Below are 57,671 nucleotides of genomic sequence, written 5' to 3'. Positions count from 1 at the left end.
GCGCGATCTGCCGATCAGGCAGCAGCCGCAGTGGGGCGATCCGACCAAGGTCGCGAGCGTCTCCGGTGAGCTCGCGTCGCTGCCGCCGCTGGTCTTCGCAGGCGAGGTCGACCGTCTTCGCGATCGCATCGCGACGGCCGCGGCGGGGCAGTCCTTTGTCCTCCAGGGTGGTGACTGCGCCGAGACCTTCGCTGGGGCGACCGCCGACAAGATCCGTGCCCGTGTGCGCACGATCCTCCAGATGGCGGTTGTCCTGACGTACGGCGCCTCGATGCCCGTCGTCAAGATGGGCCGCATGGCGGGCCAGTTCGCCAAGCCCCGTTCGAGCGACAACGAGACGCGCGGCGACGTGACCCTGCCGGCCTACCGTGGCGACATCGTCAACGACTTCGACTTCACGGCTGAGGGGCGCACCCCCGACCCCGAGCGGATGCTCCGCGGCTACCACACGGCCGCTTCCACGCTGAACCTCGTGCGCGCGTTCACGACGGGCGGCTTCGCCGATCTCCGTGAAGTGCACTCCTGGAACCAGGGCTTCGCGGCGAACCCGGCGAACGCGCGCTACGAGCAGCTCGCCGCGGAGATCGACCGCGCGGTGCGATTCATGGCCGCTGCTGGCGCGGACTTCTACGCGCTGCGCGATGTGGAGTTCTTCGTCGGCCACGAGGGGCTCCTCATGGACTACGAGCGCCCCATGACCCGCATCGACTCGCGCACGGGACAGCCGTACGACACCTCTGGTCACTTCATCTGGATCGGAGAGCGGACACGCGACCTCGACGAGGCGCACGTGGACTTCTTCAGCCGAGTGAAGAACCCGATCGGTGTGAAGCTTGGGCCGTCGACGACTCCCGAGACGATGATGCGACTCATCGACAAGATCGACCCGAACCGTGAGCCTGGACGCCTGACGTTCATCACGCGCATGGGTGCTGGCAAGATCCGCGACGCCCTCCCGCCCCTGCTTGAGGCCATCAAGAGCAGCGACGCGCAGCCGCTGTGGATCACCGACCCCATGCACGGCAACGGCATCACGACGCCGAACGGCTACAAGACGCGTCGCTTCGACGACGTCGTGGATGAGGTCAAGGGCTTCTTCGAGGCGCACCGCGCCGCAGGAACGCACCCGGGTGGCATCCACGTGGAGCTGACGGGCGACGACGTGACCGAGTGCCTCGGAGGATCCGAGCAGATCGATGAGAAGACGCTCGAGACGCGCTACGAGTCGCTCTGCGACCCACGCCTCAACCACATGCAGTCGCTGGAGCTCGCGTTCCTCGTGGCGGAGGAGCTCCGCGCCGGAAAGCGCTGAGTCAGCTGAACGACAGAAGAGGCGCACCCCGGAAACGGGGTGCGCCTCTTCTTTTGTCGTTCAGCAGGTCGAGCTACAGCTACAGCTAGAGCTACAGCTAGAGCTAGAGCTAGAGCTAGAGCTAGAGCTAGAGCTAGAGCTACAGTGTGGCTGTTGCCGTGAGCGTGACGTTCGAGCCGGCAGGGACCTCGACCCCCGCGGCCGGAGACTGGGTCGAGACCACGAACTTGATGACCGGGTTGGGGTCGTTGACGATGCCAAGGGGCACGTTATGGCCCACGGTCAGCCCGAGCCCCTCCAGCTGCGAGATCGCCTCAGCGATCGGCTTGCCGACCACATCCGGCAGCACGACCGGCGCAGGTCCCCTGGAGACGGAGATATTGATGGTGTCTCCGGGAACGACCGGGTCCGTCGTCGCGGAGTAGGCAATGACAACGCCGCTCGCGACCGACGCCGAGTACTCGCGGCTGGAAACGTTCACCACGAGGCCCGCATCCTCGATCAGCTGCGTCGCGTTGGCCTCCGTCTCGCCGGCGACCTCTGGCAGCACGCCAGCTGAAGCGATGAGGCGAATCGGCTGTCCTTCAGCGAGGGTCTCTGGCAGCGGAGCACCGTTGGTATCGGTGGCGGAGAGCACCACGTCGGCCTCCTCGTCGGAGAATTGCCGCAGTGTTGTCGCCGGGTCGTAAGTGAAACCGGCCTCGGTGATGGCGCTCTCGGCTTCCTCGAGCGTCAGACCCTCGAGTGGAGGGACGGTGAGCATCTCGGGGCCCGCGGAGACGACGAGGGAGATGGGGCTCTCAGGTGCCAGCGACGTGCCTGCCTGCGGGTCCATGTCCATCACGGTCCCCGCGGCTACTTCGAGCGAGAACTCCTGCGTCACCTCGCCGACGGTGAAGCCGGCAGCTGTAATGGCCGACTCGGCGTCCGTCTGAGTGAGCGAGACGACCGCCGGGACGGTGTCGTACGAACCTGGCCCGAGACCGAACCACCAGCCGACTCCGCCAGCAGCGACGACGATGGCGATGAGGAGCACGGCGATCACGGCGCCGAAGCGGCGTCGCTTGCGTGCGCCGGTCTCGGCCGTCGTGGTTGCCGGCGGAAGCTGTGGAGCGACATCGCTCGAGTCCTGCTCGGGGAAGAGCGGAGCGTTGACGGTCGTCGGGGCCGCGCCGGGAGCAAACGGTTCGACGTGCTCGCCCTCGAAGTCGGGAGGGGAGGAGGCCGACGAGAGCTGGCTCGTGATGAGGGCAAGCTCGGTGGGGTCGGTGTCCTCGATGTTCTCGTCAGCGGCGGTGGCAAGAACCGCAGTCGGCGGAGCCGGGCGCACGGATTGGCCGAGCTCTGCCTCTGCGCGGCGTAGCGCTTCGAGCATGACGCCGGCGTCCGCTGGGCGAAGCTCGGGATCGCGCTCCGTCGACCACGCGACGAGCTCGTCGAGTTCGTGCGGCACGTTCGGGTTCACCTCGCTCGGCGCGGGAACGGTCTCGTTCGCGTGCCTGTAGGCGATATTCACCGGCTGGTCGCCTCGGTACGGCTGTTCGCCAGTCAGCATCTCGAAGAGCATGATGCCGAGCGAGTAGATGTCGCTGCGGACGTCAGCTGTGCCCTTCGTCACGAGCTCGGGGCTGAGGTAGGCGATCGTACCGAGGAGCACTTGCCCCGTTGCCGTGTTGGCGCTGGCTGCGCGAGCCAGACCGAAGTCGCTGAGCTTGATGCGGCCGTCGTCGGCGAGCAGCACGTTCTCCGGCTTGAGGTCGCGATGCACGATACCGAGCTTGTGCGCGGCCTGCAGGCCCGCGAGGACGGCGTCCAAGACGTCGATGGACTGCTCAGGCGTCAGCTTGTGGTGGTCGTGGAGGAGGTCGCGCAGCGTGATGCCGGGGATGTACTCCATGACCATGTAGGCGAAGACCTCGTCGTCACCCTGGTCGTACACGTTCACGACATTCGGGTGCGTGATCTTCGCAGCCGATCGAGCCTCGCGGATGAACCGCTCACGGAACCGCTCGTCGGCCGCGAGATGGTCGTGCATCACCTTGATCGCTACGCGGCGTTCGAGGCGCAGATCAGTGGCGACATAGACCGTAGCCATGCCGCCCTTGGCGATCAGAGAGCGCACTTGATATCGGCCGTCGATCAGACGGCCGATCATGTCGTCGGGACCAACGGGACTCACGTCGTGCAGGATAGCCCGACGATGCCTGCGCCTTCCGGATGAAACACCGCAGGGGCCCAGGAATCGCATCAGCTCGCATCCGGGGGCCGCGTCTGCGACCATGTGAGACGTGAGTGACGTCTTCAGTACCCGCGAGTGGTACACGATTCCCCAGGCCGCAGCAGAGCTCGGCGTCTCGACGGGTCGAGTGTCGACCCTGATCGAGGACAAGCAGCTGCTGTCGTTCCGCATTGAACGCGAGCCGCGCATCCCTCAGGAGTTCATCAAGGATGGTGAGCCACTTGCTGGCCTCCGCGGCACGCTGTTCCTCCTCGGCGACGCCGGATTGAGCGCGCACGACCAGATGGTGTGGCTCCTGAGCGTGGACGAGACCCTCGGCGTCGCCCCGCTTGACGCTCTGGTGCAGGGGCGCAAGACCCAGGTGCGCCACGCCGTCCAGCTGCTCGCGATCTAGGCACAAAACTTTGCTCTAGGCACAAAATTTGGCTCTCGGCACAGAACTTTGCTCTCGGCGTGGCAATAGGGTCTCGGCGAAAATTCAGTACCTAGGCGCGGTGTCTGTGGTCTCGATGCGGCATCAGTGCTCTCGGTGCGCCGTGCGTTCCGCGAGCTCTTCGAGCAGACGTCGGGACGACTCGTCGAGTTCGATGCTTCTGAGGCCCGCGAGTGCCTCCCTCAGCGAGGAACTGATGAGTTCCTCCGTGCGCTGAAGGCCGCCGGAGTTCGTGATGAGCGCCTGCATCCACTCGATGTCGGCGTCGGTGAGGCCCTGGTCGCCGAGCAGTTCGTCGAGGCGTGCCGAGTCTTCTGCCGTCACCAACTCCTGCGCGGCGGCGATCATGAGTGTGCGCTTCCCCTCGCGGAGGTCGTCTCCGCTTGGCTTGCCCGTGACGGCCTCGTCGCCGAAGACGCCGAGGACGTCGTCTCTGAGCTGGAACGCGAGTCCCAGAGGCAGCCCGAACGCGCGGATCTGCTCGACGAGCGAGTTAGATGCTCCGCCGAGGAGCGCGCCGAGCACGAGGGGCTCTTCGACGCTGTACCTCGCCGACTTCGAGATCGCGATGGTCTTCGCCCTTGCGGCGCGGGCATCGATCGGCACAACGGGCCAGGCCACTTCCTCCACGAGGTCGAGGTACTGGCCGATGGTCACCTCGCCGCGCATCTTGCTGAACTCCGCTCGCGCTCGGACGGCGTTCTCGGGGGAGACCAGGGCGCAAGCCTCCACGAACAGCTGGTCGCTCCACACGAGGAGGAGGTCGCCGAGCAGGATGGCGGCGCTCAGCCCGAAGTGCTCTTCGTCGCCAGCCCACGCTGAGGCCCTGTGATGCTTGGCGAAGGCGCGGTGCGTGGAGGGGGAGCCGCGGCGCGTATCCGATCGGTCGATGATGTCGTCGTGGACAAGCGCGGCGGCGTGGAAGAGCTCAATCGATGCTGCGGCCAGCTCGACGGCATCGCTGTGCTCTGACGAGCCGCTTGCGCTGCTGAAGCCCGCGGCGCAGAACGAGGCTCGCAGTCGCTTGCCGCCGGTCGTGAATGCCGCCGCCTGCTCGAGGAAGGCGGGAACATCGACCCCGATAGGCCCCAGGACTCGCAGGTTCTCGGCAATTGTGGCGTCCAGACGACGCTGGACTTTGGAGGACAGCGCAGAACTCTCAGACACGACACCACTCTACCCAGGTGCACGCGCCTACAATGGGCGCAATACTTCGGAGCGGGGCTCCGATCGCCCCTTGAGCACGAGGTCAACATGGCACTATCTGAGCAAGAGCAGCGGTTGCTTGACGAGATGGAGCGCAGCTTCTACCAGAACGATGCGGACGTGGTGTCCACATCGCCGAGAAGCGGTGCTGCGGTCACCACGCGAGCAGTCGTCGTCGCGTTTCTTTCCGTCGCTGTCGGCATCGGCGTTGTCGTCGCTGGCGTCGCCACCAACATTCCCGTCCTCGGCGTCGTCGGGTTCGTCCTGATGCTCGCTGGCGTCGTGTACGCCTTCGCGGCACCCAAGGGCGCCGCGTCCCAATCTGACCCGCTCCCAACAGGTCGCCCCTCACCGAAGAGCGGCGATTCGTCGGACGGCTCGTTCATGGACAAGCTCGGCAACCGTTGGGACAAGCGGCAGCAGGGTGAGTAGTGCCCGAGCGGGAGTAAGGCCAGACCTGGCCTAGCTCCGGCGCGAGCTCACCACCGCCAAGTCACCACCAAGCACCACCAAGCACCACCCCACTCCGCACCAAGCACCACCCCACTCCGCACCAAGCACCACCCCACTCCGCACCACGCAGCACCACGCAGCACCACTTCGGGACCGGCCACCTGGCCGGTCCCGTTTTTTGTACCCGAAAGTACGTGGATGTGCTCCACTTCCCTCCACCACCGTGAGGCCAGTAAATTACTGGCCTCATTCTGCATTCACAGGCGACAAAGCTCGCGTTTGCGTAGATGTGTGGGTGGTTGTGGAGTAAAGTGGAGCATGTGGGGATTCAACGACTGGGAGGGAGGCGTGCATGTTCCTTGGCACGTACTCGCCCAAGCTCGACGAAAAGGGGCGGCTCATCCTTCCGGCCAAGTTCCGGGACGATCTCGCGGAGGGCGTCGTGCTGACCCGAGGTCAGGACCGCTGCGTCTACGTGTTCTCGACAAGCGAGTTCGAGGAACTGCACAACCGCATTCGCCAGGCACCGGTCACGAGCAAGCAGGCGCGCGACTACCTGCGCCTCCTGCTCTCCGGTGCGCACGCCGAGACCCCGGATCGCCAGAACCGCGTCACGATCCCGCAGCAGCTCCGGCAGTACGCGGGGCTCGACCGCGAGCTGGCGGTCATCGGGGCCGGCACTCGCGCAGAGATCTGGGATGCCGAGGCTTGGAACACCTACGTCGAGGCCAACGAGGCCGCCTTCTCCGAGACCGCTGAGGAGGTGATCCCGGGACTCTTCTGACCCTGACCGCCGATTCTCAGCCGTTCCGCTCTGAAGCGCCTTCCCTCGCAGCAGAGCACAGCAGCACAGCAGGAGCCCCGTCTGACGCCACTTCCCCGGCGGCAGAAGGAACCTCCACTTCGCTCCCCTCGTGAAATCCAGACGAGGAGAGAGAACGGATGGGAATCAGTGATCAGGGAGGAACCCGGACCGTCATGACAGAGAACAGCCAGAACAGCCAGAACACGCAGTCCACCGGCGACAGTGAGCGCGACCCGGCGTCGCTGCACACGCCGGTGCTCCTCGAGCGCTGCGTCGAGCTCCTCGCCCCAGCGCTCCAGGCCGCAGGCAGCGTCTACGTCGATGCCACGCTCGGTATGGGCGGGCACAGCGAGGCGGTCCTCGACCGCTGCCCCAACGCCCGCCTCATCGGTTTCGACCGCGACTCGGAGGCCCTCGGCCTGGCCGGCCGTCGGCTTGCGCGCTTCGGCGACCGTGTCACGCTCGTGCACGCCGTCTACGACGAGTTCGACTCCTCGCTGGACGAACTCGGAATCGACACCGTCGACGCCGTCCTTTTCGATCTCGGAGTGTCATCGCTCCAGCTCGACGAGGCCAGCCGCGGCTTCTCCTACATCCAGGATGCGCCGCTCGACATGCGCATGGACGCCACGAAGGGTGTCACAGCAGCGGAGATCGTTGCGAGCTATGGCGAGGAGGAGCTCAAGCAGCTCTTCTATCGCTACGGCGACGAGAAGCTGGCGCCGCGCTACGCGAGCTGGATCGTGCGAGAGCGCGCCCAGGCCCCCATCGAGACGACGGGCCAGCTCGTCGACGTCCTCCAGCGCGCGACGCCGGCGGCCAAGCGTGACGCGGGCCACCCGGCGAAGCGCGTCTTTCAGGCGCTTCGCATCGAGGTCAACGCCGAGCTCGGCGCACTCGAGCGTGCGCTTCCCCAGGCGCTCAACCGGGTCGCCGTCGGCGGCCGCGTTGTCGTCGAGGCCTACCAGTCGCTCGAGGACCGCTTCGTGAAGCGCCTCTTCGAGACCAAGACCACATCGACCGCCCCGAGCGGGTTGCCGGTCGAGCTTCCCGAGCACAAGCCCGAGTTCGAGCGCCTCGTGCGCGGAGCCGAGCGCGCCGGAGTCGACGAGGGCGAGATCAACCCAAGAGCACTTCCCGTGCGCCTGCGCGCGGTGGCCAGAGTGAGGAGCCCACGGGCATGACGGCAGCAACGAGCATCCTCCGAGGATCAACGTCCCCCCGTCGCCAGAAGGCTGCTCCAGAGAAGCAGACCCCGCGGCTGCGACTCGTCGAGGCCCCGCGCATCCGCAGCCTGTGGAGCTTCCGCTCGGTCATGATCTCGCTCGGCATCCTCGCCGGCGTCTTCGTCACGCAGCTCGCGCTGAGCATCGCCATCTCGCAGGGCGCGTACGAGGTCAGCGGCCTCGAACAGAGCCAGACCGAGCTGCAGCGCGCGGAGTCGGCGGCGCTCGAGGAGCTGAGCGCGATGTCATCCGCGCAGAACCTCGCGGTCGAGGCGACGAAGCTCGGCATGGTCCCGACCGATTCGCAGGCGTTCCTGCAGGTCTGCAGCGGCTCGCTCGCAACCGACACGAGCTCGACTGGCACTTCGGCACCCATCAACACGGGGCTCGTCACCAACGAGGTCACCCAGCCCGCGGCACCGGCAACCGGCGCCGACGGAGTTTCACCGCAGTCGGCGGCAGCGCCTGAAGTACCGTCGGTCACCGAGCTGCGCTCTCCCTCCACGAGGTAGATCCACACAGAGCAGGGCCGAAGGGGGAGGACCACCGTGTCACCGAAAGTGTCCAGGCGCAGGGCTGGCCTCGTCATCATCCTGGTGACCGCGGTCCTGGTCGCCTTCGGCGTGCGCCTGATCGACGTGCAGCTCGTCTCGGCGTCGACCATCAACGCCGACGCCGAATCGAAACGCGGCGTCTCCAGCACGATCTTCAGCGAGCGTGGCTCGATCGTCGACATGAACGGCGAGATCCTCGCCGACTCGGCCGACCGCTTCGATCTCACGGTCGCCCCCGTCAATGTCGACGAGTTCGATCGCAAGGGTGACGACGGCAAGGTCGCCACGGTCTCGAGGGATCAGGCGCTCGGCGAGATCGCTGCCGTTACCGGGCAGCAGCAGGCCGAGCTCGTGGGCGTCGTGGATGCGGCTCTCGCGATCGACCCCAACAGCAACTTCGCGTACCTCAGCCGCGGTCTCGAGCTCGCGGCATACGAGAAGATCCGCGCGCTCGAGATTCCCTGGATCTACCCGAAGCGCGAGGCCGCCCGCGTCTACCCGAATGGGCAGGTGGCAGGAAACCTCACGGGCTTCCTCGGCGCGGACGGAGAGCCCCTCGCCGGGCTCGAGCTCTCGCAGAACAAATGCCTCGCGGGCGTCGACGGCGAGGAGACGTACGAGCGCAGCGCGGACAACGTGCGCATCCCAGGCACCGAGGTCACCCTCACCGAGGCCAAGCAGGGTGGCAAGCTCCAGCTCACGGTCGACGCCGACCTCCAGTACTACGCACTCCAGGTGCTCGCACAGCAGGTTACGGCGATGGGCGGCGAGTGGGGGCACATCGTCGTGACCGAGGTCGACTCCGGCAAGATCCGCGCCGCCGTGGACTGGCCGTCCGTCGACCCCAACGACCCAGGCGCCACCGCGACCGAGGCCCGCGGCTCCCGCGCCTTCACCGCGCCCTTCGAGCCGGGCTCGACCATGAAGGCCCTCACCGCAGCCATGGTCTTCGACAAGGGGCTCTCCACGCCGAGCGAGCAGATCACGGTTCCCGGCCGCTTCGAGCAGACGGATGTCAGCTTCGGCGACGACTGGGCGCACGGCGATGAGCGCTGGACCGCCGCCGGCATCATGACGCGCTCCTCCAACATCGGCATCGCCATGATGGGGCAGCGCCTCAGCGCCGCCGAACGCTACGACTACATGCTCGACTTCGGCCTGAACGCCGACACCGAGGCCGACTTCCTCGGTGAGGAGTCCGGCACGGTTCGCCCATATGACGAGTGGGACCCGCAGACCAACTACGCAACGATGTTCGGCCAGGGCCTCGAGGTCACCGCTCCTCAAATGGCGAGCGCGTACCAGACGATCGCCAACGGCGGGCAGCGGCTCCCGGTCCAGCTCGTCGAAGGCTGTGAGACGGAGGACGGCTTCGTGGCGACCGAGCCGGGCGACGCCCGACAGGTCGTGTCCGCGCAGGCCGCGGCAGACACGCTCACGCTGCTCGAGGCCACTGCACAGAGCGGGAGCCTCGCGAACGAGGTGGCGATCCCTGGTTACCGTGTCGGCATCAAGACGGGTACCGCGGAGGTCTCCGACGGCCAGGGCCAGTACGTGGAGGGCAGCTTCATGACGTCGATGGCCGGCGTCGCCCCGATCGACGACCCCAAGTACGTCGTGACGGTCTCGATCATGAAGCCAACTACGATGAGGGGCAGCGCCGCCACCGCGCCAGCGTGGCACGATGTCATGGCGTACGTTCTCCAATCAAACCGGGTGGCGCCATCGCCGAGTCCGTGGCCGACCATCCCGACCACGTTCTGATCCGCACTACTGCACAGGAAGTCATGCCCGCAGCAAGCATCCGTCCATCCCATCCAGTGCCGCGCTCGCTCTCTGAGCTGTGCGCGCACTTCGGACTCGACGCCCCAGAAGGTGTCGACCAGGTCGAGGTGACCGGCGTCTCCATCTCATCGCTGGACGTCGAAGCCGGCGACCTCTACGTGGGGCTGCCGGGTGCGCGAGTGCACGGTGCCAGCTACGCGGCGAACGCAGAGGAGGCGGGCGCCGTCGCGATCCTCACCGACGCTGCCGGTGCCGAGCTCGCCGGCGAGCTCGGCGTCCCCGTGCTCGTGACGGAGGAGCCTCGCCTGGCCCTCGGCGATGTCTCCGCGTGGATCTACCGCACCGACCCTGACCAGCCGAAGCTCTTCGGCGTCACAGGCACCAACGGCAAGACGTCCGTCGTGTACATTCTCGACGGCCTCCTGCTGCAGCTCGGGGTGGTGACGGGCCTCACCACGACGGTCGAGCGCCGCATCGGCGAAGAGCGTATCGAGGCGAGCCTCACGACCCCCGAAGCGAGCGAACTCCACGCCCTGCTCGCGCGCATGCGCGAGGTTGGTGTGCACGCGGCGAGCATCGAGGTCTCGGCGCAGGCCGTCACGCGACACCGCGTCGACGGAATCGAGTTCGACGTCGTCGGCTTCATCAACCTCTCGCACGACCACCTCGACGACTACGTCGACTTCGAGGCGTACTTCGGCGAGAAGCTCAAGCTCTTCACGCCCGAGCGTGCACGCCGGGGCGTCGTCTCCCTCGACTCTGACTGGGGCGCACGCGTCGTCGAGGACTCCCGTATCCCGGTCACGACGATCTCCTCCAAGCCAGGCGTCGAGGCCGACTGGAACCTTGTCGTCACCGGCGCCGAAGGCGGCAGCACGAGCTTCACGCTCACGAGCCCTGACGACCGCGTGCTGCACTCGAGCATCCCGATGCCAGGGTGGTTCTCGGCCGCGAACGCCGGGCTCGCGATCGCGATGCTCGTCGAGTCCGGCTACGACCTCGGCGAGATCGCTGAGGTGCTCGAGCGAGACGGCGGCATCGACGCCTTCGTGCCCGGTCGCCTCGAGCTCGTCTCCGGCGACAAGGGGCCGCGCCTCTATGTCGACTACGGGCACACGCCTGACGCCTTTGAGCAGACGCTCGGTGCGCTCCGAGAGATGACCACGGGCCGCCTCTTCATGGTTTTCGGCGCCGACGGAGACCGCGACCGCACGAAGCGTCCCGAGATGGCACGGGTCGCGGCGGCTGGCAGCGACGTCGTCATCATCACCGACTACAACCCGCGCACGGAAGACCCGGACGAGATCAGGCGGGTCCTGGTCGAAAGCGCGAGGGCGAGCCACCCTGACCGGGAGCTCTACGAGATCGCGGATGCGAGCCTTGGGCTCCGCAAGGCGGTTTCGCTCGCGGGGGCCGATGACACTATCCTCATTGCCGGTCCTGGCCACGAGAGCTACACCGAGGTCGCGGGCAGCAAGATCCAGTATTCGGCACGAGACGAGGCCAGAGCGGCGCTCAGGGAAGCAGGGTGGTGAGCGGATGATCGAACTCCGACTTCGCGAGATCGCTGAGATCACCGGGGGAGAGGCTCGCCCGGCGGGCGATGACACGCTCGAGACCACGTTCTCCGGCACCGTCGACACCGACTCCAGGCTCATCCGTCCGGGTGACATCTTCGTCGCAAAGCCTGGCGAGGTCACCGACGGACACCTCTTCGCGCCCAAGGCCGTCGAGAACGGCGCGTCGCTGTTGCTCGTCGAACGCGCCCTCGACCTCCCCGTCACGCAGGTTGTCGTCGACGACGCCGTGCTCGCCCTCGGCCGCCTGGCTACGGAGGTCGTGACACGCGTCAAATCCCGCGGCGAGCTCGTGACCATCGCCGTGACCGGATCCAACGGCAAGACCACGACCAAGAACCTCCTGCGCGAGATCTTCTCGGCACGAGGTGAGACCGTCGCCCCCGTCGCGAGCTTCAACAACGAAGTGGGCGCACCGCTCACCTTCCTCAAGCTCACCGAGGAGACGCAGACGCTCATTGCGGAGATGGGGGCGAGCGCGCCGGGTGAGATCAGCAGGCTCATCGCCATGGCGAAACCCGACGTCGGCATCGTGCTCACCGTCGGCTTGGCCCACGCCGGGGAGTTCGGTGGGATCGAGGTCACGCTGACCTCGAAGACCGAGATGGTCCAGGGGCTCGTCGCGGGGGACACCGCCGTGCTCAACGCCGACGACGCCAGGGTCGCATCCATGTCCGACAAGACCGAGGCGAACGTACTCTGGTTCGGCAGGAGCGGGCGGGCGGATGTTCGCGCGAGCGACGTCTCCACGAGCCTCGCTGGCACCGAGTTCACCCTCCACCTGCCAGGGCAGCAAGCGGTCGTCGTGCGCTTCGGCGTCATCGGCGAGCACCACGTCACGAACGCGCTCGCCGCGGCCGCAGCGGCGCACACGCAGGGCCTGCCGGCTACCGAGATCCGCGATGCGCTGCAGCGAGTGACGCGCGCCGAGCAGTGGCGAATGGAGCTGCAGCACGCCGGCTCCGTCAACCTGATCAACGACGCCTACAACGCGAGCCCGGACTCCATGGCGGCGGCGCTCAAGACCATCGCCCAGATCGCACCGAGCGGTTCGCGCACAGTCGCGGTGCTCGGGGCCATGAGCGAGCTCGGCGATGCGTCCATCGAGGAGCACGACAGGCTCGGCCTCCTCGCCGTGCGCCTGGGCATCGACCAGCTTGTTGTCGTCGGCCGTGATGCGCGTGCGCTGCACCTCGGAGCCATCGCCCAGGGTTCGTGGGATGGCGAGTCCATCTTCGTCGAGTCGATGGACGAGGCATACGAGCTGCTCGTGCGTGAGACACGCCAGGGCGATCTCGTGCTCGTCAAGTCTTCGAACTCCGCGGGCCTCCGACACCTCGGGGACCGTTTCGCCGAGCACCTCAGGGGGCACTTCGCGTGATTGCGATCCTTATTGCCGGAGGTGTCGGTCTGGCGTTCACGCTGTTCATGACGCCGCTCTTCATCCGCCTGTTCCACAAGCTCGAGTGGGGACAGTTCATCCGCGAGGACGGGCCCCAGGCTCACCATTCCAAGCGGGGGACCGCCACGATGGGTGGCATCGTCTTCATCGTCGGCTCGGTCATCGCCTACTTCGTCGCGACGCTCGCGACGGGAGACCAGGTCACGGCCGCCGGGCTGCTCATCCTCGGCATGATGCTCGGACTCGGAGTGATCGGCTTCATCGATGACTTCCTCAAGGTCCGCAAGCAGCAATCCCTCGGACTCGGGGGCTGGTCCAAGATCGTCGGCCAGGTTGTCGTCGCCGGGCTCTTCGCCGTCGTCGGCCTTCAATATCGCAACGACGACGGAGTTCCGGTCCTCTCAACCCACATCTCGTTCATCCGCGACCTGCCGATCGACTTCATGGCCCTCGGCGCCATCGCGGGGACCATCGCGCTGATCATCTGGATCGTCGTCATCACGACGGCGACGTCGAACGCGGTCAACGTGACAGATGGCCTCGACGGGCTCGCCACGGGAGCCTCGATCATCTCGATCGGCTCGTACGGCATCATCGCCTACTGGCAGTTCAACCAGGCCTGCGGCACCGAGCGCCTCGCCGAGTCGCTCGAATCTGCCTGCTACACGGCCTACGCGCCGCTCGACGTGGCCATCGTCGCCGCGGGCATCGCCGGCGCCCTCATCGGATTCCTCTGGTGGAACACCTCCCCGGCGCAGATCTTCATGGGCGATACGGGCTCACTCGGCCTGGGCGGGGCCATTGCCGCGTTCGCCATCATCACGCGCACCGAGCTCCTTCTCGTGCTCATCGGCGGCCTGTTTGTCATGACGACGGGCTCCGTCATCGTGCAGCGGATCTACTTCAAGCTCACCAAGGGCAAGCGCATCTTCCTCATGAGCCCCATCCACCACCACTTCGAGCTCAAGGGGTGGGCCGAGACGACGGTCGTCGTCAGGTTCTGGATCATCGCGGGACTCTGCGCAGCGCTCGGTATCGGGCTCTTCTACGCCGAGTGGGGAGTCACGACGTGACCCGTGAGGTCGAATCACTCCGAAGCTGGCACGACGACTGGAACGGGCTCACGGTCGCGGTCCTCGGACTCGGGAAGACGGGGTTCTCCGTCGCCGACACGCTGGTTGATCTCGGCGCCAAGCCGCACGTCATCGCGCAGGCACACGATGAGGAGCGCGAGCGTATCCTCGAGGTCCTCGACGTCCCCGTCACGATCGCAGAGAACGATGCGCAGGCGGTCTCAGCTCTCCAGGCGCTCGGTGCCGACCTCATCGTCGCGTCGCCCGGGTTCGCCCCGAGTCATCCGCTCATCGTGGCGTCTGACGCACTGGACGCGCCCGTCTGGGGCGACGTCGAGCTCGCCTGGCGCCTCCGCGACAAGTTCGGCGAGCCGGCGCCCTGGCTCGCGGTCACCGGAACGAACGGCAAGACGACCACGACCCAGCTGGCCGCGCACATGGGACTCGCCGCGGGCATTCGCACGGCCCCATGCGGCAACATCGGAGTGCCGGTTCTCGACGTGCTCAGAGACCCGGCCGAGTTCCAGCTCCTGGTGGTGGAGCTCTCGAGTTTCCAGCTGCACTCGCTGCACTCCATGTCAGCCCACGCCGCCGTGGTGCTCAACATCGCCGACGACCACCTCGACTGGCACGGCGGAGCGGACGCCTACCGCGCCGCCAAGGGGCGAGTCTACGAGCGAGCCCGGATCGCCTGCGTCTACAACAAGAGTGACGAGGCGACGCTCGACCTGGTTGAGGCCGCCGACGTCGTCGTGGGGTGCCGCGCAATCGGCTTCGGGACGGACGTCCCGGGGCCAAGCGACTTTGGCGTCGTCGATGGCATCCTCGTCGACCGAGCGTTCCTGGACGACCGTGCACGAACGGCGCTCGAGCTGACAACCCTCGACGAGCTGCGCTTGCGAGGGCTGTCCTCGAAGCACCTCGTCGAGGACGTGCTCGCGGCGGCCGCCCTCGTCCGCGCCGTCGGTGTCCCCGTCTCGGCGATCTCTGAGGCGCTCTCGACCTTCTCAGTCGATCGTCACCGCCACGAGGTCGTCGCCGAGCGCGCCGGAGTGCTCTGGGTCGACGACTCGAAGGCCACCAATGTGCACGCCGCCGATGCCTCCCTCGCAGCCCACCGCAGTGTGGTCTGGCTCGTCGGCGGGCTCCTCAAGGGAGTCGACATCGCGCCGCTCGTCGCCAAGCACGCGGGGAGATTGCGGGGTGCGGTGGCGCTCGGGGTCTCCCGGTCCGAGCTGGCCGACGCGTTCGCGCAACACGCGCCCGAGGTCACCTTCATCGAGATCGACGTGAGCGAAACTGACTCCATCATGGGACGTGCCGTGGCGGAGGCCGCTCGGCTTGCGCAGGACGGCGACACCGTCCTGCTCGCGCCGGCGGCAGCTTCCATGGATCAGTTCGTGAGTTACAGCGACCGGGGTCAGCGATTCGCGCTGGCCGTCGTGTCGCACCTTGAAGGGGGCCAGCATGCCGAGACAGAAGGCTCCCCGGACTCCAGCGCCAGCTAGCGCGGCGGGGAGGGCACCCACCACCGCCGCCAGCGGCGGCTCGGCCCGGAAGAACTCGTCGACGGCCGTCGTCGTCTCGCTCGGCAAGCGCATCCGGGGTGTCAACCGGAACTTCGTGCTGCTGCTCTCGATCACGCTCTTCCTCGTCGCGTTTGGCATCGTCATGGTGCTCTCGAGCTCCTCGGTCGAGGAGTTCGCGGGCGGAAACTCCGTCTCGGGCCGCTTCGTGAGCCAGGCGACCTTCGCCGCCCTCGGTATCCCGCTGATGCTCTTCGCCTCGAGGGTGCCGTTGCGGTTCTGGAAGCGCATCGCGTGGCCGGCCCTCTTCGGTGCCGTGGTCCTCCAAGGGCTCGTGTTCACGCCCCTCGGCGTGGAAGTCAACGGCAACAGGGCCTGGATCGACCTCGGCTTCACGACGATGCAGCCAGCGGAGGCCCTCAAAGTCGCCCTCGTGCTCTGGCTCGGTCTCATCCTCGGACGGAAGCAGGGGAAGCTGCACATCGGCAAGGAGGTCGCGGTGCCTATCCTCCCCGTCCTCGGGCTGAGCTTCGGAGTCATGGCGCTGAGCAAGGACCTTGGCACGATGATCGTGGTGGGCGCGCTGGTGCTCGGCGCACTGTACTTCGGCGGAGTCGCCTCGAAGTTCCTCTGGCTGGCTGGAGCTGTGGCGGTTGCGGCCGCGCTCCTGCTCTCCATCTTCAGCGACAACCGGATGGCTCGCATCACCAATTTCTTCAGTGGTGAGGTCGACTACGAGTCGTGGGGATGGCAGAGCGCGCACGGGCTCTACGCGCTCGCCGCCGGTGGCCTGTTCGGTGCAGGGCTCGGCAACTCGAAGGCCAAGTGGTCGTGGCTGCCAGAGGCCGACAACGATTTCATCTTCGCGATCATCGGCGAGGAGCTGGGGCTCGTCGGCGCGATCATCATCATCGGGGTCTTCGTGCTCCTCGCGGTTGTCCTGGTTCGGATCTATCACGAGGCCGAGGACTGGACGGCGAAGACCATCGTCGGTGCCGTCACGACCTGGCTCATCTTTCAGGCCTTCGTCAACATCGCCGTCGTCATCGGATTCCTCCCCGTGCTCGGGGTGCCGCTGCCGCTCGTCTCCTCGGGCGGCTCCGCTCTCATCACGACGCTCTTCGCAATTGGCATAGTCTTGTCGATCGCCCGAAACCCCAAGCGATCGGAGTCCCGCACGTGACCAACTACCTGCTCGCCGGAGGCGGCACGGCCGGCCACGTCAACCCGCTGCTCGCGGTCGCAGACGCCCTGCGCGACCGCGACCCGGATTCGAAGATCCTCGTCCTTGGCACGAAAGAAGGCCTCGAGGCGAGGCTCGTGCCTGCCCGCGGCTACGAGCTGCTCACGATCCCGAAGCTGCCGTTCCCGCGCCGTCCGAACTCGCAGGTGCTGACCTTCCTGCCACGGCTCCGGGACAGCGTCGCGTCCGTGCGCCGGATGCTCGACGAGCACAGCGTCGACGCGGTCGCGGGCTTCGGCGGCTACGCTGCCGCGCCCGCCTATCTCGCCGCGAGAGGGCGCGTACCGATCGTCGTGCACGAGGCCAACGCGCTGCCAGGAATGGCGAACAAGCTCGGCGCGCGCTGGGCGAAGCGCGTGGGCGTGGCCTTCGAAGGAACTCCGCTGCGTGGCGCCGTGACGGTCGGGATGCCGCTGCGCGCCGAGATCGAGAACCTCGACCGTGCCGCGAAGCGCGACGAGGCGAACTCGTTCTTCGGGCTTGACCCGGCTCGGCGCACGCTCCTCGTGACGGGCGGCTCGCTCGGCGCGAGGCGTGTGAACGAGACGGTCCGGGCTGTAGTCCCCGAGTTGATCGCCGAGGGATGGCAGGTCCTGCATCTCGTCGGCGGGCTCTCCAAGTTCGAGCACGAGCCGACCGATGGCTATCACGTGCTCGAGTACTGCGACCGTATGGACCTCGCCTTCGCAGCCGCCGACCTGGTTGTCGCCCGAGCGGGCGCATCCACCGTCAGCGAGCTCGGCGTCGTCGGCCTTCCGGCCGTGTACATCCCGTACCCCGCGGCGACGGGGGACCACCAGACGACCAATATCCGCTCCGTGCTCGAGGCTGGCGGTGCGCTCCGGGTGACCGACGCCGACTTCTCGCCGGAGTGGGCGTCGAGGGAGCTGGTCTCCCTCGCGCGGGATGAGGAACGCCGCGCACGCATGGAGCAGGCGACGCTCGCGTCCGCGCAGCGTGACGGGGCTTCGCGCGTCGTCGCCCTCCTCGACCAGGCGCTGCAGGACTCCCAGACCGGATAGGGCCAGCAGGCCGCGCAGGCGGAGTACCCTCGACCATCGACGCGGCACAGGCCGCGCAGCTCGCAGACCGAGCGAACCCAGGAGCAGAGATGATCAATCCAGACGCCACCGCGCAGATTCCCGACGAGATCGGGAAGGTGCACTTCATCGGCATCGGCGGCTCGGGCATGAGCGGCATCGCGCGCATGATGCTCGACCGCGGCCTCACGATCTCCGGCAGCGACCGCACCGAGAACTACGCGACGCGGGAGCTGCGTGACCGCGGTGCGCGCGTGGAGATCGGGCACGCCGCGGAGCACCTCGGCGACGCGGACACGATCGTCGTGACGAGCGCCCTCTGGCCGGACAACCCCGAGCTGGTCCTGGCGAAGGAGCGTGGCCTCACCGTCCTGCACCGCTCACAGGCCCTCGTCTGGCTCACGCGCGGCAGCCGACTCGTCTCGGTCGCGGGCGCACACGGGAAGACCACATCGACCGGCATGGTCGTGACGGCCCTGGACGCGCTTGAGGCGGCTCCGAGCTTCGTGAACGGCGGCATCATCTCGGCCCTCGGCACGAGCTCTGCGGTCGGCGCTGGCGAGGCGTTTGTCGTCGAGGCGGACGAGTCTGACGGGTCCTTCCTCTTCTACGACACGGCCATCGCGCTCATCACGAACGTCGACAACGACCACCTCGACCACTATGGCACCGTCGAGGCGTTCGAGGCTGCGTTTGTGCAGTTCGCGGACGCAGCAAGCGAAGCGGTGGTCATCTCGAGCGACGACCCGATCGCCGTCGAGCTGACGGCCAAGCTCTCGCACGACCGCGTGCTGACGTTCGGCCAAGCCGATTCGGCGGACGCACGCGTATCGGACATCAACTCGCTCGGCGGCGAGGCACGGTTCACCGTCACGTGGCGGGGGGTCGACTACCCGGCTTTCCTGCACGTGCCAGGCGTCCACAACGCGCTCAACGCGACAGGCGCGTTCGTTGTCCTCGTGCAGCTCGGCTTCGAGCCAGCAGCCGCGCTCGAGGCGCTCTCGAAGTTCGGCGGAACGAAGCGCCGCTTCGAGCTCCACGGAACCGTCAGCGGGGTCAGCGTGTACGACGACTACGCGCATCACCCTGCTGAGGTCGAGGCGGCGCTTTCGGCGGCACGCACCGTCGTCGGCACAGGTCGCCTCATCGCCGTCCACCAGCCACACCTCTACTCGCGCACGCAGGCGATGAGCGACGTGTTCGCCGAGGTCTACGAGCGCCTCGCCGACGAGACGGTTGTGCTCGACGTGTGCGGCGCGCGTGAGGACCCGATCCCCGGCGTCACGGGTGCCCTCGTCGAGGAGGCGTTTGTCGACCGCAGCAAGGTCGCCTACCGGCCTGACTGGCAGGACGCCGCCGACACGGTCGCCGACATCTCGAGGGAGGGCGACTTCGTGATCACCTTCGGATGCGGGGACGTCAACCTCATCGTGCCCCAGCTCCTCGCGGCGCTCGGCACCAAGGAGCCAGGTCAGCCGTGAGCGTGCTCGGCGACGACGCGCGCCGATTCACCTGGCGTGCCAGGCGCCGCCGCCGCATCCTGACTTGGGTCGCGTCGGTGGTCGCCGTGCTCGTGGCCTTCGTCGCGATCGCCGTGTACAGCCCGATCATGTCAGTGCGCGAGATCGTGGTGACCGGAGCCGAGCGGGTTGACAAGGCGCAGGTGGATGCATCCCTCGCGGACCTGCACGGCCAGCCTCTTGCGCTCGTCACGAACGATGACGTCGAGAGTCGGCTGCAGTCGTACGTTCTCGTCCAGAGCTACTCGATCCGCGTGGAGCCGCCGAGTCGCCTTGTCGTGACGATCGTCGAGCGCTCGCCCATCGGCACCGTGCAGGTGCCGAACGGCTACGACGTCATGGATGCCGCAGGCGTTGTCCTTTGGAACCAGCCTGAGCCCGCCGCCGACATCCCGACCCTCGACCTTGGTGGCCAGGGAGTGGGCTCTGAGGCCTTCGCCTCTGCAGCGGCCGTCTCGCTCGCCCTTCCCGTCGCCTTCCGCTCCGGTGTTGCCACGGTGACCGCCAAGAGCATCGATGACGTTCGCCTCACGATGCGCACAGGCGCAGAGGTCGTGTGGGGGAGTGCGGAAGACTCCGACCGCAAAGCGGAGGTGCTCGCGGCGCTTGTCGCTGCTACGAGCGACCGGTCCATCTCGAGCTACGACGTTTCGAGTCCCGAGACTCCCGTCACCCGCTGACCGGCGAGCCCTCGCGAGGCTGAAGTCCCAACCTTCAAGTGGGGGTTGAAGCGACTCGCGTTCATTCGGCGCGCAAAACGCAACACACCTGCGGACTGACCGGATCGCGCGCCGTTCGCGACCTAGCGTCGAAGCAAGCAATCAGGAAACAGCATATCTCTGAGCTTCAAGTAGAGGTTGAAGCTCGTGCGGATTCGCCAGTGGCAAGTCGCCGAGGTGTGCACTCCGTTCTTCCACCACACCACACGCCAACGAGGGGCCGGACACGTGTCGAACACCAATAACTACCTCGCCGTCATCAAGGTCGTCGGCATCGGCGGCGGCGGCGTCAATGCAGTCAACCGCATGATCGAGCTCGGCCTCCGCGGCGTCGAGTTCATCGCGATCAACACCGACGCGCAGGCGCTGCTCATGAGTGACGCCGACGTGAAGCTCGACGTCGGTCGCGAGCTGACTCGTGGCCTCGGTGCCGGGGCAGACCCCGAGGTCGGCCGTCGCGCGGCCGAGGACCACGCCGAAGAGATCGAGCAGGCCCTCGCTGGAGCCGACATGGTCTTCGTCACAGCCGGTGAAGGCGGTGGCACGGGAACTGGCGGCGCGCCCGTCGTCGCACGGATCGCGAAGTCGATCGGCGCGCTCACCATCGGTGTCGTCACGAAGCCGTTCAGCTTCGAGGGTCGCCGTCGCATGCAGCAGGCCGAGCAGGGCGTCGCGACGCTGAAGGAAGAGGTCGACACCCTCATCGTCGTCCCCAACGATCGACTCCTGGAGATCAGCGACCGCGGCATCTCCATGATCGAGGCGTTCTCGACAGCCGACCAGGTGCTGCTCGCCGGTGTCCAGGGCATCACCGACCTGATCACCACCCCCGGCCTCATCAACCTCGACTTCGCCGACGTCAAGTCCGTCATGCAGGGGGCCGGCTCCGCGCTCATGGGCATCGGCTCGTCACGTGGCGCCGACCGCGCCATCAAGGCCGCCGAGCTCGCAGTCGCCTCCCCGCTCCTCGAGGCGAGCATCGAAGGCGCCCACGGTGTGCTGCTCTCCATCCAGGGCGGATCGAACCTCGGCATCTTCGAGATCAACGACGCCGCCAAGCTCGTGCAGGAGGCCGTTCACCAGGAGGCCAACATCATCTTCGGTGCCGTCATCGACGACACCCTTGGCGATGAGGTCCGCGTCACGGTCATCGCTGCCGGCTTCGCGGGAGGCGAGCCCAAGACGATCCAGGAGCAGCAGGCTGCACCAGCCGTCGCGGCGGCTCCCGTCCAGCAGGCGAACACCGGTGCCATCGGTCTCGGCGCCGCTGCCGCCGCGGTCGCCTCGGCTCCTTCTGTGCCCGTCGAGCGCGAGCCGGTCCAGGCGCCAGCTCCCGTCGCGCAGGCTCCTGCCTGGTCAACGGCTGAAGCTCCCACGATCGCTCCCCGCCGCGAGCCGGAAGCTGCGTACGACGACGCCGAGGACATCCTCGACGTGCCGGACTTCCTCAAGTAGGGCGCACATGCCAGAGCATGCAGGAGAGGCGCTCGGCCAGGGTCATTCGACGCTGGCCGAGCGCCTCTCGGCGGTCCAGGCGGCGGTTGAGGATGCGTGCCGCGCTGCGGGTCGCGACCCGTCAGGGGTCGACCTCATTCCCGTCACGAAGTTCCACGGCCCCGAACTCGTCGCTGCCCTCGCGGACCTCGGTGTGCGCCGCTTCGCGGAGAGCCGTCATCCGGAGGCCAGGGATAAGATCGAGTCGCTCGCGGAGCGCGAGGGCCTCGAGTGGCACTTCGTCGGTCAGATCCAGACCAAGAAGGCGCGTCAGATCGCGCAGTACGTGGATGCCGTGCATTCGATCGACCGGCCGGGCCTCGTCGACGCGCTCTCGACGATCGAGCGAGAGCTGCCACTCCCCGTCTTCGTGCAGGTCAACATGACCCCGGATCCTGCCAGGGGTGGGGTCCAGCCTGACGAGCTCGACGCACTCGTCGAGCATGTGCTGAGCACGCCTGCCCTTGAGCTCAAGGGGCTCATGTGCGTCGCCCCGCTGGGGGCCGAGCCTCGGGCATCTTTCGCAGAGCTGCGAGAGCTCAGTTCGCGCATCCAGTCCACAGCCACGTCGGCCAGGGCGCTCTCGATGGGCATGTCGAACGACTTCAGGGAAGCCATCGAAAACGGTGCGACACACCTAAGGATCGGCGCGGCAATCACGGGAAAGCGCCCCGACCGGACGTAGCGTGGACGCACGCCGAACACACGGAGGAGCACAATGGCCAACCCGCTGCGCAATGCCATGGTCTACCTGGGCCTTGCTGACGAAGACGAGCAGAATCTGCACGACGAGACGCCCCAGGCGCAGCAGCAGCAGAGGCAGTCGCCTGCGGCGGCACCCGCGCCGCAGCTCTCCCCTGTGGTCACCGAGCGCCCCAAGCCGGCGCCAGTGACCCCGATCACCAAAGCTCCCAAGCACACTTCTACCCCGGCGATGGCGGAAATGAACGAGATCCTCACGGTCCACCCGAAGGCCTACAACAAAGACGCGCAGGTCATCGCGGAGAACTTCCGCGATGGTGTCCCCGTCATCATGAACCTCTCCGAGATGGACGAAGCCGAGGCGCGTCGCCTCATCGACTTCGCGAGCGGTCTCTCACAGGGCCTCTATGGCAAGATCGAGCGCGTGACGAGCCGGGTGTTCCTGCTCTCGCCTCAGCACATCGCCGTTCACGGTGAGTCGAGCAAGGTCGAGGCGGAGAAGGAAGCCTCGTTCTTCCAGTAGACCCCCACCCAGCCCCTGCCGTGAGGTAGGCCGGCCCGCTTCCGCGCGAACGGTGAGACGGTGCATCCTGAGGATGCACCGTCGCCGTGTGTGTGCGACAACATCTCAGGAAACGAATGAATATCCTCGGCGCGATCCTCGTCTTCCTCATCGGCCTCTACATCATGGTCATGTGGGGCCGGCTGATCCTCGACTACGCGCGCATGTTCGCTCCCCGCTGGAAGCCGAAGGGCTTCGTGCTGGTCCTCTGCGAAGGCGTGTACTCGCTGACGGACCCGCCGCTGCGCGCCGTGCGCAAGGTCGTTCCGCCGCTGCGCATCGGCAACATCGCCCTTGATCTCGCCTGGATCATCGTCATGTTCGCCCTCGTCATAACGTCGAATCTCGTTCGTCTTCTCTGAGTGTGATCACGCGCCCCGAGGGCTCCCGGCGTCTCCCACTGGAGAGACGGCGCCGGATTGCATTAGGTGAATATCGACTTTCCCGACAGAATGTGACGCACGGGACCCAAGTGCCGTAATGTGACCTATGTGCCGCGCAGCACAGCAACGTTCTGCGCGCACATCTGGGCAACGCTAGTGTTGTCAACTCAGACCCAGAGTCCTGAATCAAGTCCAGTGTCTTGACTCAAGACCGAATGTCTATACCAGATACAGACCAATCGCAGAGAGAGTCGAAAGGTGGCCGACATGGCACTCACTCCTGAGGACGTCATCAACAAACGCTTCCAGCAGACCAAGTTCCGCGAGGGGTACGACCAAGATGAGGTCGACGACTTCCTCGATGAGGTCGTTGCAGAAATGCGCCGCCTCGTCGGGGAGAACGAGCAGCTTCGTCAGCAGCTCGAGGAGGCAGAGGCCCGCGCGGACAGTGCTCCAGCGGCTGCAGCTCCCGCTCCGGTCGAGGAGCCCATCGTCGAGGTCGAGGCAGCTCCAGAGCCCGAGCCGGAGCCCATCGCGCCGCTCGCTCAGCCCGCAGCCCCCGCTCCGGTCGTCGCTCAGGGTGCAGACGAGGCAGAGACGAGCAGCTCGCTCATCGCTCTCGCCCGCCGCCTCCACGACGAGCACGTCGAAGAGGGAACGCGCAAGCGCGACGAGATCATCGCAACGGGTGAGACCCGTGCTCGCGAGATCATCGCCGAGTCCGAGGGTCGCGCTCGTCAGATCGAGGGCGACAGCGAGAAGCGCGCCCGCGAGATCACGGTCGAGTCCGAGGGTCGTGCACGCACGATCGTCACCGAGGCCGAGGCCAAGGAGCGCGAGACCATCGGTCGCCTCGAGGAGACCAAGACGAAGCTCGAGGCTCGTATCGAGGAACTCCGCATCTTCGAGCGCGAGTACCGCAACAACCTCCGCTCCTACATCGAAGGCCAGCTCAACGACCTGAACCGTCAGGCCAGCGACGTCCTCGAGGGCTCCGCACCAGCGGGCCAGTAGAACTCGGAACGTGGAGGACACACCTCTGCAGACCACCGAACGGCGATCGCGCCCGAGCATCCGCATTCTTGCGATGCTCGCCGCGGTCGCCGTCGGCGCGTTTGCGCTCGACCAGATCACCAAGGCAGCCGTCGTCTCATCGATGACGGAGGGGCAGACCATCGAAGTCCTCGGCGGCTTCCTGCAGTGGCACTTCGTCCGGAACCCCGGGGCGGCGTTCTCATTCGCGGCCGGCTCCACCTGGATTTTCACCGGCGTCTCGACCCTCATGGTGATCGTGATCATCGTCGTGGCCCGGAAGCTCGGCTCGAAACTCTGGGCCGCCGTCTTCGGGCTCGTGCTCGGCGGCGCGCTCGGCAACCTCTTCGATCGTCTCTTCCGGGAGCCTGGCTTCGGCACAGGCCACGTCATCGACTTCATCTACACGCCGTGGATGCTCCCGGCTATCTACAACGTCGCCGATATGTGCATTGTCGTGGGAATGTCGGCGTTTGTGCTGCTCACCCTGTTCGACATCGGATTCGACGGCAAACGCCGACCAAAGGCGAAGAAGGACGCGTGATGCAATCCAGGACGATCCCGATCCCTGACGGTCTCGAGGGAACCCGAGTCGACGCCGGAGTCTCCAAGCTCCTCGGGCTCAGCAGGACCCAGGTCGCAGACATCGCAGCGGCGGGCGGGATCACGATCGACGGAAAGCAGGTCGGCAAGTCCGACCGGATGACCGCCGGTGCCATCATCTTCGTCGAATGGGAGCAAGCCGGCCCCGTCGAGGTCGTCCCCATCGCGGTCCCCGACCTCAAGATCGTGCACGACGAGGATGACTTCGTGGTCATCGACAAGCCTGTGGGTGTCGCAGCGCACCCGTCCATCGGCTGGGACGGCCCGACAGTGCTCGGCGCCCTCGCCGCGGCCGGCTTCACGATCGCGACATCCGGTCAGTCGGAGCGCCAGGGCATCGTCCATCGCCTTGACGCTGGAACGAGCGGACTCATGGTGGTCGCCAAGAGCGAGCTGGCATACGCGCAGCTCAAGAAGGCCTTCCACGACCGCCAGGTCGAGAAGGTTTACCACGCCGTCGTGCAGGGCCATCCAGATCCGCTCTCCGGCACGATCGATGCCCCCATCGGCCGTCACCCCGGCTCGTCGTGGAAGTTCGCCGTGACGAGCGACGGCAAGCCGTCGATCACGCACTACGAGACCGTCGAAGCGTTCCGTCGCGGCGCGCTGCTCGAGGTCCACCTCGAAACCGGCCGCACGCACCAGATCCGAGTGCATATGGCTGCCCAGCGGCACCCGTGCATCGGGGATCCCTTGTACGGTTCCGACCCGGTGGTCGCAGCCAAGCTCGGCCTGAAGCGCCAGTGGCTGCACGCCAAGGAGCTCGGCTTCGCGCACCCCCGAACGGGCGAGGCCGTGCGCTTCACGACCGAGTACCCGGACGACCTGGCGCATTCGCTCGAGCTCCTCCGCGAGGGCAACCTGTAGCGAACGCGCTCGCTCGCGGACACCTCGGGGCGATCTAAGATGGGTGCGCCGATCCACCCTTCTTCCCGGAGAGACATTGCCTTCAGCAGACTCGTTCGCCCACCTCCACGTCCACAGCGAGTACTCGATGCTCGACGGGGCCGCCCGGATCGGCGAACTCATGAAGGCGGCGGTCGAGCAGGGCATGCCCGCCGTCGCGATGACGGACCACGGCAACGTGTTCGGCGCCTACGAGTTCGCGAAGGCCGCGAAAGAGCACGGCATCAAGCCGATCATCGGCACAGAGGCCTACCTGACGCCGGGAACCCACCGCGGCGACCGCACCAGAATCAAGTGGGGCAACGGTGGAGGCGACGACGTCTCCGGCTCCGGCGCCTACACGCACATCACAATGCTCAGCGAGACCACGCAGGGCATGCACAACCTCTTCCGGCTCTCGAGCCGCGCATCCATGGAGGGCTACTACTTCAAGCCCCGCATGGACCGCGAGCTGCTGAACACGTACTCGAAGGGGCTCATCGCGACGACTGGATGCCCCTCAGGTGAGGTGCAGACCAGGCTCCGGCTCGGGCAGTACGACGAGGCGAGGGCCGCGGCCGCCGAGTTCCGCGACATCTTCGGAGCAGAGAACTACTTCTGCGAGATCATGGACCACGGCATCGACATCGAGCGCCGCGTCATGCCCGACCTCCTCAAGCTCGCGAAGGACCTCGGGCTCCCACTGGTTGCGACCAACGACCTCCACTACACGCACTCGCACGACGCGGACAGTCACTCCGCGCTCCTGTGCGTGCAGTCGGGGTCGACGATGGACGACCCGAACCGCTTCCAGTTCTCCGGCACCGGGTACTACCTGAAGTCCGCCGCCGAGATGCGTTCGATCTTCCGCGACAACCCGGAGGCCTGCGACAACACGCTCCTCATCGCTGAGCGCTGCTCGGCCGAGTTCGACGAGAGCGCCAACTACATGCCGCGCTTCCCCGTGCCAGAAGGGGAGACGGAGAGCAGCTGGTTCGTCAAGGAGGTCGACACTGGCCTCGGGAAGCGGTACCCGGCAGGCATCCCGAGCGACGTGCGCAAGCAGGCCGACTACGAGATCGGCGTCATCAACCAGATGGGCTTCCCCGGCTACTTCCTGGTCGTCGCCGACTTCATCAACTGGGCCAAGGACAACGGCATCCGCGTCGGGCCCGGTCGCGGATCCGGCGCCGGATCGATGGCCGCCTACGCCATGGGCATCACCGACCTCGACCCCCTGCGTCACGGCCTCATCTTCGAGCGCTTCCTCAACCCTGACCGCGTCTCGATGCCCGACTTCGACGTCGACTTCGACGATCGCCGCAGGTCCGAGGTCATCCGCTACGTCACGGAGAAGTACGGCTCGGAGCGAGTCGCCCAGATCGTCACCTACGGCACGATCAAGGCGAAGCAGGCTCTGAAGGACGCCTCGCGCGTGCTCGGCTACCCATTCTCGATGGGCGACCAGCTCACCAAGGCCATGCCGCCGGCCGTCATGGGCAAAGACATCCCGCTCAGCGGCATCTTCGACAAGGAGCACAAGCGCTACTCGGAGGCTTCCGAGATGCGCGCCTTCATCGAGAGCAACCCGGACGCGAAGAAGGTCTTCGACACGGCGAGCGGCCTCGAGAACCTGAAGCGTCAGTGGGGCGTGCACGCGGCCGGCGTCATCATGTCGAGCGATCCGCTCATCGACATCATCCCGATCATGAAGCGGGAGCAGGACGGCCAGATCGTCACGCAGTTCGACTACCCGGCGAGCGAGTCCCTCGGCCTCATCAAGATGGACTTCCTCGGGCTGCGCAACCTCACGATCGTGAGCGACGCGCTGGTCAACATCAAGGCGAACCGCAACATCGACCTCGTGCTCGAGGATCTCGAGCTCGACGACGTCGGCGCGTACGAGCTGCTGACCCGAGGTGACACGCTTGGCGTGTTCCAGCTCGACGGCGGGCCGATGCGCTCACTGCTGCGACTCCTCAAGCCCGACAATTTCGAAGACATCTCGGCCGTCATCGCCCTCTATCGTCCGGGCCCGATGGGCGCGAATTCGCACATCAACTACGCGCTGCGCAAGAACGGCGAGCAGGAGATCACGCCGATCCACCCGCAGCTGGAGGAGCCGCTCAAGGAGATCCTCTCGACGAGCTACGGCCTGATCATCTATCAGGAGCAGGTCATGGCCATCGCGCAGAAGGTGGCCGGCTTCTCGCTCGGACAGGCCGACATCCTGCGCCGCGCGATGGGCAAGAAGAAGAAGTCGGAACTGGACAAGCAGTTCGCGGGCTTCCAGGGCGGCATGCACGCCAACGGCTTCTCCGATGAGGCCGTGAAGATGCTCTGGGACATCCTGCTGCCCTTCTCCGACTATGCCTTCAACAAGGCGCACTCGGCGGCCTACGGCGTCGTTTCCTACTGGACCGCCTACCTGAAGGCGCACTACCCGGCCGAGTACATGGCCGCTCTGCTCACGAGCGTCGGAGACTCGCGCGACAAGCTCGCCCTGTACCTCAACGAGTGCCGCCGCATGGGCATCACGGTCCTCGCGCCAGACGTCAACGAGTCGTTCGTGAACTTCTCGGCCGTCGGCGAGGACATCCGCTTCGGACTCGGGGCCGTGCGCAACGTCGGCGCGAACGTCGTCGAGGAGATCCAGAAGTCGAGGGAGTCGAAGACCCCCTTCACGTCGTTCCACGATTTCCTGAAGAAGGTGCCGACGACGGTCGCCAACAAGCGCACCGTCGAGTCGCTCATCAAAGCCGGTGCGTTCGACAGCCTCGGCAACACGCGCCGAGCTCTCGTCGAGGTGCACGAGAACGCCATCGACGTCGCCGTGTCACGGAAGCGGAACGAGGCGCACGGGCAGGTCGACCTGTTCGCGGGGCTCGACGAGTTCGAGGCCGAAGAAGACGACGTGCCCGTCCGGCCCGAGTTCAACCGCCGCGACAAGCTCGCCTTTGAGCGGGACATGCTTGGCCTCTACGTTTCCGACCACCCGCTCGCGGGTCTCGAGCGCGACCTCGCGAAGCTCGCCACCACGAGCATCCTGGACCTCACGCAGGCCGAGAACCTCGAGGACGGTTCGCAGGTCACGATCGCGGGCCTCATCACGAGCGTCCAGCACCGAGTGGCCCGGAACTCCGGGAATCCCTACGGGATGATCGAGGTCGAGGACTTCGGCGGCTCCATGACGGTCATGTTCATGGGCAAGACGTACCAGGAGTTCCAGACCCAGCTGCAGGGCGACGTGATCGTCGCTGTCAAGGGTCGCGTCTCCAAGCGCGACGACGGCATGAACCTGCACGCGCAGGGGCTGACGCTGCCGAAGGTCTCGGCCGCCGAAGACGCCGGAACGCTCACGCTCACGATCCCGGACACGCGAGCGACCGAGCCGGTCGTGGACGCGCTCGGCAAGGTGCTCCGTCGCCACGCCGGCGAGAGCGAGGTGCGGTTGCGGCTCCGGACTCCCGGCGTCATCCGCCGATTCGAGCTCCCGCATCGCGTGCGCATCACGCAGGACCTCTACGGGGAACTGAAGGCGCTGCTTGGTCCGAGCTGCCTCGAGTAGTCATCGACTGCGCTGCCCCCCTCCGCCGCAAGGCCCACTTCCCCCGCTTGACTACGATGGAGACACCATGATGCAACTCATCGATCTGCGTGGTTCTGCGCTCAGCGCATCCGAGCTCCGGAACATCCTCCCTCGCGCCGAGCTCGACGTCGGGCGCGCGCTCGGCACGGCAGCCGAGCTCATCTCGGCGGTTCGCGACGAGGGGGCAGTCGCGCTCCGTGAGCAGGCAGTCCGCCTCGACGGCGTCGAGCCGCCGCACCTCAGGGTGCCGCAGGCGGCCATCGACGAGGCCACGGCCGGACTGCAGCCTCAGGTCCGGGCTGGGCTCGAGGCCATGATCGAGCGTGTACGGGCCGGGTCCGCGGCGCAGGTCCCCTCCCCGCGGCTCACGACCCTCGGAGACGGAGCCGTTGTGGAGCTCCGCTGGCACCCTGTCTCCCGCGTCGGGCTCTACGTGCCAGGCGGCAAGGCCGTCTACCCATCGAGCGTCGTCATGAACGTGTGCGCTGCCCTGGCAGCTGGCGTCTCCTCGATCGCCATCGCCTCGCCTCCCCAGCGGGAGTTCGGCGGGGGCGTGCACCCCACGATCCTGGGCGCCGCTGGCCTGCTCGGGGTGACGGAGGTCTACGCCATGGGCGGTGCCGGAGCGATCGGTGCCATGGCCCACGGCGTCGCCGACATCGGCCTCGAGCCAGTCGAGGTCATCACGGGGCCCGGGAACGTCTACGTGGCCGCCGCGAAGCGCATCGTGCAGTCGTTTGTCGGCATCGACGCAGAGGCCGGCCCCACCGAGATCCTCGTGCTTGCCGACGACTCCGCTGACCCCGACCACGTCGCCGCAGACCTCGTGAGCCAGGCCGAGCACGATGAGCTCGCGTCCGCCCTCCTGGTCACTCCCGACGCTGCCTGGGCAGAGCTGGTGCTCGCACGAGTGGAAGAGCGGGCGGCAGCGACCAAGCACGCCGAACGCGTGCGCGTCTCGCTCGGTGGCCGACAGTCAGCGGTCATCCTCGTCGATGACCTCGCGGCGGGGGCCAGGGTGTCCAACGCGTACGCGCCAGAGCACCTCGAGGTGCAGACGCGGGAGCCGGATGCCGTGCTCAAGACGCTCCACAACGCGGGAGCCATCTTCATGGGTGCGAACTCTCCCGTGAGTCTCGGCGACTACCTCGCCGGGTCCAACCACGTGCTTCCCACCGGAGGACAGTCTGCGCACACGCCGGGCCTCGGGGCCCACACGTTCCTGCGACCGCAGCAGATCATCCGCTACGACAGGGAAGCCCTGCGCAGCGTGAGCGACCACGTCGTGGCGCTCGCCGACGCGGAAGACCTTCCAGCACACGGCGAAGCAGTGACGGCGAGGTTCAGCTGATGCACTGCCCGTTTTGCCGGCACCCTGACTCGCGCGTCATCGACTCGCGCACAAGCGACGACGGCTTCGCCATCAGGCGGAGGAGACAATGCCCCGAATGCGGGCGTCGCTTCTCGACGACCGAGACCGCGAGCCTCACGGTCATCAAGCGCAACGGGGTCGTCGAGTCGTTCTCGCGGGACAAGGTCGTGGCAGGCGTCCGCAAGGCCTGCCAGGGGCGGCCAGTGACCGATACCGACCTCGCGCTCCTCGCCCAGCGGGTGGAGGAGAGCATCCGCTCGACCGGCGTCTCGCAGATCGAGGCGAACGACATCGGCCTCGCCATCCTGCCCCCGCTGCGCGAGCTCGATGACGTCGCCTACCTCCGGTTCGCGAGCGTCTACCAGGGCTTCGCGTGCCTCGACGACTTCAGAGCGGCCATCGACCGGATGCACGAAGACGGCATCAGAGCCCAGTACGCCACGGAATCAGCCGACGGCGAGTCCAGCTTCGAGGGGGAGACCCGATGAACGCCGCCTATCGCCTGCTCTTCACACACGTGCTGTCGAAGATGGACCCGGAGCGCGCGCACGGGCTTGCCTCCTGTGTGATCCGCGTGCTCGGCCGACGTGGGCCGGCGGCGCTTGTCGCGCCGCTCACGGCCCCGGCAGAGTCGCTCGCCGTCGAGACCATGGGGCTCCGGTTCGCCTCCCCATTCGGTCTCGCGGCAGGCTTCGATAAGGATGCCGAAGATATCGACGGGCTCGCGGCCCTCGGGTTCGGGCACGTGGAGGTCGGCACGGTCACGCCGCGCCCGCAGCCGGGAAACCCAGGACCCAGACTCTTCAGGCTCGTCGCCGACGGTGCGCTGATCAACAGGATGGGCTTCAACAACCGGGGGGCCGAGCTCGCGGCCGCGAATATCGCGGCCCGTCGGAACACCTCGGTCATCGTCGGTGTGAACATCGGGAAGAACAAGACGACGGAAGCGGAAGACGCCCACCTCGACTACGCCGTGGCCGCGGCAGCGGTGCGAAACGTGGCCGATTACCTCGTGGTCAACGTCTCCTCGCCCAACACGCCAGGTTTGCGGAGCCTGCAGTCCTTGGAGTCGCTGACGCCCATCCTGCGCGCCGCCCGCGACGCGGCCCCCGGGGTGCCGCTGCTGGTCAAGATCGCTCCGGACCTCACGGACGACGAGATCCGCGAGGTCACGCAACTGGCCATCGACGAGGGGCTCGCCGGCATCATCGCCGCCAATACGACCATCTCCAGGTCGGGTCTCCGGACTTCGCCGCGGATCGTCGAAGCCTTCGGCGCGGGCGGCCTCTCTGGTCGCCCGCTCACCGAGCGCTCGCTCGACGTGCTTCGCGTCGTGAAGTCGACTGCGGGGGAGCGTCTCTGCATCATCTCCGTCGGGGGTGTCGCGGACGCCACGGAGGTGCGCCGGAGGCTCGACGCAGGGGCGACGCTCGTGCAGGGCTACACGGAGTTCCTCTACGCCGGTCCCGGCTGGGCAGCGAGCATCAACCGCGGCCTGGCGCGCCTCAGGGGCTGACGCGCCGCAGGGGTTGAGGTGCGCTGCCATTCAAAGGTCACAGTTCGTGTTCTTTCCCTGATTCTCAGGCAGCTGACACCTTCAGTTCACGCCGCCGGTCTACATTGAACAAAGCGAAGGCCCGAGCGGAATACCGTTCGGGCCTTCGAGTTTGTTGCCGGGTGTCGGGCGCTGCCGGGTATCGGGTGTGGCGCCGAGTGTCGGGCGCTGCCGGCCGTCAAGCACTGCTGGCTCCCGAGTGAGTCCGCGCGTTCGTGGGCTACTTGCCCGTGAACTCGATCTTCGCGCCGCGCTTGACCTGAGACTTGGGCATGCGCATGACGCGCAGCTGCAGGCTGCGGGCGATCGTGCCGATCATGATGCCCTTCTCGACCTTGTCCTTGCCCACGACGGCGGCAATGCGGCGCTTGATGATGTTGGCGATCATCACGGCCTCGAGCACGCACACGGCGAGGAACGCCCAGATGAAGCTCATCGCCCAGATGCCGACCGACTGGCTCGGGATGAACGTCGCGAAGATCACGAGGAACATCATCGGGAGCAGGAGCTCACCGATCGAGTACCTCGCGTCGATGTAGTTGCGCATGAAGCGCTTCTGTGGGCCGCGCTCAGTCGGACGGAGGTAGCGGTCATCGCCCTTGGCGAGCCCCTCACGTGCCTTGGCTTGTTCGATGCGCACCTTTGCCTGCATCTCGCGCTTGGCCTGCTTGCGGTCCTCGGGGACGAGGGGACGCAGGTTCTGCGCCTCGCGCTCGCGCCTCGTGGGGGTCGGGTTCTGCTTCTTCGCCGGACTCTTCGCGGGAAGCGATGCTGTCTCGGCGCTCTTGGACTCGTGCTTCGACATGATGCCTCTCAAGAACTCTGGTGTGATTTAGCCTAACCGCTATGACTCTCCCCGAAGCCCCACTCGATGCACACGATCAGGAACAGCGTCTCCTCGGAGCGGTCGATGACCGTTTTTCCACCACGATCGCCCGACTATCCGGCCTTGTCCGTATCCCGTCGGTCTCCTGGGATGCCTTCGATCGAGTGCACGTGCAGCGAAGCGCCGAGCGGACGGCCGAGCTCCTGCGTGAACTCGCTCTGTTCGATTCCGTAGAGATCGACGGGGTCGAGACGCCCGACGGCTACGCGGGCCAGCCCGCTGTCATCGCGACCCGAGCCGCCGAGCCCGGCCAGCCCACCGTCCTGCTCTACGCGCACCACGACGTGCAGCCGCAGGGGAGTGGTGACGACTGGCGTACCCCGCCGTTCGAGCCGACGTTGCGCGACGGTCGCCTCTACGGTCGCGGCGCGAGCGACGACAAGGCGGGTGTCATGACCCACGTTGCGGCGCTTGAGGCACTCAGCGTCGCGACGAACGGCAGGCCGAGGATCGGCCTCTCGGTCTTCATTGAAGGCGAGGAGGAGAACGGCTCACGCAGTTTCTCCGACTTCCTCGACAAGCACCGGACCGAGCTCGGCGCAGACGCCATCATCGTTGCGGACAGCGACAACCCGTCGACCACGACCCCTGGCCTCACCGTCTCTCTCCGGGGCAACGTGACGATGAAGATCACCGTGCGCACGCTCGGACACGCCTCGCACTCCGGGATGCTCGGGGGCGCGGTCCCTGACGCGATGCTCGCAGCCGTCCGCCTGCTCGACACTCTCTGGGATGAGCAGGGTTCCGTTGCGGTTGCCGGACTCGGCTCGCGCAGCGATGGGCTCGCGGGCGGTGACGAGTCTGACGTTCGGCGTGACGCCGAACTTCTCGACGGGGTGTCCACGATCGGAACGGGGAGCATTCACGACCGACTCTGGAATCAGCCAGCCATCACCATCACGGGTATCGACGCACCGAGCGTCGCGGAGGCCTCGAACACGCTCCTGCCGGTCGTGTCAGTTCGGCTCTCTGCCCGCATCGCTCCCGGTGACGACGCGTCCGAGGCCTACGCGGCCATCGAGCGGCATCTCCTCGAGCACGCGCCGTTCGGCGCCCACATCGAGATCACCCAACCCGACCTCGGGCAGCCGTTCCTCGTGGACACCGCAGGACCGGCCGTGGGGCTCATGAAATCCGCCATGCGCGATGGCTGGGGGGCGGAGCCGGCGGAAACAGGCATTGGCGGCTCGATCCCGTTCATCGCGGCCCTCGCCGAGGTCTACCCGGACGCCGAGATCCTCGTGACGGGCGTCGAGGACCCGGCCACGATGGCGCACAGCCCCAACGAGTCACAGGACCTCGGTGTGCTCCGACGCGCGATCTCAGCCGAGGCGCTCTTCCTCCTCCGCTTCGCCCGACCGGATGCAGCGATCAACTGATGCGTTTCCAGCGCGGGAGGAATATCCTGGACGAACACGCCGTTATCGACGTGAAGAGCGCGGGAGCAGTTCGTCCCGCCCAGCAGCACGAGGAGAATCTATGAGCGCAGTTCTTGAAGGCATCACCGTGAGCGAGGCCACGCACTCCGTGACCCTCACGCAGGCGGCACTCGACAAGATCAAGAACCTCATCGGTCAGGAAAGCGAGGGTGGCCTTCGCCTGCGCATCGCCGTACAGCCAGGTGGCTGCTCTGGCCTGATCTACCAGTTGTTCTTCGACGAGCGCATCCTCGACGGCGACGCAACGGTCGACTTCGACGGCGTGGAAGTCATCGTCGATCCGATGAGCGTCCCCTACCTTGACAGCGCGAAGATCGACTTCGAGGACACGATCCAGAAGCAGGGCTTCACGATCGACAACCCAAGTGCGCAGGGTTCCTGTGCGTGTGGCGACTCCTTCCACTGAGTCGACACGCGGGGGAGTACCCCGCGACACACCCGAAACGGCGTGGTCTTTGACCGCGCCGTTTCGTCGTCTCCGCGCGCCCCGAGTCATTCGCCGCCGAGATTCCCACTAGACTGACAGCAACCTGTATGCGTCACCTCGAAAGGTTTGCCGTGCGAGACACCCGCCGCGTGAAGTGGTTCGCCGCTCCGATTGCAGCAGCCCTGATTCTGATTCTGGCTGGCTGCACGTCGCAAGAACTACGGGGCTACATGCCCGGTGACCCCGGCGTCACCAACCATTCCGACGCCTTCACCAACTTCTGGGTGAACTCCTGGATCATCCTGCTCGTCGTGGGCGGGATCACTTGGGGACTCATCATCTGGGCGTCCGTCATGTACCGCCGCCGCAAGGGCGAGAAGGGCCTGCCGGCGCAGCTGCGGTACCACATGCCCATCGAGATCCTCTTCACCGTGGTCCCGATCATCCTCGTTGCAGGCTTCTTCGCCTTCACCGTGCGCGAAGAGGCACCCGTCGTCGCGAACTTCGCTGAAGAAGAGCAAGACGTCAAGATCGAGGTCTACGGCAAGCAGTGGGCTTGGGACTTCAACTACCTACCCACGAGCAACTCCGAGTACGACTCCGGTGTCTACTACGAGGGCATCCAGGCGCAGGAAGTCCGCGAGCCGTCGGAAGACGGCGAGCGCGGCGCAGCCACCGGTGAGATCGACGAAGCGGCGCTGCCGAAGCTCGTGCTCCCGGTCGGCGCGAACGTGACGCTCGACATCAAGTCGCGTGACGTCATCCACTCCTTCTGGATTGTCGACTTCCACTACAAGATCGACAACATCCCCGGTCACACCAACACCATGTCGTTCGTGCCAGAGCGTGAAGGCACCTACATGGGTAAGTGCGCCGAGCTCTGCGGCGAGTACCACTCGATGATGCTGTTCCAAGTCGAGGTCGTCTCGCAGGCCGAATACAACGCCTACATCGCCGAGCTTCGCGCGGCGGGCAACGTCGGCGCACACGGCGACGACTACAACCGCAACCAGAACCTTCCGGGCACCGAAGTTCCCGAGTTCAACCACGAGTCGGAATAGGGGCGACGAAAATGACGTCAACGCTGAACCGTCCAGGCATCACCCCGGTCTCTGAGGCGACCACGGCTCCGAGCCGCTCTGCTGAGCGCAAGGGCAACGTCCTCGTAACCTGGATCACCTCGACGGACCACAAGACAATCGGGTACATGTACCTGATCTCCAGCTTCGTCTGGTTCTGCATCGGTGGTGTCATGGCACTGGTCATCCGTACCCAGCTCTTCGAGCCGGGTATGGAGATCATCGACACGAAGGAGCAGTACAACCAGCTCTTCACCATGCACGGCACGATCATGCTCCTCATGTTCGGGACGCCGCTGTTCTCCGGCTTCGCGAACGTGCTCGTTCCCCTGCAGATCGGCACGGCCGACGTCGCCTTCCCGCGACTCAACGCCTTCGCGTTCTGGCTCTTCACTTTCGGCGCGCTCATCGCGGTCGGCGGCTTCCTCACGCCGGGCGGTGCGGCATCCTTCGGCTGGACGGCCTACGTCCCCTTGTCGACGATGACCTATTCACCGGGAGTCGGAGGCAACTTGTGGGTCGCCGGGCTCGCGGCGACAGGCTTCGCGACGATCTTCGGTGCCGTGAACTTCATCACGACCATCATCACGATGCGTGCTCCAGGTATGACGATGTGGCGCATGCCGATCTTCACCTGGAACGCGATGATCACGTCGATCCTCGTGCTGTTCGCGTTCCCGGTGCTCGCGGCCGCCTGGTTCGGTCTCCTCATGGACCGCGTCTTCCTGACGCACATCTACGACGTCGAGGCCGGCGGAGCAATCCTCTACCAGCACTTGTTCTGGTTCTTCGGTCACCCAGAGGTTTACGTGCTCGCGCTGCCGTTCTTCGGTATCGTCTCCGAGATCTTCCCTGCCTTCAGCAGGAAACCGATCTTCGGCTACAAGACTCTCGTCTACGCGACGATCGCGATCGCTGCTCTCTCTGCGTCCGTGTGGGCTCACCACATGTACGTGACCGGCACGGTCCTGCTGCCGTTCTTCGCGCTCATGACGATGCTGATCGCGGTCCCGACGGGCGTGAAGATCTTCAACTGGCTCGGAACGCTCTGGCGAGGCTCGGTGACGTTCGAGACGCCGATGCTGTTCTCCCTCGGCTTCCTCGTGACGTTCGTGTTCGGTGGCCTGACGGGTGTCATCCTGGCATCGCCGATGCTCGACTTCCACGTATCTGACACGTACTTCGTCGTCGCCCACTTCCACTACGTGATCTTCGGAACGATCGTGTTCGCGATGTTCGCAGGCTTCTACTTCTGGTGGCCGAAGTGGACGGGCAAGATGCTCAACGAGCGTCTCGGCAAGATCCAGTTCTGGCTGCTGTTCATCGGGTTCCACATGACGTTCCTGATCCAGCACTGGCTCGGCGTCATGGGCATGCCGCGTCGTTACGCGACGTACCAGCCCGAGGACAACTTCACCTGGATGAACCAGCTGTCGACGATCGGCGCGTTTGTGCTCGCCATCTCGCTGCTGCCGTTCTTCTTCAACGTGTTCATCACGGCGCGCAACGCTCCCAAGGTCACGGTTGACGACCCGTGGGGCTATGGCTCCTCGCTCGAGTGGGCAACAAGCTGCCCGCCTCCGCGACACAACTTCACGTCCATCCCGCGCATCCGCTCGGAGCGCCCGGCATTCGACCTCAACCACCCCGAGGTCGCGCCACACGGATACCGTGACCTGACGCCAGTCAACGACAAGATCGGAGAACGAGAGTGAAGACCTCAGCCCGCCTCCTCTGGGTCCTCGCCGTCTTCTACGCGGTTGTGACCGTCGTCTACACCCTCTGGACGCACGCTGCACTCGGGCACTACGAGTGGGTCGGCATCGTCGCTTTGGCGCTGTCTGGCATCTTCGTCGCCTTCGTCGCGTTCTACCTCAGCAGCTCGGCCAAGCCGTTCCGCATCCACGTCCTCCCGGAGGACCGCCTCGACGGTGAGATCGCGGACGCCGACCCCGAGCTCGGGTTCTTCCCGCCGCAGAGCTGGTGGCCGTTTGTCCTGGCCCTCGCTGTCGGGCTGATCTTCCTTGGTCTGTCGATCGGAGGCTGGTGGTTCGCGTACTTCTCCGCGCCGCTGTTCATCATCGCGATCGTCGGCTGGGTGTTCGAGTACTACCGCGGGCGCTACGCCCACTAGGCGCCGTCTGCAGACTTCTGGCCCGTCCCTCTTCCGAGGGGCGGGCCTTTTGCTGTGCCCGCAGCCACGCAGCGGCTATCAGGGGCCCCGCAAGCGTGCGGGATCCCTGTCTCGGCACCGATACCGCGCGTGAGTGGCGGCGGCTGGCACTTCTCGCGTGGCCGCCAGCCGAGCCCGAGCCTTCTACGCACTGCTGCAGTCCCACGCACGACGCCCGGCCACAGATCGACCGCCAAGCTCATGGCGGGGCTCGGAGCGCAAGTCCGTAGCCCAGATCCCAGGCCCCGGACCAGCTACCGAAGCCCGGACCAGCTACTGAAGCACGGACCAGCTACTGAAGCACGGACCAGCTACTGAAGCACGGACCAGCTACTGAAGCCCGGACCAGCTACTGAAGCCCGGTGTGCTCCGTACACTCGCCGCCGGGCGACCTGAATGCCAGATGCGCCGAGAGTTGTGGCTAGCTGTCGTTCCTGCAGTAGCTGACCGCATTGCGCCACAACGATGCCCCTGACCTGGTTCGCGTCTGTGCTGGTTCGGGGCTGTCCCTGGTTCACCTGTCTGGCACGGCTCGGTCACGCCCGCACAGGATTGCGGCGGGTTGTGCTCCCCACCAGGGCGGCTTCGGATGGGCATCGCAATCTCTAGCTATCCGAAGTGCTGATGAAGCTCGTAGGTTCGGAGCGTGCGGACACGGTGCGCGGCATCGAAGGTGGGCCAGCTACGTGCGAGCCATCTGACCCAGACGACTGCTGATATCGCCGCGACGCTCAGCACGTCCATGATCTGAGCGAATGCCGCCGTCTGTGCGAGACTCCAGGCCGGTCGAGACTTCGGGCCGGTCGAGACTTCGGGCCGGTCGAGACTTCGGGCCGGTCGAGACTCCAGGGCGGTGTCGACCCGCCAGACCGGTCTACCCGCCAGACCGGTCTACCCGCCAGCCGTCCCGTTCGTTGTTCTGCGCTGAGGGTTTGCAAGAAGCCTCTGAGACCGCCGGACGGTCGATTGACGATTCTGGCAGGCCTGAATCCGGACCTGGTTGAGGCGATGATGGGGCAGAACTGTCGCCACAGAGCTCGACGTGCATTCCTTCGGCCGTTGACCGCGCGGTCAACGGAGCCGCGCGGTCAAGGAGCGACCGGCTTGCGGACTGACTCGCACAGCGTTGTGGCTGGTCGTCGTTGGCGTGGCTTCTGACCGCATTGAGCCACAACTTTGCAGCGATGAGTAGCCGAGAGCGGGGCGCAACCGGTCACGGGCAGGAGCGCGCAGCGTTGAGCAGGGGAGGAAGCAGGCGTGCGCAGCGTTGAGCAGGGGAGGAAGCAGGCGTGCGCAGCGGGGAGCAGGGGAGGAAGCAGGCGTGCGCAGCGGGGAGCGGAGGAGGACGCAGGCGCGCGCAGTGGGGAGCGGAGGAGGACGCAGGCGCGCGCAGCGTGGAGAAGGGAGACGTGTCCTCCGGAGACAAGAAAGGGGCTGCCAGACCGCTTGCGCGAATCTGACAGCCCCGTTCTCAGCCCAGGAGGGCGGGTGGGTCAGCCCAGGAGGGCCGGGAGTTACTGCGGCCTAGTGGTGGCCGTGGTGTGCTTGCTCAATCTCCGTCTTCGTGACGGGCTCGACCCGGTCCTCGAAGAACCAGCGGGACAGGGCCGCGCGCAGTCGCATCGGGGCCGTGATCTTGCCGTCCGCGTTCGGGCGCAGCATGATCGGTGCCTGCTCGTTGTAGGAGACGAGCTCCCAGCGGTCGTACTTGTCGAGCGGAACCTCGACCTCGACGAACTCGCCGTGGGGGAGTCGCAGCACTCGCCCTGACTCGACTCCGTGGAGTGCAAGCGACCGGTCGCGCTTCTGCAGGCCGAGGCAGATCCGCTTCGTAGCGAAGTACGCGATGACTGGCCCGAGGAACAGCATCACCTGCAGGAAGTGGATGACGTGTTCCATGGCGAGGTGGAAGTGCGTTGCCATGAGGTCCGAGCTCGCCGCTGCCCACATGACCGCGTAGAACGTAACGCCGGCAGCGCCGATGGCGGTGCGGGTCGGCGCATTGCGCGGACGGTCGAGCAGGTGGTGCTCGCGCTTGTCACCGGTGATCCAGGCCTCGATGAACGGGTACACGACAACCAGCACGATGAAGATTCCGATGAGGATCAGCGGCGTGAGGATCGCGAACGACCAGGTGTGGTCGAACCAGTACACTTCCCAGCCCGGCGGGATGAGACGGAGCATGCCGTCGGCGAAGCCGATGTACCAGTCTGGCTGGGTTCCAGCGGAAACGGGAGACGGGTCGTACGGGCCGTAGTTCCAGACCGGGTTGATCGAGAAGAACGACGCGATGAGGAAGATGAGTCCGAAGATCAGGAAGAAGAATCCGCCTGCCTTGCCGGCGAAGACCGGGAGAACCGGGTTTCCGACGACGTTGCCGTTGGTGCGGCCGGGGCCAGGCCACTGCGTGTGCTTGTTGATCACCATGAGCGCCAGGTGCAACGCGATGAAGAGGATGACCATCGCGGGCAGGATCATGATGTGCAGCGAGTAGAGGCGCCCCACGATCTCCGTGCCAGGGAACTCTCCACCGAAGAAGAGGAATGAGACCCAGGTGCCGACGAGCGGGATGCCCTTCATGATGCCGTCGATGATGCGGAGGCCGTTGCCGGACAGCAGATCATCGGGAAGCGAGTAGCCGGTGAAGCCCTCTGCCATCGCGAGGATGAAGAGAACGAAGCCGACGACCCAGTTGAGCTCACGTGGCTTGCGGAACGCTCCCGTGAAGAAGACGCGCAGCATGTGCAGGCCGATCGATGCCACGAACAGCAGGGCTGCCCAGTGGTGCACCTGGCGCATGAGGAGGCCACCGCGGATGTCGAAGGAGATGTCGAGCGTCGACGCCATAGCGGCCGACATGCCCATGCCCTTCAGCGGGAGGTAGGAACCCTCGTATTCGACGTGCGCCATCGACGGGTCGAAGAAGAACGTCAGGAAGGTGCCGGAGAGCAGGATGACGACGAAGCTGTAGAGCGCGATCTCGCCGAGCATGAAGGACCAGTGGTCCGGGAAGATCTTGCGACCGAACTCCTTGACCGCACCGGAGATGGTGGTGCGCTCGTCGAGGTAGTTGGCGGCGCCTGCGATGAAGCCGCCTTCGCGTACCGGAGCTTTATACGTTGTAGTCATGGCGTCGCTCCCAGAAGCTCGGTCCGACAGGTTCAGTGAAGTCGCTCTGCGCGATCAGGTAGCCCTCGTCGTCGACGGCGATAGGCAGCTGCGGGAGCGGTCGACCGGCCGGTCCGAAGATGACCTCGCAGTGGTTCTTGACGTCGAACTGCGACTGGTGGCACGGGCAGAGCAGGTGGTGCGTCTGCTGCTCGTAGAGAGCAACGGGGCAGCCAACGTGCGTGCAGACCTTGGAGTAGGCGACGATGCCGTCATACGACCAGCCGGCACGGTCCTCGCGCTCGTTGAGCTGGTCTGCGGGCAGACGCATGAGGAGAACAACGGCCTTGGCCTTCTCCTCGAGCATGTGGTGCTCGAGATCGATGAGGCCGTCCGGGATGACGTGGAACGCGGAGCCGTAGGTGACGTCAGCTGCGCGGATCGGGGTGCCCGTAGGGTCGCGGACCAGGCGGGTACCTTCCTCCCACATGGTGTGGGAGAGTGCCTGGACCGGGTCCGGGTTGTTGCCGTTGTAGAGGTCGCGGAACAGCACGATGCCGGGAAGCGGCATGGCCACGAGCGCGCCGATCAGCGAGTTGCGGAACAGCTTGCGGCGGCTGAAGCCGGACTCTTCGTTGGCCTGCGCGAACACCTCGACAGCACGCGAGCGGGTCGCAGGGGAGCCCTTGCCCGGGTGGCGTGCTTCTGCCATCTCGTGGTCGGCCATGAGGTACTTGGACCAGGCGACCGTGCCGATGCCTATGGCCAGCATCGCGAGTGCGATGCCGATGCCGAGGAACATGTTGTTGGCACGAACGGTCGAGATGTCCTCGCGGCTGATGGGCCACACGAAGTACGCGACGACAGCGAAGATGCTGGCGAGCGCCGAGAACACGAACAGTGCGACAAGGATGCGCTCAGTGCGCTTCGCCTGTGCTGGGTCCGCGTCGGTGATCCGGTCGCGATGCGCCGGCATTCCGGGGTTCTCGAAGCCGTCCTTGGGAAGGATCGCGGTCCCGATGTGAGGCGCCCGCTCCGACGAAGGAGCAGTGCGAAGCTCTCCGCCGTGTTCGCCATCAGCCATGGTGATCCCTTTCTGGGTGTGTCTGTTCAGCTGCAGTATGTCTTTGGTGCCTGAGGCAGTCTTCAGCCACTAGTTCGGTCGAGTGGCGATCCAGACAGCCATCGCGACGCCGGCGCCGATCCCGAAGATCCAGATGAAGAGGCCTTCGGAGACGGGTCCGAGCGAGCCGAGGCTGTTGCCGCCGATGGTGCCGGTGACCTCGGTCTGCCAGCGGATGGCCGTGATGATGTCGGCCTTGTCCTGCGGGGTGAGGTTCGCGTCGTTGAACACCGGCATGTTCTGCGGTCCGGTGATCATGGCCTCGTAGAGGTGCACGGGCTCGACGGTCATGAGCTCGGGGGCGAACTTACCCTCGGTCAGCGCGCCACCCGCGCCGGCCACGTTGTGGCACATTGCGCAGTTGATGCGGAAGAGCTCTGCACCTCGCGCGGCGTCGCCGTCAGCCTGGAGGTAGCGCTCGTCTGGAACTGCCGGGCCGGGGGCCAGTGACGCGACGTACTCGCCGAGGTCGTTGATTCCCTGCTCGTCGAACTGGACGGGCTTGGCCGGCGCCTGTGCTGCGTTTGCCTGCATCGGCATGCGGCCGGTTCCGACCTGGAAGTCGACGGCTGCCGCTCCGACTCCGATGAGGCTCGGTCCGTTTTCCGTGCCTGCTGCGTTCATGCCGTGGCAGGTGGCGCAGTTGGCGCCGAAGAGTGCTGCGCCGTTCTCGATCTCGGCGGCTGAAGCGGGCGCTGCTTCCTCTGCCGCTGCGGCCGTGGTCGCCGAGTCGATCGCTGTGTATGCGCCGCCCGTGAGGAGGAGCCCGGCTCCGAGGAGGGCCGCGGTCGCGAGGGGGGTGCGGCGGCGCGCCGTCTTGCGGGTCGCCGTCTTCGCAGTCCGTGGTTTGGTCGTTCGGAACATTTGTGTGTTCTCCAGGATCGGGCTACGAGAAGTAGGGCAGCAGGTAGATGACGAAGAAGAGTGCAACCCAGACCACGTCGACGAAGTGCCAGTAGTAGGAGATGCCGAGTGCGCTGCTGACTTCACGCGTGCCCATCCGTCGTGCCGAGTACATGCGGCCGATGACGAGGAGGAACGTGACGAGTCCGCCCGTCACGTGCAAGCCGTGGAAGCCGGTCGTCATGTAGAAGGCACTCGTGTACGCGTTGAGGTTGAGCACGTAGCCCTCGCTCACGAGGGTCGCGTACTCCCAGACCTGGCCAGCGACGAAGATGCCGCCGAGGAGGACCGTGAGGTAGAACCACTCGATGGCACCCCAGTTCTTGGGGCTCTTGCCAGTGGCGCGCGCCTGCTCGCGCTCGGCCGCGAACGTGCCGAACTGGCACGTGAAGGACGAGCTCACGAGGATGAGCGTGTTGACGGTCGCGAAGGGCACGTTCAGCACGCTGTGGCCTTCGGCGAACTGCTCCGGCGCCATTGAGCGCAGCGTGAAGAAGATCGCGAAGAGCCCTGCGAAGAACATCACTTCGCTACCGAGCCAAACGATGACGCCGATGGCAGTCGTATTGGGGCGATGGACCGTGTGCACGGCCTGAGCGGAAGTTGCAGCAGTCACCTGACCATTATGACCGATTTCCCAGGTTCCCGAGACAACGCGGGCTCGCTCGGCGGGTCGCGATCGATTAGGTGTGCCTGGGTGGTGGACGGCTATCGTTTCCTGCATGACTTCGACCGAGACCTGGCCCGGACTGCTCGAAAAGCTGCTTGGCGGTGAAGACCTCAGCGTCGCGCAGGCGACGTGGGCTATGCGCCAGGTCATGAGTGGCGAGGTGAGCGAGGCGAGGCTCGCGGCTTTCCTCGTCGCCCTGCGCGCCAAGGGTGAGACGGTCGAGGAGGTTGTCGGTTTTCGGGACGCCATCCTTGAGCACGCCGTGCCGCTCGACGTGCCGCCCATGGCTCTCGACATCGTCGGAACGGGGGGCGACATGGTGGGCACAGTCAATGTCTCCACGATGGCCTCGATGGTCTGTGCCGGCGCTGGCATCCCGGTCGTGAAGCACGGGGGAGGCGCATCCAGTGCCAAGTCGGGCTCCAGCGACGTGCTCTCGGCGCTTGGAGCCGTGCACACGGCCGATCCCGTTCGCGTGAGGCGGATCTTCGAGGAGGTCGGTCTCACCTTCGTCTACGCTGCGCAGTTCCACCCCGGCTTCGGCCACGCCAGGAAAGTCCGCGGCGAGCTCGGCGTGCCGACCGTGTTCAACCTGCTCGGCCCGCTCACCAATCCAGCGAGACCGGAGGCATCCGCGGTAGGAGTGGCGCGCCAGGCCGCGATTCCGCTCATCACGGGAGTGTTCCGCACGCGCGGCGCGACGGCCCTCGTCTTCCGGGGGGACGACGGCCTCGATGAGCTGAGCGTCACCGGGTACAGCCACATCTGGGAGGTCTCGAACGGGGCCATCACGGAGCACGACCTGCACCCTCGCGACGTTGGCCTCGGCACCTATGACATGCAGGAGCTCCTCGGCGGCCTGCCCGAGGAGAACGCCGCGATCGCTCGCGACGTTCTCTCCGGGAAGCGCCACGGCGCGGTCCGTGACATCGTGCTGCTCAACGCAGCCGCTGGCCTCGTGGCCTACGACCTCGCGCAGAACCCGGAAGCGGCGGAGCGCCCCCTCCGTGAGCGCCTCTCGGCGAGGATCGTGGATGCGGCAGAGAGCATCGACAGCGGCCGCGCCATCGAGACGCTTGACGCCTGGGTGGCGGCGACCCGCGCAGCCTGACGCCGGCGCGCTGCGCTGGCACTCCGCGCTGCGCTGGCACTCCGCGCTGCGCTGGCACTCCGCGCTGCGCTGGCACTCCGCGCCGACAGAGTTGAGGCCCCCAGCAGGAATCTGCTGAGGGCCTCGACTTCATGCGTCTGCGTGCAGACGCCTACGTGAGGGTCCGGCGACTACTGGACGTCTTCGTCGACCCAGTCGAGCGTCTTCGAGACGGCCTTCTTCCAGTTGCGGTAGAGGCGATCGCGCTCCTCTTCCGGCATCTGGGGAGTCCAGCGCTTGTCCTCCTGCCAGTTCGCGGCCACCTCGTCGAGGTCCTTCCAGAAGCCGACAGCGAGACCGGCAGCATACGCGGCACCAAGGGCGGTCGTCTCCGTGACGACAGGTCGCACGACGTCTGTGTTCAAGATGTCGGCCTGGAACTGCATGAGGGTGTCGTTGGCGACCATGCCACCGTCTACCTTCAGCTCAGCAAGCGGCACACCCGAGTCGGCGTTCGACGCCTCGAGCACGTCGCGTGTCTGGTACGCCGTCGACTCCAGAGCCGCGCGTGCGATGTGGTTCTTGTTCACGAAGCGCGTCAGACCGACGATGGCGCCGCGTGCATCCGGTCGCCAGTACGGTGCGAAGAGCCCGGAGAACGCGGGAACGATGTACGTGCCTCCGTTGTCCTCGACCTTGCTCGCGAGCTCCTCGATCTCCGGGGCGGAGTTGATGAGCCCGAGGTTGTCGCGCAGCCACTGCACGAGCGAGCCGGTGACCGCGATGGATCCCTCGAGCGCGTAGACCGGCGCGGCATCGCCCAGCTTGTAGCAGAGCGTCGTCAGGAGTCCGTTCTCGGACTTCACGATCTTCTCGCCCGTGTTGTAGATGAGGAAGGAACCGGTGCCGTACGTGTTCTTCGCCTCGCCAGACGAGAACGCGGTCTGGCCGAAGGTCGCCGCCTGCTGGTCACCCAGGATGCCGGAGATGGGGACCTCACGGAGCAGCGACTGCGAGCTCGCGTGCCCGTAGACTTCGGAGGACGACTTGATTTCGGGGAGCATGGACGCCGGGACGCCGAACGCGTCGAGAATCGACTGGTCCCAGGCGAGCGTCTTGAGGTCCATGAAGAGCGTGCGGGAGGCGTTCGTGACGTCCGTGACGTGCACGCCGCCATCGACACCACCCGTCAGGTTCCACAGGACCCAGCTGTCGGTTGTGCCGAAGATGAGGTCGCCTGCCTCTGCACGTTCGCGCGCACCCTCGACGTTCTCGAGGATCCAGACGATCTTCGTGCCGGAGAAGTACGTGGCGAGCGGTAGGCCGACGGTGTCCTTGAAGCGCTCGACGCCGCCCTCTGCAGCGAGACGGTCGACGATGGCCTGGGTGCGGGTGTCCTGCCAAACGATGGCGTTGTAGACGGGTTCACCTGTGGTTTTGTCCCAGACGACCGCGGTCTCGCGTTGGTTCGTGATGCCGATGGTCGCGATGTCGTGCCTGGTGATGTTCGCCTTCGAGAGCGCCTGCCCGATGACCTCACGCGTGTTGTTCCAGATCTCCTTCGGGTCGTGCTCGACCCAGCCTGCCTGCGGGAAGATCTGCTCGTGCTCGAGCTGACCCGTTGACACGATCGACCCGGAGTGGTCGAAGACGATGGCTCGCGATGAGGTCGTGCCCTGGTCGATGGCGATGACGTACTTGCTCACGGAATGACTCCCTTGTCAGAGATGATGTTGTGCCAGCGGGTGGTGCTGCGATGCACGCCTGGCGCGAGCATCGCATGTGGTGTCATGCAGACAGTTTCGGGGCCGGAACTGTGAAGAGTCCGGCCCCGAAAGCGTCACGTTGTGCTCGCGAGTGCTAGGCGGTGACGCCAGGCAGGATCGCGGTGCCGACGAGCCCCGCGAGGACACCGCCGATGATCGGGCCGACGATCGGAACCCACGCATAGCCCCAGTCGCTTCCGCCCTTGCCCTTGATGGGCAGGAAGGCGTGTGCGAGGCGCGGCCCGAGGTCACGGGCAGGGTTGATGGCGTAGCCGGTCGGCCCACCGAGGCTGGCGCCGATCGCGACAACGACGATCGCGACGGCAAGCGGCGCGAGGTTGCCGAGGCTTGTCGAGTCGGGGGCTGTCGAACCGAGGTCGCTTCCCAGGATTCCGGGGAAGTTCGAGAACGCGATGACTGCGAGAACGAGGACAAACGTTGCGATGATCTCGGTCACCGTGTTCCAGCCGAGACTGCGCTTCGCTGGCCCGGTCGCGAAGACGGCGAGTTTCGATGCGGGGTCCGGTTCGTCATCGAAGTGCAGCTTGTAAGCGAGCCAGGTCACGACAGCACCGAGGATGGCACCGATGAGCTGGGCGAGGATGCGGAGGCCGATTTCGCCGCCGTCGATCGGGTCGCCGTTGACGAGATTGTTGGCCGCAAGGCCCAGCGTCACTGCTGGGTTGAGCTGGCCACCTGAGGCTGCTGCCGAGAGCACGCCGATGAAGACGGCGAAGCCCCAGCCGAAGTTGATGAGAAGCCAGCCGCCGCCGTTGCCCTTGGTGCCTTTCAGGACGACGTTGGCGACGACACCGCAACCGAGGAGGACGAGCACTGCTGTGCCCACCAGCTCGGCCAAGAAGATCGATCCAAGATCCACGGGATTGCCTTTCTGGGTTGTTGCATACGGGACAAGCCCGCTGGGAAGTTCGATACGGGGCGAGCCCGCGCCGCGATTGAGCGGTTCCTCACCCTAGGCACAGGCAGCACTAACACGCGCGTGTTACGTGGGAATTTCCCCGAATCGTGACACGTTCGCGGCACTAGGCTGAGCCTGGTTGCAATGCTGCCGCCAAAATCTCGTCGAGAGGATGATCGTGAAGAAGCTGATCAACGATCCGAAGGACGTTGTCAAAGAAGCACTTGAGGGCATGGCGCTAGCCCACGCGGATATTCTCCGGGTAGCTCCGGATCCCGCTTTTCTCGTGCGGAATGACGCGCCGGTCGAAGGCAAGGTCGGAATCGTCTCTGGCGGTGGCTCTGGACATGAGCCGATGCACGGGGGATTGGTCGGCTTCGGGATGCTGGACGCTGCAGTACCCGGCCCCGTGTTCACCTCACCGACGCCCGACCCCATCCTCGAGGCGACGAAGGCGGTCGACGCTGGTCGTGGAGTCCTCCACATCGTGAAGAACTACACGGGCGACGTACTGAACTTCGAGACGGCCTCAGACCTTGCGCTCGCAGAGGACATCGAGGTGCGCACCGTGCTCGTCGATGACGATGTCGCGGTCAAGGATTCCCTGTACACGGCCGGACGCCGAGGGGTTGCCGGCACGGTCCTCGTGGAGAAGATCGCGGGGGCCTCAGCAGAGCGGGGAGACGACCTGGATACCGTGGCTGGCCTCGCCGAGCGCGTCAACGCCAACACGCGGTCGATGGGAGTCGCTCTGTCGGCCTGCACGGTCCCGCACGCGGGGGAGCCGAGCTTCGATCTGGCGGAAGACGAGATCGAGATCGGGATCGGCATTCACGGAGAGCCCGGCCGGGCGCGAATCGGGATCGAGCCAGCCGACGCGATTGTGGACCGGTTGCTCGCACCAATTCTCGAAGACCTGCCATTCTCATCCGGCGACAATGTTCTCCTCTTTGTCAATGGAATGGGAGGTACGCCAGAAATCGAGCTTTACATCGTCTTCCGACGAGCAGCCGAGGTGCTCAAGGAACACGGAATCACCGTGACGAGACACCTCGTCGGAAACTTCACGACATCGCTTGAGATGCAAGGATGCTCGATCACCGTTCTGAAACTCGACGACGAACTCACCGCATTGTGGGATGCCCCCGTGCACACCGCTGCGCTTCGGTGGGGAAGGTAGAACATGGCACTCGATGGAAACTGGGCTCGGAGATGGGTGGAGCTCGCTGCTGCCTCCATGTCGGAGAACCGCACCGAACTCATTCACCTCGATCGGAACATCGGCGATGGTGACCACGGCGAGAACATGGATCGTGGCTTCCAGGCGGCGCTCGGCAAGCTGCCGACGCTCGACGCCGAGGCGACGCCGGCAGACGTCCTGAAGCTGCTGGCGACGACGCTCATCTCGACGGTTGGCGGAGCGGCTGGCCCGCTGTACGGATCAGCCTTCCTCAAGGGAGCCGTCGCCCTCAAGGGCAAGCCAGAGCTGGAGCCTGGAGACGTTGCGGCCTTCGTGGAGGCGGCGTCCGCCGGGCTTCAGCAGCGCGGCAAGGCCCAGCCAGGGGATAAGACGATGGTCGACGCGTGGGCTCCAGCTGCCGCCGCTGCCAGCAAGGCGGCGGAAGCCGGCGATGACGCAGTCGCGGTGCTTCGGGCTGCGGCATTCGCCGCTGTCGAGGGCGCTGCTGCCACCGAACCCCTCGTGGCGAGGAAGGGCCGGGCAAGCTACCTGGGTGAACGCAGCGCGGGACACCGGGACCCAGGCGCGCAGTCGACGGCCTACCTGCTCGGTGCCGCCGTCGAGGCGGCCTCGTGACGGTCGGCATTGTCGTCGTCTCGCACTCGTCGCGAATCGCTGAGGGACTCGTCGAGCTGGCGGCACAGATGGCCGAGGACGTGACGATCGTCCCCGCGGGCGGCACCGACGACGGCCGCATCGGCACGAGCTTCGAGCTCATCGAAAGCGCGATCGACAAAGCGCAGTCTGGGACTGGCGTGGCGGTGTTCGCGGACCTCGGGTCAGCGGTGCTGACGGCCGAGACCGTGCTCGAAATGCGTGACGAGGACGCGGGCGAGGTGCGCCTCGTGGATGCGCCGCTCGTGGAGGGAACCGTCGCGGCGGCGGTCGCCGCGGCTGGCGGTGCCTCGCTCGCCGATGTCGTGGCTGCCGGGAAATCGGCTTGGGCCCGCGGCGACGGCGAGCAAGTCGAGCCCGCTCCCGTGGTTCCAGAGGGTGCCGAGACGCCAGGTCCGTCGGCAAGTGCGAGGGTCGAGATCATCAACGAGCAGGGGCTTCACGCGAGGCCAGCGGCTCAGCTGGTGTCGGCGGCCGGACGTTTCGAAGCGCAGATCACAATCGGCGGCGCGGACGCCAAGAGCCTCCTGCGCATCATCTCCCTCGGGGCGTCGAAGGGGCAGGAGATCGAGGTCGCTGCGACGGGCACCGATGCCGACCAGGCCGTCAGCGAACTCTCCGCGCTCATCAGCTCCGGCTTCGGCGAAGACTGATCGGAGCTCGCGCGTGCAACCAGGCGCCGTCGTGAGGGGAGAAGTTCCCGCGCGGCGGCGCCTGGGCTATCGGTAGACTCGAAAGCCAGGCGGCGGCAGACGTTGCCGTACGCAGCGCCACCAGGGAGCTCTCACAGACATGACCGTCTTCATCATCATCGGAGCGATCGGCCTTGGGCTCCTGGTCTTCTCACTCTTCTTCGGGGAGATCCTCGACGTGGATGCGGGCGGGCTGCTCTCGGTTCCCGGCCTCGCCGTTGCTCTCGTCGTGTTCGGCGCTTCCGGCGCCATCACCGACAGCATGGGGCTTCCGCAGTTCTGGGCGTACATCGTCGCGATCGTCATCGGCCTCATCGCCTACGTCGGCTCTGCGCTCCTTGTCCGCAACCTCTCGCGAAGCAGCGACGGCGTCCCGCGGGACGTGACCGGCGACACGGGGACGGCAATGTCGCGAATCACGAACTCCAGCGGTGAAGTAGCGCTCGACGGCTCGCACGAGATCGAGCGCAGGCTCGCGTTCGCCGAAGGGGAGATCGAGCAGGGCGCCCGCATCCGTGTGGTGCAGCACCTTGGATCGCGCGTCAAGGTCGAGCGCGAATCGAACTGACTTCCTGCGGCGGGCTGACTCCACGAGGCGGCAGGCGCGGTACAACCACAGCATGATCATCCACGACCTCCAGGACAGGAAATAGCCCATATGGACTTGATAACTGCCAACGTCTCCGTGATCGGCGTCATCGCGATCATCATCGCGCTGCTCGCCCTCGGAGTATTCATCGCGTCGCGCATCCGACGCGTCCCTCCGAACGAGGCGCTCATCATCGTCGGACGCGGCGCCGGACAGAAGGCGCAGAGCGACATGACGGGGCAGCGCGTCGTCATCGGCGGCCGCACCTTCGTCTGGCCCATCCTGCAGCAGGGCTTCGCGCTCTCGCTCGAGCAGCGTCAGATCGGCATCCAGGTCGAGGGTGTCGACAAGAATCGCATCAAGATCGCGATCAAGGCGTCCATTAACTTCAAGGTGTCCGGCACCGAGGAGGGCGTGCGCCGCGCGGCCCAGCGATTCCTCGATCAGCAGGAAGCGCTCACCGACATCATCCGTGAGTCGCTCGAGGGCTCGCTCCGTTCGATCGTCGGTGACATGACGATCGAGCAGATCATCTCCGACCGCAAGAGCCTCTCCGACAGGGTCGTCTCAGAGACGAAGGCCGACCTCATCGAGCAGGGCCTGCAGGTCGACCTCCTCAACATCTCCGACATCTCGACACCAGGCAGCGACTACCTGCAGAACCTCGGCCGTTCCGAGTCTGCCCGTGCACGCCAAGTCGCCGAGGTCAGCGAAGCCGAGGCCGCACGTGTCTCCGAGTTCGCCAAGATCGAGGCTTCCGAGCGCATCGCCGAGCGTGAGAAGGAATTGCGACTGCGCCAGGCCTCGATCAAGGCGGAGACGGACCGCGCGAACGCCGAAGCAGAGGCCGCCGGTCAGTTCGCGAGGGCCGAGCAGGACCGCCTTGTCGCCCAGCAGGAGCGCGAGGCGCTCATCGAGCAGGCGCTCGTTACGCAGGAACGACTCGACATCGAGATCCGCAAGCCCGCTGAAGCAGATGCCTACGCGAAGGTCCAGCAGGCAAACGCCATCCGCGACACCGACAACGCGTCCACGGACGCCGAGGTGTACAAGCGCACCCGCACGGCAGAAGCCAACAAGGTCGCGGCAGTGCAGGACGCCGAGGCGGCAGCCGCCGCTGTTCGCTACTCCGGTGAGGCAGACCGCGACCGACAGATCGCACTGGCCGCCGGTATCCGCGCCGAGGGTGACGCACGCGCAGCAGCCATCCAGGCCGAAGGTCTCGCAGAGGCAGCGGCGACGGATGCGAAGGCCCAGGCGCTGCAGAAGTATGGCGAGGCTGCGATCGCGCAGGAGATCATCTCGCGTTTGCCGGAGATCGTCCGCGCAGCGGCCGACCCGATCAGCAACATCGAGAAGCTCACTGTCATCTCGACGGATGGCGCGAGCGCCGTCACGAAGACGGTCGGGTCCGTGCTTGGCGAGGGCACGGAGGTGCTGAAGACGCTCACGGGCATCGACCTCCAGCAGCTTGTTGGCTCGTTCTCCAAGCAGGGCGGCCTCAACCCGACTGGCACTACGGGCGACACCACTCCGGGCGTGTAGCCGAGGGTCGGATTCACCCGCACCACACGCCGAGACGGGGCGGCCCCACTGGGGTCGCCCCGCCTCATCGTCTCAGGCGGCTACACTGACCGGCGTGAGCGCCGCCCGTGAAGATGATGCCCCCTCGATTTCCCTCGCAGCGTTCCGCCCAGACCAGCGCGAGCTGCTCGGTCGGCTCGTGCCGACGCTGCTCATCGTCGGGATCGTCGCGTTTTTCGGTTATGCGCTGCTCACCGACGACGGCAGAGTGCAGCTCGACAGCCGGGGGTTCCTGCAGCTGCTCCTCGGTTGGCTCGCGATGCTGGGCCTGTGCATCCTCGGGGCCGTCGCCGCGCTTGCCGCGGAGCGCGGCGTGTCGACCGGGCTGCGCCTGTACACGCGGCGTCGCGTCCTGCCGCTTGCTCTCGGGCACTCGATCCTCGCCGCTGCGGGCGCCACGTTCTGCAGCTTCTGGATCTCCGGCGGAGCCTATGATCTGCTTACGGTCATGACTTGCACCTTCGTGCTCACGCTGCTCTTCACGGCCTCGGTACTGGTGCCGGCCTACCTGAGCGGGTTCGCGAGGGCCGAGGCCGAGCGGGCGTAGGGCGAGTCGCCTAGAACAGGACCTGCGGAGAGATCTCCACGGTCTGCTCCGGCGGAAGCCCGAACTGCGTGGCCGGCGATGAGGCGCCGCGCGACAACAGCACGAAGAACTTGGCCCGCCAGGTCGCCATGCCGCTTGCGTGTCCGGGACGGAGGGCGATCCGGGAGAGGAAGAAGATCGCGCTCTCGTTGTCGAACTGCGAGACCGTGCCAGCGAGCCTCGCATCCCGGAGTGAGAGGGGCACGTCGCGGCGGTCGAGGAACCCGTAGGTGAGGGTGATGTGGACAAGCCCCTCAGGAGCCGGGCCGATGTCGTCGATCCTGCAACGCCCTCGTTCCGGGATGTGCGGCACATCGGCCGTCGCGACGCGCACGAGCAGCACGTGCTCGTGGAGCGCGTGATTGACCCGCGTGTTGAGTCGCAGCGCCAGGGGAGCAGTGCGAGCACCGCCGTGCGGGTAGACGGCCCAACCCGGAACGCGGGTCGGCTGATCGGCGATGAGCCGCTTCATGAGCTCCTGCAGGGTGCCCTCGAGGCGCTCGCGCCTGCCCGTGACGATCTCGCGGCCCCGACGCCACGTGAGCATGGTCAGGATGAGTGCGCCGGCCAGCACAAGTGGCAGCCAGCCGCCGGCGAAGAACTTCACGAGACCCGAGACGAAGAAGGCGAGTTCGAGCACGACGATGGGAACCGTCACCAGGAGGATACGGTGCCAGGGCCACTCCCACACGAGCCGCAGGTAGACGATGAAGAGTGACGAGGTGAGGAGGAAGGTGGTGGTCACCGCGAGGCCGTAAGCGGCGGCGAGGTTCTCCGAGTTCCGGAATCCGAGGACCACTCCGATGATGAGCACGAGCAGCAGCGTCGAGACCACGGGGATGTAGATCTGGCCGATGGAGGCGCGCGACGTGTGCTTGACGCTGAGGTTCGGCAGGAAGCCGAGCCGCATGGCCTGCCTCGCGACGGAGAAGGTGCCGGAGATCACCGACTGGGATGCGATGACGGTCGCGAGAGTCGCCAGACCGATGAGGGGGAACACGGCCCAAGCGGGTGCCATCCGGAAGAAGGGGTTGTCGATGGCGGTCGGATCCTCGATGACGAGGGCTCCCTGGCCGAGGTAGCAGATGGTCAGCGCAGGGAAGACGACAAACAGCCAGGCCTTGGAAATGGGGGAGCGCCCAAAATGGCCGAGGTCGGCGTAGAGCGCCTCGGCGCCGGTGACGGCCAGCACAACCGCGCCGAGAGCAACCCCCGCGATGAGCGGTTCACCGATGATGAAGCCGAGGGCGTGGTGCGGGGAGAACGCGGCCAGGATCTCGGGATGGGCGACAATGTGTGGGATTCCGAGGCACGCGAGGGTCACGAACCAGATCAGCATGATGGGGCCGAAGAGTCGACCGATGCCTGCGGTGCCGAACCGCTGCAGGGCGAAGAGCCCCACGAGCACGGCCAGTGCGATCGGCACGACAAGTGCCTCGGTGCCAGGTAGCGCGATCTCGAGCCCCTCCACCGCGGAAAGCACTGAGACAGCCGGGGTGATGACGCTGTCGCCAAAAAAAAGCGCAGCCCCGATGATGCCAACGAGCGTCGTCGCTGCCATCGCGCGTCTCGAGCCGCGCAGTCGCCGCCCGATGAGCGTCGAGAGCGCCAGGATGCCGCCCTCGCCCTCGTGATCAGCTCGGAGCACGAAGAGAACGTACTTGACGGTCACGAGGAGCGTGACGGCCCAGATGATGAGCGAGATCAACCCGTAGACGTGCGCTGTGCTCGGTTGCACGATGCCGTTGTGCTCGGAGAAGACAGCCCGGAGCGCGTAGAGGGGGCTCGTGCCGATGTCGCCGAAGACGATTCCGATGGCGGCGACTCCGACGGCCGTCCGGGCGAGGAGGGCGCCGCTGGTACGGGGATGTGAGGCGGCGGCAGCCTCGGGTCGCGCAGCGCGCAGATCGTGCATGCGACCAATGTAGACCCGGTTCTCGTGCGTCCTGACCGGCTACTAGAATTCCGGGGTTCGACATCGAACAGAATCGAGGGGTTTCGGTGACCAACAGGGCAGTGCAGACTGAAGCGCAGCATCCTCACGGTGAGGGATCGGGCGGAGGCGGGCTACGTCGCGGACTCAAAGCGCGCCACCTTCAGCTGCTCGCCATCGGCGGGGCGATCGGCACCGGGCTCTTCCTCGGCTCCGGCACGACGATCAGCCTCGCGGGGCCTTCCATCATCTTCGTCTACGCGATCGTCGGATTTGCGCTCTTCTTCGTCATGCGCGCGCTCGGAGAGCTCCTGCTCTCGAACCTCAGCTACAAGACGTTCGGGGACGTCGCGGCTGATCTCATCGGCCCGTCGGCCGGGTACGTCGTCGCGTGGACGTACTGGCTGGCCTGGGTCATCACGGTCATCGCCGACATCGTCGCGATCACCGGCTACGTGGCATTCTTCAACGCCGACATCCCCGCCTGGGCGCCGGCGATCGCCACGGCCATCGGCTTACTCCTGCTCAATTTGCAGCCCGTCAAGGCCTTCGGCGAAACCGAGTTCTGGTTCGCCATCATCAAGGTCGTCGCCATCCTCGCGCTCATCGCCGTCGGCATCGTCCTGCTCATCACCGGCTTCACGAGCGCTGACGGCGTCACCGCTTCCGTCTTGCACCTCTGGGATCACGGCGGAATGTTCCCGTTCGGGATCAGCGGGTTCATCCTGGGCTTCCAGATGGGCGTGTTCGCGTTTGTCGGCATCGAGCTTGTCGGCACGGCGTCCGCCGAGGCCGAGGACCCGGAGAAGAACCTGCCGAAGGCCATCAACTCGGTGGTCGTGCGCATCCTCGTCTTCTACGTCGGCGCGCTGGTCATCATCATGTCCGTGACCCCCTGGGATCAGATCAGGCCCGGTGTGAGCCCCTTCACTTCCATGTTCGAGCTCATCGGCTTCCCAGCCGCCGCGATCGTCGTGAACCTGGTGGTGCTGACCTCTGCGGCGTCGAGCGCCAACTCTGGCTTCTATTCGTCGACGCGGATGCTTTACGGGCTCGCGAAAGACGGTCAGGCCACGAAGCGGTTCGGCCTCCTCAATTCCAGTGGCGTGCCGACGCAGGGCGTGTTCTTCACGACGGCGTTCCTCTTCGCGGCGCTGCCCGTCTTGGCTCTCGGTGACAACGTGATGGCGGCCTTCACGGTCGTGACGTCGGTGAGCTCCCTCAACTTCATCGCGACCTGGACGATCATCCTCGTGAGCTACGTCATGTTCAGGAAGAAGCGCCCGGAACTCCACGAGTCCTCGAAGTTCAAGATGCCGGGCGGGCGTTTCATGCCGTGGGTGATCCTGGCATTCTTCGCCTTCATCCTCTTCTCCCTCTTCCTGGGGGAGGACACCAGAGCTGGCCTCATCGTCCTGCCGTTCTGGTTCATCGGCCTCGGACTCATGTGGCGCTTCGTCGTCAGCAAGCGGGTCGCCCGCCGCGAGGCGGAGGAACTCGACGACCTCGTGAAGCACGTGGAGCATTCCTAGAAGACGGGCGGGGGCCCTGGCCCAGGCGGGGGTCGACACGAGACGCAGACTCCTCCTTGGCCAAGACTCTGGTGACCCGAAGCACTTTGCTGCTTTGAGTCTTTGAGTCTCTGAGTCCCTGAACGTCTGAGCCTCTGAGCCTCTGAGCCTCTGAGCCTCGAGTCTCGGAGTTCCTGAGCCTCGAGTCTCGGAGTCCCTGAGTCCCTGAGCCTCTGAGTCTTTGAGTCTTTGAGTCTTTGAGTCTTTGAGTCTTTGAGTCTCTGAGCCCCTGAGCCCCTGAGCCCCTGAGTCTCTGAGTCCCTGAGCTTCGGAACCCCTGAACCTCGGCGTCTGGGATTGTCCTGGGCCGGGAGCTTGTTGTCAGACTTGAGCTCTCGTGAGGTGCTTGGGCTGCGGTGCCGACCCGAGGGCGCTGCCGGAAGGCAGAGCATCGGGGTACGCCCATGCTGTGCGTTTTGGGCTGGCTCCTTGACCTGGACATGAACGCCGAGAGGCGCGCAGGGTGGTCGGGTCGGGTCGGGTCCGACCGGGTCCGGTCCCGCCCGGCCGCCCGGACCCGGTCTCACCCGGCCAACTCTGGTCCGGCTTTGCTTGGCTTCGTTGGCTTCGTTGGCTTCGTTGGCTTCGTTGGGCTTTGCTGACTTGGCTGACTTCGCTGGGCTTCTCGGGTGGCCGAGCTGCGCCTACCTAGTTCGGTGCGACTCCGTTTGACAAGCCGAGCCGAGTCAACGCGCGCCGAGTCAGCCCCACGTCGTTCAGCGGCCAGCGCGGGCCCCCGGTTTCTCTTGGATCAGAATGGGGCCGGGTCGGAGGAAGGCGGATTGGTGCCGTGGCACGATGCGGTGCCCGTCGCCGAGGGCGGTTCCGCCGTCGGTTCTGCGGCCACCTCGTCGGCTCCTCGGGCTTGCTCGCTGGGTGTGAAGTGGACGTTGTTGGGTGTGGAAGAGACGTTGTTGGGTGTGGAAGAGACGTTGTTGGGTGTGGAAGAGACGTTGTTGGGTGTGGAAGAGACGTTGTTGGGTGTGGA

Annotated in this window: 50 protein-coding genes (1 of these 50 running past the window's edge); 40 read left to right on the top strand and 10 right to left on the bottom strand. The window is 66.1% G+C overall.

What is annotated here, in order from left to right; all coding sequences use genetic code 11:
- Nucleotides 1-1,312 carry the 3' portion of a class II 3-deoxy-7-phosphoheptulonate synthase gene (locus C5B85_RS16135; RefSeq protein ID WP_104287035.1) on the top strand. Its footprint begins 74 nt before the window's first position, so 1,312 of the gene's 1,386 nt are visible here — the last part of the coding sequence; its start codon lies beyond the left edge, outside the window; it ends in the stop codon at nucleotides 1,310-1,312.
- A gap of 139 nt (nucleotides 1,313-1,451) precedes the next feature.
- On the opposite strand, the gene pknB is transcribed toward C5B85_RS16135, so the two are convergent.
- On the bottom strand, nucleotides 1,452-3,467 hold the full coding sequence (gene pknB / locus C5B85_RS16130) for a Stk1 family PASTA domain-containing Ser/Thr kinase (RefSeq protein ID WP_104287073.1): 2,016 nt from the start codon (nucleotides 3,465-3,467) through the stop codon (nucleotides 1,452-1,454).
- A 133-nt stretch (nucleotides 3,468-3,600) separates the two neighbouring features.
- Here pknB and C5B85_RS16125 point away from each other — a divergent pair, with 133 nt between their 5' ends.
- A complete protein-coding gene (locus tag C5B85_RS16125) occupies nucleotides 3,601-3,945 on the top strand; it encodes an Rv2175c family DNA-binding protein (RefSeq protein ID WP_068478262.1) in 345 nt (114 codons plus the stop codon).
- A 123-nt stretch (nucleotides 3,946-4,068) separates the two neighbouring features.
- On the opposite strand, the gene C5B85_RS16120 is transcribed toward C5B85_RS16125, so the two are convergent.
- Nucleotides 4,069-5,151 carry a polyprenyl synthetase family protein gene (locus tag C5B85_RS16120; protein ID WP_104287034.1) on the bottom strand — a complete coding sequence of 361 codons (1,083 nt, stop codon included), beginning with the start codon at nucleotides 5,149-5,151 and terminating at the stop codon, nucleotides 4,069-4,071.
- Between the two features lie 87 nt (nucleotides 5,152-5,238).
- Between C5B85_RS16120 and C5B85_RS16115 the strand changes: the two genes are divergently transcribed.
- The 24 genes from C5B85_RS16115 (at nucleotide 5,239) to C5B85_RS16000 (ending at nucleotide 32,251) form a co-directional block, all read left to right on the top strand.
- Nucleotides 5,239-5,622 carry a DUF3040 domain-containing protein gene (locus tag C5B85_RS16115; RefSeq protein ID WP_104287033.1) on the top strand — a complete coding sequence of 128 codons (384 nt, stop codon included), beginning with the start codon at nucleotides 5,239-5,241 and terminating at the stop codon, nucleotides 5,620-5,622.
- A gap of 373 nt (nucleotides 5,623-5,995) precedes the next feature.
- Complete coding sequence (gene mraZ / locus C5B85_RS16110) at nucleotides 5,996-6,427, top strand: division/cell wall cluster transcriptional repressor MraZ (protein ID WP_104287032.1); 432 nt, start codon at nucleotides 5,996-5,998, stop codon at nucleotides 6,425-6,427.
- A 194-nt stretch (nucleotides 6,428-6,621) separates the two neighbouring features.
- A complete protein-coding gene (rsmH, locus tag C5B85_RS16105; protein ID WP_104287031.1) occupies nucleotides 6,622-7,632 on the top strand; it encodes a 16S rRNA (cytosine(1402)-N(4))-methyltransferase RsmH in 1,011 nt (336 codons plus the stop codon).
- On the top strand, nucleotides 7,629-8,186 hold the full coding sequence (locus C5B85_RS16100; protein ID WP_104287030.1) for a hypothetical protein: 558 nt from the start codon (nucleotides 7,629-7,631) through the stop codon (nucleotides 8,184-8,186). Before rsmH ends, C5B85_RS16100 begins: the two co-directional genes overlap by 4 nt.
- Before the next feature lie 36 nt (nucleotides 8,187-8,222).
- Nucleotides 8,223-9,992: a penicillin-binding protein 2 gene (locus C5B85_RS16095; RefSeq protein WP_146077986.1), complete on the top strand. Its 1,770-nt coding sequence runs from the start codon at nucleotides 8,223-8,225 to the stop codon at nucleotides 9,990-9,992.
- 23 nt (nucleotides 9,993-10,015) lie between these two features.
- Nucleotides 10,016-11,548, top strand: coding sequence for a Mur ligase family protein (locus tag C5B85_RS16090; RefSeq protein WP_104287028.1), 1,533 nt, complete (start codon nucleotides 10,016-10,018; stop codon nucleotides 11,546-11,548).
- Between the two features lie 4 nt (nucleotides 11,549-11,552).
- Complete coding sequence (gene murF, locus C5B85_RS16085) at nucleotides 11,553-12,971, top strand: UDP-N-acetylmuramoyl-tripeptide--D-alanyl-D-alanine ligase (protein ID WP_104287027.1); 1,419 nt, start codon at nucleotides 11,553-11,555, stop codon at nucleotides 12,969-12,971.
- Nucleotides 12,968-14,065, top strand: a complete 1,098-nt coding sequence (mraY, locus tag C5B85_RS16080; RefSeq protein WP_104287026.1) for a phospho-N-acetylmuramoyl-pentapeptide-transferase — start codon at nucleotides 12,968-12,970, stop codon at nucleotides 14,063-14,065. The genes murF and mraY overlap by 4 nt, the downstream gene beginning before the upstream one ends.
- Nucleotides 14,062-15,573: a UDP-N-acetylmuramoyl-L-alanine--D-glutamate ligase gene (gene murD, locus C5B85_RS16075; protein WP_104287025.1), complete on the top strand. Its 1,512-nt coding sequence runs from the start codon at nucleotides 14,062-14,064 to the stop codon at nucleotides 15,571-15,573. The genes mraY and murD overlap by 4 nt, the downstream gene beginning before the upstream one ends.
- Complete coding sequence (gene ftsW, locus C5B85_RS16070) at nucleotides 15,533-16,774, top strand: putative lipid II flippase FtsW (RefSeq protein ID WP_104287024.1); 1,242 nt, start codon at nucleotides 15,533-15,535, stop codon at nucleotides 16,772-16,774. Before murD ends, ftsW begins: the two co-directional genes overlap by 41 nt.
- A complete protein-coding gene (gene murG, locus C5B85_RS16065; RefSeq protein ID WP_104287023.1) occupies nucleotides 16,771-17,856 on the top strand; it encodes an undecaprenyldiphospho-muramoylpentapeptide beta-N-acetylglucosaminyltransferase in 1,086 nt (361 codons plus the stop codon). The genes ftsW and murG overlap by 4 nt, the downstream gene beginning before the upstream one ends.
- A gap of 89 nt (nucleotides 17,857-17,945) precedes the next feature.
- Entirely contained in the window at nucleotides 17,946-19,355 is a 1,410-nt protein-coding gene (gene murC / locus C5B85_RS16060) for a UDP-N-acetylmuramate--L-alanine ligase (protein WP_104287022.1), read from the top strand.
- A complete protein-coding gene (locus C5B85_RS16055) occupies nucleotides 19,352-20,074 on the top strand; it encodes an FtsQ-type POTRA domain-containing protein (protein ID WP_181064470.1) in 723 nt (240 codons plus the stop codon). Before murC ends, C5B85_RS16055 begins: the two co-directional genes overlap by 4 nt.
- 267 nt (nucleotides 20,075-20,341) lie before the next feature.
- The gene (gene ftsZ / locus C5B85_RS16050; protein WP_104287020.1) at nucleotides 20,342-21,568 is read left to right on the top strand and encodes a cell division protein FtsZ; all 1,227 of its coding nucleotides are present in this window, start codon (nucleotides 20,342-20,344) and stop codon (nucleotides 21,566-21,568) included.
- A 7-nt stretch (nucleotides 21,569-21,575) separates the two neighbouring features.
- Nucleotides 21,576-22,292 (top strand): YggS family pyridoxal phosphate-dependent enzyme, encoded by a 717-nt coding sequence (locus C5B85_RS16045; protein WP_104287019.1) that lies wholly within the window; start codon nucleotides 21,576-21,578, stop codon nucleotides 22,290-22,292.
- A gap of 33 nt (nucleotides 22,293-22,325) precedes the next feature.
- On the top strand, nucleotides 22,326-22,832 hold the full coding sequence (locus tag C5B85_RS16040) for a cell division protein SepF (RefSeq protein WP_104287018.1): 507 nt from the start codon (nucleotides 22,326-22,328) through the stop codon (nucleotides 22,830-22,832).
- Nucleotides 22,833-22,948: 116 nt separating this feature from the next.
- Nucleotides 22,949-23,233, top strand: coding sequence for a YggT family protein (locus tag C5B85_RS16035; RefSeq protein WP_104287017.1), 285 nt, complete (start codon nucleotides 22,949-22,951; stop codon nucleotides 23,231-23,233).
- 288 nt (nucleotides 23,234-23,521) lie between these two features.
- Nucleotides 23,522-24,268 (top strand): DivIVA domain-containing protein, encoded by a 747-nt coding sequence (locus C5B85_RS16030; RefSeq protein ID WP_104287016.1) that lies wholly within the window; start codon nucleotides 23,522-23,524, stop codon nucleotides 24,266-24,268.
- Between the two features lie 10 nt (nucleotides 24,269-24,278).
- A complete protein-coding gene (gene lspA, locus C5B85_RS16025) occupies nucleotides 24,279-24,830 on the top strand; it encodes a signal peptidase II (protein WP_258070853.1) in 552 nt (183 codons plus the stop codon).
- A complete protein-coding gene (locus C5B85_RS16020) occupies nucleotides 24,830-25,756 on the top strand; it encodes an RluA family pseudouridine synthase (RefSeq protein WP_104287015.1) in 927 nt (308 codons plus the stop codon). The genes lspA and C5B85_RS16020 overlap by 1 nt, the downstream gene beginning before the upstream one ends.
- Nucleotides 25,757-25,832: 76 nt before the next feature.
- Nucleotides 25,833-29,342 (top strand): DNA polymerase III subunit alpha, encoded by a 3,510-nt coding sequence (dnaE, locus tag C5B85_RS16015; protein ID WP_104287014.1) that lies wholly within the window; start codon nucleotides 25,833-25,835, stop codon nucleotides 29,340-29,342.
- 67 nt (nucleotides 29,343-29,409) lie between these two features.
- Nucleotides 29,410-30,714 (top strand): histidinol dehydrogenase, encoded by a 1,305-nt coding sequence (gene hisD, locus C5B85_RS16010; RefSeq protein WP_104287013.1) that lies wholly within the window; start codon nucleotides 29,410-29,412, stop codon nucleotides 30,712-30,714.
- On the top strand, nucleotides 30,714-31,223 hold the full coding sequence (gene nrdR, locus C5B85_RS16005) for a transcriptional regulator NrdR (protein ID WP_104287012.1): 510 nt from the start codon (nucleotides 30,714-30,716) through the stop codon (nucleotides 31,221-31,223). The genes hisD and nrdR overlap by 1 nt, the downstream gene beginning before the upstream one ends.
- Nucleotides 31,220-32,251: a quinone-dependent dihydroorotate dehydrogenase gene (locus C5B85_RS16000; RefSeq protein ID WP_104287011.1), complete on the top strand. Its 1,032-nt coding sequence runs from the start codon at nucleotides 31,220-31,222 to the stop codon at nucleotides 32,249-32,251. Before nrdR ends, C5B85_RS16000 begins: the two co-directional genes overlap by 4 nt.
- A gap of 259 nt (nucleotides 32,252-32,510) precedes the next feature.
- Here the strand turns inward: C5B85_RS16000 and C5B85_RS15995 are convergent, their stop codons facing one another.
- Entirely contained in the window at nucleotides 32,511-33,095 is a 585-nt protein-coding gene (locus C5B85_RS15995) for a DUF3043 domain-containing protein (RefSeq protein WP_104287010.1), read from the bottom strand.
- A 41-nt stretch (nucleotides 33,096-33,136) separates the two neighbouring features.
- Here C5B85_RS15995 and C5B85_RS15990 point away from each other — a divergent pair, with 41 nt between their 5' ends.
- The 5 genes from C5B85_RS15990 to C5B85_RS15970 all read left to right on the top strand — a co-directional run bounded on the left by C5B85_RS15990 (nucleotide 33,137) and on the right by C5B85_RS15970 (nucleotide 38,255).
- Entirely contained in the window at nucleotides 33,137-34,555 is a 1,419-nt protein-coding gene (locus tag C5B85_RS15990) for a dipeptidase (RefSeq protein ID WP_104287009.1), read from the top strand.
- 100 nt (nucleotides 34,556-34,655) lie between these two features.
- The gene (locus tag C5B85_RS15985) at nucleotides 34,656-35,021 is read left to right on the top strand and encodes an iron-sulfur cluster assembly accessory protein (RefSeq protein ID WP_104241155.1); all 366 of its coding nucleotides are present in this window, start codon (nucleotides 34,656-34,658) and stop codon (nucleotides 35,019-35,021) included.
- 128 nt (nucleotides 35,022-35,149) lie between these two features.
- Entirely contained in the window at nucleotides 35,150-36,103 is a 954-nt protein-coding gene (gene coxB / locus C5B85_RS15980) for a cytochrome c oxidase subunit II (RefSeq protein WP_104287008.1), read from the top strand.
- A gap of 11 nt (nucleotides 36,104-36,114) precedes the next feature.
- Complete coding sequence (gene ctaD / locus C5B85_RS15975) at nucleotides 36,115-37,836, top strand: cytochrome c oxidase subunit I (protein ID WP_104287007.1); 1,722 nt, start codon at nucleotides 36,115-36,117, stop codon at nucleotides 37,834-37,836.
- Nucleotides 37,833-38,255, top strand: coding sequence for a cytochrome c oxidase subunit 4 (locus C5B85_RS15970; RefSeq protein WP_104287006.1), 423 nt, complete (start codon nucleotides 37,833-37,835; stop codon nucleotides 38,253-38,255). Before ctaD ends, C5B85_RS15970 begins: the two co-directional genes overlap by 4 nt.
- A 1,563-nt stretch (nucleotides 38,256-39,818) precedes the next feature.
- Here the strand turns inward: C5B85_RS15970 and C5B85_RS15965 are convergent.
- From C5B85_RS15965 to C5B85_RS15950, 4 genes are all read right to left on the bottom strand, one after another.
- Nucleotides 39,819-41,423, bottom strand: coding sequence for a cytochrome bc complex cytochrome b subunit (locus tag C5B85_RS15965; RefSeq protein ID WP_104287005.1), 1,605 nt, complete (start codon nucleotides 41,421-41,423; stop codon nucleotides 39,819-39,821).
- Nucleotides 41,407-42,486: a ubiquinol-cytochrome c reductase iron-sulfur subunit gene (locus C5B85_RS15960; RefSeq protein WP_104287004.1), complete on the bottom strand. Its 1,080-nt coding sequence runs from the start codon at nucleotides 42,484-42,486 to the stop codon at nucleotides 41,407-41,409. Before C5B85_RS15960 ends, C5B85_RS15965 begins: the two co-directional genes overlap by 17 nt.
- Before the next feature lie 69 nt (nucleotides 42,487-42,555).
- Nucleotides 42,556-43,389: a c-type cytochrome gene (locus tag C5B85_RS15955; protein ID WP_104287003.1), complete on the bottom strand. Its 834-nt coding sequence runs from the start codon at nucleotides 43,387-43,389 to the stop codon at nucleotides 42,556-42,558.
- A gap of 22 nt (nucleotides 43,390-43,411) precedes the next feature.
- Entirely contained in the window at nucleotides 43,412-44,044 is a 633-nt protein-coding gene (locus tag C5B85_RS15950; RefSeq protein WP_258070852.1) for a heme-copper oxidase subunit III, read from the bottom strand.
- Nucleotides 44,045-44,150: 106 nt separating this feature from the next.
- Between C5B85_RS15950 and trpD the strand changes: the two genes are divergently transcribed.
- Entirely contained in the window at nucleotides 44,151-45,209 is a 1,059-nt protein-coding gene (gene trpD / locus C5B85_RS15945) for an anthranilate phosphoribosyltransferase (RefSeq protein WP_104287001.1), read from the top strand.
- A 170-nt stretch (nucleotides 45,210-45,379) separates the two neighbouring features.
- On the opposite strand, the gene glpK is transcribed toward trpD, so the two are convergent.
- Both glpK and C5B85_RS15935 read right to left on the bottom strand, forming a co-directional pair.
- The gene (gene glpK, locus C5B85_RS15940; RefSeq protein ID WP_104287000.1) at nucleotides 45,380-46,894 is read right to left on the bottom strand and encodes a glycerol kinase GlpK; all 1,515 of its coding nucleotides are present in this window, start codon (nucleotides 46,892-46,894) and stop codon (nucleotides 45,380-45,382) included.
- 154 nt (nucleotides 46,895-47,048) lie between these two features.
- Entirely contained in the window at nucleotides 47,049-47,834 is a 786-nt protein-coding gene (locus tag C5B85_RS15935) for an MIP/aquaporin family protein (RefSeq protein ID WP_104286999.1), read from the bottom strand.
- Between the two features lie 217 nt (nucleotides 47,835-48,051).
- Between C5B85_RS15935 and dhaK the strand changes: the two genes are divergently transcribed.
- The 6 genes from dhaK (at nucleotide 48,052) to C5B85_RS15905 (ending at nucleotide 53,140) form a co-directional block, all read left to right on the top strand.
- Nucleotides 48,052-49,053, top strand: a complete 1,002-nt coding sequence (gene dhaK / locus C5B85_RS15930) for a dihydroxyacetone kinase subunit DhaK (protein ID WP_104287071.1) — start codon at nucleotides 48,052-48,054, stop codon at nucleotides 49,051-49,053.
- A 3-nt stretch (nucleotides 49,054-49,056) separates the two neighbouring features.
- Nucleotides 49,057-49,689 carry a dihydroxyacetone kinase subunit DhaL gene (dhaL, locus tag C5B85_RS15925; RefSeq protein ID WP_104286998.1) on the top strand — a complete coding sequence of 211 codons (633 nt, stop codon included), beginning with the start codon at nucleotides 49,057-49,059 and terminating at the stop codon, nucleotides 49,687-49,689.
- On the top strand, nucleotides 49,686-50,381 hold the full coding sequence (gene dhaM, locus C5B85_RS15920) for a dihydroxyacetone kinase phosphoryl donor subunit DhaM (RefSeq protein ID WP_104286997.1): 696 nt from the start codon (nucleotides 49,686-49,688) through the stop codon (nucleotides 50,379-50,381). Before dhaL ends, dhaM begins: the two co-directional genes overlap by 4 nt.
- Before the next feature lie 139 nt (nucleotides 50,382-50,520).
- Nucleotides 50,521-50,988 (top strand): NfeD family protein, encoded by a 468-nt coding sequence (locus C5B85_RS15915; RefSeq protein ID WP_104286996.1) that lies wholly within the window; start codon nucleotides 50,521-50,523, stop codon nucleotides 50,986-50,988.
- A gap of 90 nt (nucleotides 50,989-51,078) precedes the next feature.
- Nucleotides 51,079-52,554 carry a flotillin family protein gene (locus C5B85_RS15910; protein WP_104286995.1) on the top strand — a complete coding sequence of 492 codons (1,476 nt, stop codon included), beginning with the start codon at nucleotides 51,079-51,081 and terminating at the stop codon, nucleotides 52,552-52,554.
- A gap of 94 nt (nucleotides 52,555-52,648) precedes the next feature.
- Nucleotides 52,649-53,140 carry a hypothetical protein gene (locus C5B85_RS15905; RefSeq protein ID WP_104286994.1) on the top strand — a complete coding sequence of 164 codons (492 nt, stop codon included), beginning with the start codon at nucleotides 52,649-52,651 and terminating at the stop codon, nucleotides 53,138-53,140.
- A gap of 10 nt (nucleotides 53,141-53,150) precedes the next feature.
- Here C5B85_RS15905 and C5B85_RS15900 read toward each other — a convergent pair whose 3' ends face one another.
- Entirely contained in the window at nucleotides 53,151-55,094 is a 1,944-nt protein-coding gene (locus C5B85_RS15900) for a potassium transporter Kup (RefSeq protein ID WP_104286993.1), read from the bottom strand.
- An 86-nt stretch (nucleotides 55,095-55,180) separates the two neighbouring features.
- Here C5B85_RS15900 and C5B85_RS15895 point away from each other — a divergent pair, with 86 nt between their 5' ends.
- Both C5B85_RS15895 and C5B85_RS19430 read left to right on the top strand, forming a co-directional pair.
- Nucleotides 55,181-56,644, top strand: a complete 1,464-nt coding sequence (locus C5B85_RS15895) for an amino acid permease (protein WP_104286992.1) — start codon at nucleotides 55,181-55,183, stop codon at nucleotides 56,642-56,644.
- A gap of 824 nt (nucleotides 56,645-57,468) precedes the next feature.
- On the top strand, nucleotides 57,469-57,671 hold a 203-nt coding region (locus C5B85_RS19430; protein ID WP_219819429.1), incomplete at its 3' end, for a hypothetical protein.

It is taken from the genome of Pseudoclavibacter sp. AY1F1, from assembly GCF_002931075.1.
Taxonomy (GTDB): Bacteria; Actinomycetota; Actinomycetes; order Actinomycetales; family Microbacteriaceae; genus Pseudoclavibacter.
Note: the sequence above shows the minus strand (reverse complement) of the source record. Positions and strands in the feature narration are given on the sequence as shown.

Excerpts from the sequence above, each read along its gene's own strand:
- C5B85_RS15915 (WP_104286996.1), top strand. The coding sequence starts at position 50,521 with ATGACCGTCTTCATCATCATCGGAGCGATCGGCCTTGGGCTCCTGGTC.
- trpD (WP_104287001.1), top strand. The coding sequence starts at position 44,151 with ATGACTTCGACCGAGACCTGGCCCGGACTGCTCGAAAAGCTGCTTGGC.
- C5B85_RS16035 (WP_104287017.1), top strand. The coding sequence starts at position 22,949 with ATGAATATCCTCGGCGCGATCCTCGTCTTCCTCATCGGCCTCTACATC.
- rsmH (WP_104287031.1), top strand. The coding sequence starts at position 6,622 with ATGACAGAGAACAGCCAGAACAGCCAGAACACGCAGTCCACCGGCGAC.
- C5B85_RS15960 (WP_104287004.1), bottom strand. The coding sequence starts at position 42,486 with ATGGCTGATGGCGAACACGGCGGAGAGCTTCGCACTGCTCCTTCGTCG.
- C5B85_RS15985 (WP_104241155.1), top strand. The coding sequence starts at position 34,656 with ATGAGCGCAGTTCTTGAAGGCATCACCGTGAGCGAGGCCACGCACTCC.
- C5B85_RS15990 (WP_104287009.1), top strand. The coding sequence starts at position 33,137 with ATGACTCTCCCCGAAGCCCCACTCGATGCACACGATCAGGAACAGCGT.
- C5B85_RS16040 (WP_104287018.1), top strand. The coding sequence starts at position 22,326 with ATGGCCAACCCGCTGCGCAATGCCATGGTCTACCTGGGCCTTGCTGAC.
- C5B85_RS15965 (WP_104287005.1), bottom strand. The coding sequence starts at position 41,423 with ATGACTACAACGTATAAAGCTCCGGTACGCGAAGGCGGCTTCATCGCA.
- mraZ (WP_104287032.1), top strand. The coding sequence starts at position 5,996 with ATGTTCCTTGGCACGTACTCGCCCAAGCTCGACGAAAAGGGGCGGCTC.
- C5B85_RS16100 (WP_104287030.1), top strand. The coding sequence starts at position 7,629 with ATGACGGCAGCAACGAGCATCCTCCGAGGATCAACGTCCCCCCGTCGC.
- C5B85_RS16115 (WP_104287033.1), top strand. The coding sequence starts at position 5,239 with ATGGCACTATCTGAGCAAGAGCAGCGGTTGCTTGACGAGATGGAGCGC.
- C5B85_RS15910 (WP_104286995.1), top strand. The coding sequence starts at position 51,079 with ATGGACTTGATAACTGCCAACGTCTCCGTGATCGGCGTCATCGCGATC.
- C5B85_RS15900 (WP_104286993.1), bottom strand. The coding sequence starts at position 55,094 with ATGCACGATCTGCGCGCTGCGCGACCCGAGGCTGCCGCCGCCTCACAT.
- C5B85_RS16045 (WP_104287019.1), top strand. The coding sequence starts at position 21,576 with ATGCCAGAGCATGCAGGAGAGGCGCTCGGCCAGGGTCATTCGACGCTG.
- dhaL (WP_104286998.1), top strand. The coding sequence starts at position 49,057 with ATGGCACTCGATGGAAACTGGGCTCGGAGATGGGTGGAGCTCGCTGCT.
- ftsW (WP_104287024.1), top strand. The coding sequence starts at position 15,533 with ATGCCGAGACAGAAGGCTCCCCGGACTCCAGCGCCAGCTAGCGCGGCG.
- C5B85_RS16020 (WP_104287015.1), top strand. The coding sequence starts at position 24,830 with ATGCAATCCAGGACGATCCCGATCCCTGACGGTCTCGAGGGAACCCGA.
- C5B85_RS16000 (WP_104287011.1), top strand. The coding sequence starts at position 31,220 with ATGAACGCCGCCTATCGCCTGCTCTTCACACACGTGCTGTCGAAGATG.
- pknB (WP_104287073.1), bottom strand. The coding sequence starts at position 3,467 with ATGATCGGCCGTCTGATCGACGGCCGATATCAAGTGCGCTCTCTGATC.
- murC (WP_104287022.1), top strand. The coding sequence starts at position 17,946 with ATGATCAATCCAGACGCCACCGCGCAGATTCCCGACGAGATCGGGAAG.
- ctaD (WP_104287007.1), top strand. The coding sequence starts at position 36,115 with ATGACGTCAACGCTGAACCGTCCAGGCATCACCCCGGTCTCTGAGGCG.
- nrdR (WP_104287012.1), top strand. The coding sequence starts at position 30,714 with ATGCACTGCCCGTTTTGCCGGCACCCTGACTCGCGCGTCATCGACTCG.
- C5B85_RS15995 (WP_104287010.1), bottom strand. The coding sequence starts at position 33,095 with ATGTCGAAGCACGAGTCCAAGAGCGCCGAGACAGCATCGCTTCCCGCG.
- murF (WP_104287027.1), top strand. The coding sequence starts at position 11,553 with ATGATCGAACTCCGACTTCGCGAGATCGCTGAGATCACCGGGGGAGAG.
- hisD (WP_104287013.1), top strand. The coding sequence starts at position 29,410 with ATGATGCAACTCATCGATCTGCGTGGTTCTGCGCTCAGCGCATCCGAG.
- C5B85_RS16030 (WP_104287016.1), top strand. The coding sequence starts at position 23,522 with ATGGCACTCACTCCTGAGGACGTCATCAACAAACGCTTCCAGCAGACC.
- coxB (WP_104287008.1), top strand. The coding sequence starts at position 35,150 with ATGCGTCACCTCGAAAGGTTTGCCGTGCGAGACACCCGCCGCGTGAAG.
- C5B85_RS16090 (WP_104287028.1), top strand. The coding sequence starts at position 10,016 with ATGCCCGCAGCAAGCATCCGTCCATCCCATCCAGTGCCGCGCTCGCTC.
- C5B85_RS15955 (WP_104287003.1), bottom strand. The coding sequence starts at position 43,389 with ATGTTCCGAACGACCAAACCACGGACTGCGAAGACGGCGACCCGCAAG.